Here is a 56,274-nt window from a genome sequence, read left to right as displayed (position 1 = left end):
TAAAGCCAATCGCTGAGCCTCGCCCTGCTCTACCTTTTCTTCGTTGTAATAAACAGCACCCCTGGGGTTGCTTCCGCTACTGATTCGCGCTACCATTTTCCGGATGATCATTCGTGGAGTAGGCACTCATCAACATCTCAATTTGAGCTCCTACTTCCTTCATTTGACTGGTCAAAGTATTCGTTTCACGCTGCAAATCCTGATAGTCTGTTGTACTGTTGATGCGCTTGGTAGCCTGATTAATATTGATTCCAATGCGCAGCATATCGGCACGAATTTCGCGCAGCAATGACAGTATCTTTTCGTCTTGGGCGCTGCTTTCTGACTTCAGAATGAGCGGATGTTCCAGGCAGGCAGCACGGACAAAGGCCGACAAACTGCGCGCTTTTGTGTTACGTTTTCGGCGCATCAGGCTTTGGTATTCCTCCTGCGTGAATAAAGTCTTCACTGGGATGTCGGCCTTTTCGCTGGCTTCCTTCGTGGGCCTGCCCCCGCGGTTCTTTTTGGGTTCTTCCATTCAAATTTTTATCTGAAACAAGCCGACTTCGGAGGCTTGTAATACCCCGGTCCTGTGAAGGTGGGGAAAGTTTTTATGGCAATAAAAACACATCTTGCTTTTGACACGCAGCAAACTTTTTTGGAGTGCCAAAAACTGGAATTTCGTAGCTCCTGGGCATGAATTCCAATGCGCTTTTTTTGGCCATGCCTTTGCCTCATTTTGAATCCAAAACAGGGATTAGCAAGCCTCTACCTATTGAATAAAGAACTTTAGTTATAAAGAACTTTAGTTGATCATATTGGCTAATATTGTAGTTCTTTATTTCTTTAGTTCTGTAGTAGTAATAATATACAGAATACAAGCAGTCAAGAACTACGGCAGCTAAGATATAAATTAATTAGGTTATAAAGCAATCAAGAAGTTTATAAATAAATAAATTAGTAAATAAATTTATAAAGAACTTTGATTTCTAAGAAATAAAGAATATTGTTGCGCGAACGAAACCGTTTCATGATGAGCAAATCGAAAAATCCACCGTTAAAAGAATCAGGATCTCCGGTCGTCCTGGCTTTCGCCACTCAGAAAGGAGGGATGGGTAAAACCACTTTATCTGTACTGGTGGCCTCCTACCTTCATTACCGGCGTGGTATACCCACTGCCATTATCGATGTTGATACCTCCCAGTTGTCAGTTTACAACCAACGGATCCGGGAGGTTGAAAGTCTGGATGAAGAAGGACAAAAACGGATCGATGAGCAAAAGACAGATCAGAAGGAATCGGTTCAACCCTATCCCATTCTGAGCGGATCTCCTGTTGCGGTTCCGGAGCTTTTGAAAGACCTTCCGGAAGACATCCGTTTGGTTCTTCTGGATATGCCCGGTAGCATCGATGTGGAAGGCTATGACCTGGCCCTGAGCCACGTCGATATGCTGATTGTGCCGATGGAAACATCCGAGTACTCGGTAACAACGGGTTTCCAATATTTGACGGCCATCAAAGAAATCGGGCTGTTGCCCCTGGATCATTGCCGGGTGGTATGGAATAAATTTAAAGCATCACGCGATGGCAGCCTGGCTGATCAGTTGGAAGAGGGATTTTTAGGATATGGTTTTCATTGTCTGAAAAGTCGGATACCGCAACGAGACTCTTATCAGGATGCGGCCAACCGATCAACCTTGTTTCCAATGCCCGCAGCTTACCTTCGCAATAGTGGCTTGAAAGACTTATTTTTTGAAGTAGAAGACCTTATCAAACTTATTCAGTATGAACGAATCCAATAAAACCCTGGCTGAGGTGACTCGCCAAAAAAATCAATCAAAGCTAGCCAGCTCTCTGATTCCGGCAGCTCCGAAAATGACACCTACCCCGGTTTCAGCTGTTCAGGCGCCAGAGGTAGTTGAAGAAAAACCGGTCGTTCAATCACAACCGGTTGCAACAAGCCCGGTAATACGGACTGAACGCAAGCGGTCTTCCAGCATCATTCTGGAGGACGTTGTTAATCACCTTCCCCCGGAAAACGGGAAAGGGTATAACAAGATGATTGGTATTTCCGAAGAGCATCATGAACTGCTCCGGGAATTGAATTTCAAGTATCGCAAACCGATGACAGCCATTTTGAGCAACGTATTGGAGCTCTTAAGCCAGGCGTATCAAAAAGAAAAATAATATGTTCAGCCAGTACACTTGGGGGGATTTCTTTTTAGTAGTTGGGGTGGCCGCGCTGGTTTATTATGCATTTGTTGGCTGGAAATTTTACCGGGAGGACATCCGGGATTTCTTCAGCAGCAAGTCCACGAAACCGGCCAACACTCCAATCGTTGCCCCGTCCGATGAAGACGAAGATCTCTCGGAATTTATTGACGTTACGACCTACCAAGGTGCTCCCGCGAAGGCGGGGGCACTGGCTGAGCCTACTCCAGTAGTGCCGGCACCCGTTCAACCGGCAGCGCATCAATCGGTATCCTCGACACCGGTTTCCGCAGCTACTGAAGTTGAGGAAGCAATCGAAGCGGATGACTCCGAACCGGTAGAGCCAGAAAATGAGGAGGAAAACGAAGAGGTTGACCTAGCGGAAGCTCCGGTACTGGAGGCCTCGGCCGACGATGGGTTTCTCTTGCCCATGGGCGGTATTTTCGAGCCTCAGGGAGAACAGGACTTAAACAGGGTCATCGAAGCAGCTCAGGACCTGGAAAAGCAGCCGGACGGAACCGCTGTCGCCAAAACGACTGGTGAACGAAAGTCGACGCTATTGGCGGATGTAATCAACAATCAGCGCCCGAAAAGCATGGCTGAGATTCTCTCACAATCAAAACGGTAATGCTATGAATACCTTCGGTTTTTGGGACTTTGTGATGTATGCGCTGCTGATCGGCCTGGTCTTGTTTGGTATCCGTCTGGCTCAGTTCTTAGGCCGGATTTCCGAACGCCTGGTGGCGGTGATGGTGCAGGCCGGATTTCCCAGTTTCGCCCGGGCTATTTTATGGCTGGTTGGATACGATCGTGATACCTATCTGAAATCCCGGTTGATTTACTGGAATAGGGTAGGGGTACGATTTGCGTTGTTTTGGGGAGGCTTAATTCTGTTGGCAGGTATTCTGACAATTCTGAAGGAGGGCCGAACGATTCATGCCGTTATGCCGTTATGCCTTTCTGGCTTTTAGGGTTAGGTCTTTACCTGGCTTACCGTTGGCTCAGTTCAGTAACCACTCCATTCGAACAAGAAAGCGTGGAACAGGAAGAAGATGTATTCAAATTAATGGACAAGATTAATCCTCGTGAAATGCAACAAAAAGCCGGTTCTAACGCATTAAAAGGCCGTTATACCTTAGTTAGACCATGGGATTATTTAGATGAGTTATTTAATCACCAATAATTTTTTTTGTCTTGTATGCTACATAATATGTCTAATTGTTTTTATTTGTAGACTTATTATGTTACAAATACAGTTTTTTCATTTTTTTACTCCAATTCACTTTTACACGTTCAGTTATGTTCAATCGTAAACTTTTCTCTCAAAAAGGGCTACTGACACTTGTAGCCTTGATGTCTGGTAATCTGGTCGCCATGGCGCAACAGCCGGCGGCTGGTAATGGTGCAGCAGCGCTCAGCTCAACCGCTACGACCATCCGGAGTTACGGCGTTGCTGCCAACACCATTGTGCTGGCCATCGGTTTGATTATCGGTTTGGTTGGCGCCATCCGGGTGTATTCGAAATGGCATAACGGTGATCCGGACACGATGAAAGCGGTGACCGGCTGGTTTGGTGCGGCATTGTTTCTGATTGCGGTTGGCACCGTCTTGACCGCCTTCTTCGGCGCGTAATCCATGCTGGAAATCAACAAAGGCATTGGCAAGCCCGTAGAGCTGAAGGGTCTGAAAGGCACTTACCTCTACTTAGCTGTGGGAATTGTAGCGTGTAGCTTGTTTCTGGCGCTGATTCTCTACGGGCTCGATGTCAACACGTATCTAACCACCGTCATCGTACTTTCTCTTACGCTCGGTGGCGTCTGGTATTGTATGCGAATGTCGGCCAAGCATGGCATGTGGGGGCTCATCAAACAGGAGGCAACTCGTACCCAGCCGAAAGCAATCATCATTAATTCAGCCAAACCGTTCGCCAAACTCCGTGAAACTAAACGCCCGAACCCTCGAAAAGGCCCTACCGCTTCTGGCCGTTGAGAACAACTGTCTGATCAGCAAGCTGGCCGATATCACCGTTGGCTTTCGTTTGCTCCTTCCCGAAATCTTTACCCAATCCCCGGAAGACTATCGATCCTTGCACAGTGCTTTATGCAAAGCCATTAAAATGCTGCCAGTGGGTACGGTTATCCATAAGCAGGACTGGTTCATGGAGGAGAAATACCAGGCTGATCAGGATCATGATGACACCAGTTTCCTGACGCTGGCGTTTCAACGTCATTTCGTCGAGCGCCCATTCCTGAACCATTATTGCTACCTCTACATAAGTAAACTGCCCAGATCCCGGCAAAAGCAGAAGAGCACCCGGCATTCGTTAACCCGACGTCGGCTTGTCCCGAGGGAGCAGGTTGATCCCAAAGAATTACAAAGCTTCTTTGACTCAGTTAGTCAATTCGAACGGATTTTGCAGGATGGCGGCATTGCGGCCGAACGCCTGAAGGATGAGGATTATGTCAGTGGGAAAGGGGATAGAGGGATTGTTCCGAATTACTTCCGATTACAGCCTGACGGCCGGCGTAAGGTTACCCTGGAGGATTGGGACATCGACGGCCACGTCAGGGTAGGGGATAAGCAGGTCATGTGCTTCACGTTGTCCGATGTGGAGTCAATGCCGCACATGGTCGACGTCATGGCCGGCTACGGCCCTCTGTCGTCGGACAGCACCCAATTCGCGGTGGGTAATGTGCTGCCGGTTGGGTTGATGCTGCCCTGTAATCACATCTACAATCAATACATCTGCATCGAAGACGGACCCGCGGCTTTGCGGGAATTCGAACAGCAGACCCGGTACCTCAACTCCCTGTCGATGTATTCCAACGAGAATGCCATTAACCGGGACTGGACGCAGAAGTTTATTCAGGAAGCCATTCAGCAACAGCGCACGGTTTGCCGGTCACACTTCAACCTGATGGTGTGGACGGAAAAGCCGGAACAGATCGATTACCTGCGTTCCCGGGCCTCTGCCGCTATTGCCCAGTTGGATTGCCTGCCAAAGCACAATACCCAGGATGCCGCCCGGCTTTTATGGGCGGGTATACCGGGCAATGCCGGCGACCTTCCGTTGGATGATACGTTTTACACCTTCGTCGAGCAGGCGGTTTGTATGTTCAATCTGGAGTCATCCTACCGCAGCTCCCTGTCGCCTTTTGGGATTCGGCTCTGTGATCGGTTCGGAAAACCGGTGTGGGTGGACCTGTCGGATGAGCCCATGAACCGGGGCTGGATTACGAACCGGAACAAATTTATTATCGGGCCTTCCGGATCCGGCAAATCATTCTTTACCAATCACATGGTTCGCCAGTATTACGAGCAGGGAACGCACGTTTTACTGGTCGATGTGGGACACTCGTACCGGGGGTTGTGTGAAATGATCAACCGGAAAACGCGCGGGCGGGATGGGGTGTACCTGACGTATGAGGAGGATAACCCGATTACGTTCAATCCCTTCTATGCTGAAGATGGCGTGTTTGATATCGAAAAGAAAGAATCGATCAAAACCCTGCTTTTAACGCTCTGGAAGAAAGAAACGGAGCCATTCACACGGACGGAAGAGGTAGCCCTATCGGATGCCGTCGAACAATATTTGAAGCTGATCAAAAAGACGCCTGGCAAAGGTAGTTTCAATGGTTTTTACGAGTACTGCGATGCCCAGGAGGGCTTTCGGGCTTATCTGAAGGAGAAAAAGTACGAGAAGGATTACTTCGATGTGCAGAAGTTCCTATTGACCATGCAGCCGTTCTACAAAGGCGGTGAGTATGATTACCTGCTGAATTCCGATCTGAAAATTGATCTGCTCAATAAACGATTCGTCGTCTTCGAACTGGACAACATCAAAGATCACCCGATCCTGTATCCGGTCGTCACACTGATCATTATGGAAACCTTTGTTTCTAAAATGCGCCGGTTGAAGGGCGTCCGTAAAATGATTCTCATCGAGGAAGCCTGGAAAGCAATTGCCAAAGAAGGCATGGCCACCTACATCCAGTACCTGTTCAAGACCGTCCGGAAGTACTTTGGTGAAGCCGTCATTGTGACCCAGGAGATTGATGATATCATCGGCAATTCGATTGTCAAGGATGCGGTCATTAACAACTCGGATTGCAAAATCCTGCTCGATCAATCCAAGTATCAGAATCGGTTCGATGAGGTACGTCAGCTGCTGGGCTTGACCGAAAAGCAAAAGCAACTCGTCCTGTCGGTAAACAAGGATCTGGACCCGATGCGCAAATACAAAGAGGTCTTTATTGCGCTGGGTCACCGCTCCAAAGTCTATGCGACCGAGGTGAGTCTGGAGGAATATGCCGCCTATACAACGGAGGAAACAGAAAAGTACGAAGTGCAACAGCGCACGGCCGCCAATGGTGGAGATATTCAGGTCGGTATCATTGATTTTGCGGACGCCCGAAGAGCCAAGGCCGCGGTTTAGTGGCCCGCGAAGTCAACCCCGCCTTTTTCAAGATAAGTAAGATGGGCCTGTTTTTCAATGGGTTAAAAGCAATGTCATTTTTCAAAGCAAGGAAACACTTATCCAATTTGCCATGATTTTACTACAGGCCGCTCAGCCCGGTGCGGGAACCTACGTTGACTACGATTTTTACCGCAAGTTCGAGTCTTTCGAGGCTTCGATCACGCAGGCTTACAAAGAAGTGCTCCAGGGGATGGGCAACTTTGGCGACGTCGCGGCTTCGATTGCCGGTATTGCCGCCAGCCTCTTCATTGGCTTTAAAATCCTGCGGCATCTGGCCTATGCGGAGGGAGTGGACGTGTGGCCACTGCTACGGCCGTTTGCTATCGGTTTTTTAGCCTTGAATTTCACCCTAGTGACGGACTTCATCGGCGCGATGATCAAGCCACTGGAAACCTCTACCCAGAACATGATCGATGTGCAGACCACCCGCATTCAGCAAATCGAAAACCTGCGTCAGCAAAAAATGCAACAGCGACTGGCGGAAATGGATCAGAAACTGGATGAGATGAGTGGCTGGCAGATCGGGCAGTACATGAGTCTGGTGGTCGAAAAATATCGGCTGTATATCAACGAAGGATTCAATGATTTCCTGAAAAACCTGTTCTACGCCGTTTACCTGGCGGCTCGACTGGTGATTCTGACCGTCAGGGCGTTTTTCATGATTGTGCTGACGATGATTGGCCCCCTGGCGTTTGCAATTGCCATTTTTACCGGCTTTCAGGATTCTCATTTGCTGTGGATCGCCCGCTACGTGCAGGTATCGCTCTGGTTTCCGCTGGCCAACATTCTAGGTACGATTGTCACCTATTTGCAGGGCAAGGTGATCGCTCTCCAGTACCTGGAATTGACCAACAATGTACCCGATGAAGCCCAGAGTGGGAAGATCATCTACATCGTGTTCATGATCATCGCTACACTGGCTTATTTCACCATCCCAACGATCTCCAGCTACATCATTTCCTCATCCGGCGTAGGCTCCGCCATGCAACGCATCACCAGCATAAGCACCGCGATCTCGGCTGCCGCCGTCAGTGCCGCTTCGCCGGCTGCACTGGGAGCTGCCGGCATGGTCGGAAAAGGAGGGATGGCCGTGGGTGGAATGGCTGCCGACGTCGGTAAGATGGGATTAGGCGCTACAATTATGGCGGGCCAGGCGATGGGTCAACAAGCCCAGTGGTACGGCCGCGCGGCTCAGCACGAACTACGAAACATTACCGGTTCCAACCAGCAAACCAGTTAAGTTATGGCTCAGGATCAAACCTTTTTCAAGTCTCTTCGCAATCTGGAGACCTCCTATCGGAACATCCGGATTCTGTCGATCATCATCATCACCGCCTGCGTTCTGATGACCATCGGCAGCCTGATATTTGCTTACAAAGTCGATTCCGATTCCGATAATCGGGTGTACGTCGTTGAGCAGGGCAAAACGCTGATCGCGGCTCTCCGGAAAGATGTGCGGGAGAACCGGCCCGTTGAGGCTCGGGATCATATCCGGCGTTTCCACGAACTGTTCTTTACCCTGGATCCGGATGGTAACAGCATCGAGGAGCATATCCGGGAAGCTCTGCCCTATGGTGATGAAAGCATTGAGCGGCTGTACCTGGATACGAAAGAAAAGGGGTATTACAGCAACCTGATTCAGGCTGCGGCCTCGCAGGAGATTCAGGTGGACAGCATCCGGCTTGATCTGAATCAGTATCCCTACCGGTTCCGTTCGTTTGCCCGTCAGCAGATTATTCGGCTCACCAAGGTCACCACACGCCGGCTGATCACGGACGGCTACCTGCGTAATGTCAGCCGATCCGAGGTCAACCCGCACGGTTTTCTCATTGAGCAGCTCGAAATCGTAGACAATTCGGACATCGAAGAACGGCTACGGCGATGAGGCTGATTGGGAAAAGCATTTTGGCCGTCAGCGCCTGGATCAGTGGCCTATCCAACCAGGCCCGGTTAGCCTTAACGGGCTCCATTTTTCTGCTGCTGCTGGGCTCCAGTGTCTATAAACTGGCCACCGCCTGGCCGAAGTTACAGCAGCCGGCGCCAAAGCTTAATCCGCAGGAAATGATTGAGCCCATGCAGCACCTATTTAATCAGGTAAAGAACCCCAGTTCAAACCTGAGGCAGGATCGCCATATCAGTCGACTGGACAGCCTGGCGAAAGAATACCTCAGCAAACAACCCCAGAAACGATGAACACGACCGCCACGCTCATGCCCAATTCGGATGAGGCATTTTATCACAACCGGAAAGCGTATCTGGTGTTTCCGCTGATCGTATTCCCTTTTCTGGCCGCCCTGTTTTATGTGGGCGGTGGAGGCAAGGGGATTCCGAAAGAGCGGCAAGGACAAACCGCCCAATCGGTTGGTTTTAATGCCAAAATTCCCACCGCTGAGAATTCAGAACTGAAGCGGCCTTCGATTGGCCATTCTGTGATTGGAAGTGCTGAGGGTCAAACGCTTTCGGAGTTTTCCAATACGCAGAAGGTTACGGTTACCAACAGCCTGAGGGAAATACCGACAGACGAGATTCCCAGTGAAAAGATCAATACGACTCAGGCGGCAAATGGCCTATCAAATTTGCATGCTGAGTCCACCGTGCCATCGGTAGAGCCACAGTATGCCAGCCGAACGCCGAAGGCTCGGAACGGTCGAAAATCGGCCCGTCAGCAAGGATTCCAGTACCATCCGGCTCAACCTTATTATGTGGGTACCAATCAAACTGATCAGCAACTGGAGAGCCAATTAAGTACTTATCAAACGAAGCGATCCGCAGGGCAGCCGACGAGTCAGCCGACATTTGGTGCAGCACCTACCGCCAGTGACCAGCAATCGGTCCCGAGTATGATCGAGCTGGCAGATAATAACAAAGCGACCCGTTTAGCCGACTACTCACCGGTGGTGGAAAATCCCTTCAATACGGCCGAAGTTGGCGCAGGACGTCGGGAGGCTCAAAAAACGACACTGCAAAGTTCGGGCTACACCAAGCGCGCGGTGGCCACGATGATTCCGGCGGTCATTCACGACGATCAGAGCGTGCGACCTGGCCAGCCGGTAAAGCTGCGGCTGACCATAGCCATTGTTGTCGACGGTATCAATGTGCCGGCAAATACGATTGTCCACGCCATTTGCAAACCGGAAGGGGATCGCATCTTCCTGGTTGTTCGCAGCCTGCAACTCAATAGCCAGTTGATTCCGCTGGATCTGGAAGCGGTTGATCTGGATGGCGGTACGGGGGTCAATGCGCCCGGCCTGTCGGAACAATTGGGAGGGCAGTTGAAGTCCTCTGCTGTTCAGGGCGTTCAGGTTCCTACCGGAAGTGCGCTGATCAATACAGTCCTGAGTACGGCCCGGTTCGGAGCATCTTCGGCCGTTCGTCAATCAACTATTCACCTCAAAGGAGGCTATCACCTGTATCTAAAATCCATCTAACACCATGCGAAAACTACTCCTTTTAAGCTTACTGGTGCTTTCTGCAGGAGCCACCCGCGCGCAGATTGCCTACTCCCAAAATCTGGACAAGAACACCTTTCAGACCTCCTACGCTATTAAGGTCAGTTCCAACAAGACAACTCACCTGATCTTTCCATTCGAGATCAAATACGCTGATCTGGGCAGCAAGGAGATGGTCGGTGAAGCGGTGGCCACTGCTGGCAACGTATTCCGGATTAAAGCCACCGGTCGCACTTTTCTGGAAAGCAGCCTGACGGTGATCACCTCCGATGGGCGCTTATTCAGTTTCCTGGTCAGCTACGATGAAAATCCGCTGGTCTTGACCTATGACCTGACCAAAGTAGGCATGGGCGCGGTTGTCCCGAAAACGGCCCAGGTAAGCACCGGTTCACCGGCACGTCTGGCGGATCAACTCAATGGGTTGGGAGAGCGGGCCATGACTGCCAAGCGCCGGATTAAACACATCGGTACGGAGCAGCAGGGGATGAACCTGCACCTGAAGAATATCCTCTATAAAGACGATGTGATGTTCCTGGTATTGGGGCTTGACAATGATTCAAAGCTGGATTATGATCTGGATTTTCTTCACGTATTCGTTTCTCAGTCCAAGAAAACCGGTGAAAGCTCGGCTGCTCAAGATGTGCCTGTCGATGCGATTAAAATCTTCAATGCCAGCGAAAACACGGTTCCGCACCGTAAGGAAATTACCAAGGTGGTGGCCATCGGAAGGATGACGCTGGAGAAAGACCGTCGGCTAATAGTCCAGGTCAATGAAAAGGAGGGAGGACGTATGTTGACGCTCCCGATCGGAACCGAAGAATTAGCTTCAGCTCGCCCACTGCTATGATCAATCATTTAGTTTTCGCTCTCTTGATAGTCTGCCTTAGCGTGGGTGCGAAGGCCCAGCTTCACCAGGCAGGACAGACCGCGGTCGAAGTGTCTGGCGGGGCGCTGGATGGGTTTCGGCTTCCCAGGCAGGATAACTTTGGCTATTTCGCTGGTGTCGCCTTCAGCAAATACCATTCGCGCTATCTCTACTGGAAAGCCGGAATGCAACTGAACCAGAAAAATTATGCCTATGATGCTACCCGCATTCCCTTGCAGCAGTGGCTCGGTACCGCCGAGATTTACACGCGCATTTTGGGGCGCGTGAGTCAGTCGCTGATCATCAACGCGGGGATCGGTGCAGCAGGTGGCTATGAATCGGTGAATAGTGATCGCCGATCGGTAGAAGGTGCCCAGATTGGAAACCGCTCCAAATGGGTCGTTGGTCCGACTGCGGCAATCGAGGCTGAATACCTGCTGACCGGCAATCTGATCCTGATCGCCCGGGCGAAAGAGCATTACCTGTTCCGGTCTTCAGTAGCCAATACCCGGTTTAACGCCGGCGTGGGTATCAAAATCATTTTACCATCCAAAGACGACGAATGAAAAAGCTGTTTCTACTCGCCTTATTGGCCCTCTCAGGCTGTCAAACGGAAAGTCTTGATATTGCAGCTCCTTACCGAATCAAGCTCAATGTGACTGCTGAAAGTAATACGCCCAGAGTCGAACAATCGGTTTGGGTAAACCTGAACCTGCAAACTGACTCCTATTATTCGACTACCGGTTATCAACTTGTCTTCTTCCAGCAAACCGGCTTAGGCCGTCTCCGGCTCGATACGATTCCGGTTCCTCAGAAAGTCGCTGTTGCGCTGCCCCTGGGACAATCCCGTTGGATGTTTACACCAGCCGCAGCGGGAACCTGTCAGGTCGTTTTGGTAGCCAGGCAGGAGCGTGGCTATACCCAACCGGATACCGTCCGCCTTACGTTTCAAGTCAAACCTTAATTCCCATTCCCATGAGAAAGTTATTCATTCTTATCGCGGTTAGCCTGGCGATGGTCCTGGTAACAGCGCACGCCCAAATCAATATTTCCGGTGATGCCAACACGGAAGCGGCTGCCAAACTGGAAATCATTCGCATCATTCAGGAGCGTATTCAGAAAATGACCATCGCTGAAATAAACTCCCGGATCTTGGTTTCCAAAGGTGTAACCAGTTATTACAAGGTAGATGAGATACTAAAAATGCACAGTGAGTTGTGGGGACTAAGGTCTAAATACGTCACGATGGCAAGCAATCTGGAAAAAGGAAATTCTGGATTTAGTGCCACAAGCGGAAATGGATTTTCGTTTAAATACATGGAGCAGTATAATGGAGCCCTAGGCAAAGCCGATGCGATTAAAAAGCAACTTAAAACACTCACTACTTCAGGCAATATGATCCAGTTGCCACCATTGCCCGTTTTTAATATCTCTTTTGCTTCGAATAACGGATCGAACCCCGCAAATGACTTGTCACAGGCTATGACGGATCTTATGGCTAGTTACGGAGTACTGGCTCCCGAGGACTGGGATAAGATGGACCCTGCAAAGCGTCAGGAACTGGAGGGAAAATTGGGCGCATTGAAGGATGAACAATATCGACAAACAATGGTAAAAGGCAACAGCAATGCCAGTAAGCTGGTGACGATGGTTGCCAATATTGTTGCTCCAGGATTGGGAAATATCCTCGCCGGCGTGTCTTCCGGAAAGGCAGTTTCTACGCTCGTTGGTTATGTTGTCGACAACTTTCAGATGCCCACCGAATACTACACGTCGGAAACCCTAAAGCTAACCGATTCAGAACGAATCAGGATTATCGATGAGCTGCACCTGCGGATGTCCGAACTCTATCAGCAAACTATAGCTCTGGGAGCCAATATGAGCAGTGAGGCCAAAAAGCGGTACGGTGAGATTACCGAGCAGCGGAATGAGATGATCCTTCATGCTCCTAAGAAATAAAATGCAAATCCTCGCTTTTTAGTTTATGTAGTTGTATCACATTTAAAAATTGCAAATTAAAATTTTAGTCTTTAACCCAAGTGTATGAAAAAGGTCAGTATTTGGTTGATCTGTCTGGTTATTTTAGCCATGTCGGGGTGTAACAAAGACCCTGACCCCGAGTTGCCCAGCTACCTGGTCATACCCTCTTCACTATCTAATTACAAGGGCTCCGGAAGGATTTCTATCTCAGGCGGTCTTACACTTGCAGCAGAAGGGCAGGAGAGGGTCCAGGTTGGCGGAAAAATCTCCGGTGTGCTGGCCAGCGCCTACTTTGGTGATGGAGTATTAATTAATGCAACCTTTAACCAACCCCGTATTTTTTCTGAGAGTTCTCAGGTGCCAGCAGAATTCAGGTCGAATGCCGACCTGCGAATCATTAAGACCGTTAATTCCGGCACGTACCCTATGGGCCTGATGGACCCAAATCCGCGCGGTGAAATTGCTGATCTGGTATTGAACCTTCCTGGACCTCAGATTTACATTACTGAACAAGGTAGTTTAACGGTCGAGTCTTCTACCATTATCCGTCAGGAAGGTACCTATTCGCTTTACCGGATCCGAGGTAACTTTGATGCAACACTGGGTGGATACGGTACCGGTATCACCAATAAAAACCCGCAGGTTTCCGGCACGTTTGATGTGTTGGCTGTAGCTAATTAGCCATAACTTTCTGAACCATCCCTTCAATCCGACTCGTCATCTTCTCCTTTCAAAAAATTCTGGGTCAAAAAGTATGTCCAGGTAATTTTTTGCTTTTGTTTTTTTGAAACTAACTTGTTGAGCCCGTGTGAATCTGATTTAACCTTGTCATTTTTGATTATGAAGCTTCCAATTACCCCAATCCCGGTCGAAGACATTATTCTTTTTATTGAATCCTATCGAAATCTAGAGAAAATGCCGCTGGAGGATGGATTTGCCCATCTGCGGGCTATTACACCTTCCATTTTAGGAGAAAATGAAGAAGACCTGAAAGAACTGCGCCAACATTTCCGAAACCACTGGTACTCGAAAAATCGGGCATTTGGTCAATTCTATCTCAACCTTTCCCATTACCGCCAAGTGTACCTGCTCAATCACTGGAACATCTTTGATTGGCAGGATGAGGAATACACCGGCACCTGTCTGCGCAATCCCTTTGTGCGGGTTGCGGGTCGGCCACCGGCTAAAGCGTTTCAGCTCCATCAACTCGTCAAATTTTTTGAAAACCACGGCATAAGCCAAGATCTGTTAGATCAGTTTTCGTTACCTCCAATTGACGATTTTGATAAGCGGTTTGGCAATGCAACAAATTGGGGTGATTATGTCCTTACCCTCACCGATCCGGAGCCTTTACTTCGTTATTTGATTGAGTACGAACGTGAAGCCGGGTATGATTTTGACCCGTCCATTCTTCAAAATGGGCCTGAGTAATTTTTTGACTCAATGAATTCTGTTTATCAACGAATTGACAGACATGAATGCCTGTGAGCTTGGGAAATCAGTGGCAGTAGTCAGACAAATGCCCGTTCCGATCAATCCAACAAACCTATTACGCGATGAATAAAGTATTTGGTTACGCCCGCGTATCCACCGTCGATCAGAACCTGGATACCCAGATTGATACCTTACAGAAGTTCGGTTGCGATGAAATCTTTCAGGACAAAGTTTCCGGAGTTCACGTCAGCCGACCTGCACTGGATGAATTGATTTCCAAATTACGTGAAGGGGATACCGTTGTGGTGGCGCGTTTTTTTCGGTTGGGTAGGAGCAGGGATCACCTCATTTCCCTGATCAGCCAGTTTGCTCAGCAAGGCATTCAGTTTAGGGCATTGGATTTAGGCGTGGACAGTTCCACGCCAGCCGGTAAGATGGTCTTGCAAATCTTTGCTGCCTTAGCGGAATATGACCGGGAGAGTATTCTGGAAAAGACGCGCGCGGGTCAGCTGCTGGCCAAAGCGAAGGGCAAACATATTGGTCGACCCAGTGGCATTGATCCCGAAAAATTCAAGAAAGTGAAGAAAGCTTTAGAAAAAGGTCTTTCCGTTTCGGAGACCGTGAACCTCACCGGGATTAGTATATCCAGTGTCAAGCGGTATCGAAAACAGATTCAAAATTGACGGAAATAGGAATAGGGTTTTGATCAAAGTCCGCAAACGATTTGTAGTTCGATTATATCTTCGGCTAGAAAGAAACTCAGAGTCACACAGTTGCGGCATTATAGGATTATGGCGAACTTGCACCACATGAGACAGAATTTTCGGGCCGATTACGAATATACGGTTGACGAGGATGCCGCTATTATTGCCATTGTCGATTTAGACCTGGGCAACAAATCGGTGACTAATGATATGGAAAATGTCCTTGGTGACATCAAACGGGAATTGGGCACGTTGGCCGGCTTTTCCGTGATTTATAAAGATAGCTTAGGTCGGTGGGATGGCGTTCGACTGGACGAAAAAGGTACCGTGCATTTCTATGGTCTGGGCGAATCCGAACCGGAAAAAGCCGCCAAGCGCTTGTTGCACCCTTGCCCTTAAAGTCGTATTTTAGATTATGATCCTGACCACTGAATTACTCGCGATCGAGTGTGTCAACGCGCTCTTTTGGAATTACACGAACACCGATATTCACGTTTTGCGTGTCCAGTATAAAGATTTCGATTATATCTGGGATACCTACATCAGCGATTTATCCGGACAGGATTCATTTAACATGCTCTGGGAGTGTTGGATGACGAAAATGAATGTTGAAACAAAGGCCGGGATTATTGAATATGCGCTGGAAAAATACGGCGATGAAAAACGTGGGGCTTTGGTAGGAGCGACCCGCGCTGCCGATTTTTGGAAAAGTCTAGATGATGGAGATTAAAGCCGTTGATTTGGAATTATTTACCGTTTTAAATCGGATCATTACTAACCTGGAGGATCCGGAAAATCAGTACATGGTTTCTGCCAACTACTATGACCACCAGACGCCTGATCGATTCGGTGAGCGGTGGTACATTGCTCAGATTTGGATCAGCCAGGAGTCAGCCTCAAATGTCATTCTAACGGATGAAGGATTGGTTTGCGATGTTCACCTGAACCGGCACGATCTTAGCCAGACCAGCAAGATCCTGTTGCCATATGATCAAATATGGAACATTCAGCAATTGACCGGATCAGTCGAGTATCACCCTCGGCTTTATTATCGGGGTGACAAGCTGAATTTGAAGCGACCGAGTGACGATGAATAATTAAGTGATTGGAAAGGGGATAAAAGGATTTGATCGGAAGTTCTTTTATCATTCTTCTCCGATATCCATCTTCTCTGAATTATTGCCATCATCTCGCAATTCCTGCTCCAATGATTCAATCGATGGTAATTGGGATTTTAGGGTTTCAGGAACGGCTTTCGTCAATTCATAATCAGCAACTCCCAACGGATTTTTCATGCCTCCCAAAGCGTATTCGGCCAGGGCTTCATTTTTCCCTTTACAAAGCAATAGGCCAATGGTGGGGTTATCGTCGGGCGTGCGCAGATAATCATTAATGACATTGACGTAGAAGTTGATTTGTCCGGCATCACCCGGCTCAAAATCACGGGCTTTCAACTCGACCACTACATAACACCGGAGCCGAATGTGGTAGAATAATAAATCGATATAATACTCCCCATCGCCCACTTTGAGAGGATATTGTCGACCCACAAAGGCAAAACCCTGTCCCAACTCCAACAGGAATCGGGTTACATGTTGCACCAATTGGTCTTCAATATTCCGCTCCTTAGTTTTAGCGGTGGCCATCACAAAATCGAAGACATAGGGATCTTTAAGCAATTGGGTTGCCAGATCGGATTGGGGTTGCGGTAACGTATACTTAAAATTGGTAATTTTAGGTGTCTTCACCTGGCGCTGATATAAACCCAGGTCTATTTGATGGCGCAGCACATTTCGCCCCCAACTTCCCTGTAATGATTGCTCAATGTACCACAGGCGTTGCGCGGGATCTTTAACCTTGTCCAGCAAAATGATATGGTGCGACCAGGTGATTTTGGATAGGGGAGACGCTAGGAAAAGAGCCTCAAAATCAGCGGTTTTCTCCAGAATAAAGTCTACATCAACGGGTGGATGATCTGCTGATGGCAATTCTGCAACACCCTGTTGCAAAATTAAAGGCAGGTTGGCCATCACAAACTTTTTCATGTAGCCCAGGTTACGGGTGGAAAACCCTTCCATACCAGGATACGAATGACGAATGTCTGCTGAAAGGCGATCAATCACTTTCGTTCCCCATCCTTCCTGCTGTTGATAAAGGAGAATTAATCCGCCTACTTGCCAATAGGAAAGTAACAGTTGCTGGTTAGCCGAAGTGGCAACTTTGACTTGAGCTTGCTGAATTTGCTCTTTAATGCGTTGTAAAAACTCAGGATATAGGGATAATGTGGGCATAACTGCAAGGTAGGAAAACATGCCGCCAAAATGACCAGAATTTATCGAACGAAATTCGATTGCAAAGATTCAAGTTGAAGTAGGTTTCCGATTTCAGAATTGAATTGCGAGTATATTTCAAACTTACCTGAGGTAATCTCAGGAAACGCTTTTATCCTTAGATATGATAGGAAAGATTAACAATTATCTCTTTGTAGACAATTGTCGAAAATTCGACAAAAATTATGTAAATTATTTCGACAAATATTAGTTATAAAGGTACAGAATGAGTAAATTTGTTTAAACTAATGAACGCATGTATCTAGCTGAAAATCTGTCCTTTCTGCGCACTTATTTCAAGTTGACGCAGGGAGATGTAGCCCAGAATGTCGGCATCGGCCGTACAACCTTAACTGGTTACGAAAAAGGCGACTATTCGCCAACCGTTGATGTAGCTATGGCTTTAGCAAAACTTTATAGAGTATCTGTAGAAGCTTTATTATTTCGACCTATTTATAACATGACTCCAAAGCAACTTGACAAATTTCTTAACACTCCCGATCCCAACCTGAGTGGTCAACAGCTTCAAGTTCGAGAGGTCGTCACCACAATTGGGCCTGATAGTATAGAAAATATAGAGTTGGTGCCACTAAAAGCAGCGATGGGCTACTGCAATGGTGGTTACCAAGATGAAGAATTCATTGGTTCATTGAGTACGTTTCGTCTACCTCTGCCTCAAATTTCTCGAAATCGGAAATACCGATTATTTCCTACTACTGGGGAATCGATGCTACCCATACCGTCAGGGGCTTTTGTGCTAGGCGAATACGTTGACGATTTCTATTCAATTAAAGACGGGACGGGCTGTATTGTAGTGAGTCCTGATGGAATCGTTGTAAAAAAAATTAAGAATGAATTGACAACGAACGATCAGCTTATCCTTTACTCCTTAAATCCTGCCTTTACCCCATTCGCACTAAATTCAGCTAGTATTTTAGAAATATGGAAATTTAAGCTCTATATGAGCTTCGATTTTCCTGATGGAGAGCCAAGCTTGAGTACTTTATTGGGGGAGATACGAAACATCCAAAAATTGGTCGCAAATAACTAACTTCCTTATTTCGATTCAGCTTATTTTACATAAATCATTGCGATTTGTCAAGGCTTACTTGAAAAATATGGTTTGCTGTTGAATGAGGTACTGAGGTACTACCCATTTTTAGGACCAGAAATCGGGTTTTGTTAATTGAAATTCTGTACTCCTTGTAATGGTAATCAAAAGCATTGGTAAAGGGCTGCCGGAATCCGTCGACCGATGCCTTGATGATACTTCTGATAATTGTACCGCTCAAAAAATCCAGTGAGCCCTTCTTCTAATTCCCATCCGTCTTTGGCTGGGTAGAGGTAAATGTGATCATACTTGACGGTGCGCCACAGCCGCTCGATGTACACGTTGTCAATCGCTCGGCCCTTGCCGTCCATACTAACTTTGATCTCTTGGCTTGCCAGATAATCCACCCATTTTTTGCACGTAAATTGGCTTCCTTGATCTGAATTAACGATTTCGGGTTTGCCAAACTGATGAATGGCCTGTTGAACCATGTCGATAACCCACTCCGTTGTCATGCTGTTGGACACGCTCCAACCCGTTACAAATCGGCTGAAGGCATCCAGGACCGCTACCAAATACATAAAGCCACGGATCATCGGCACGTACGTAATATCAATTTGCCAGACTTGGTTACAACGATCAATGACCAGATTCCGAAGTAGGTAAGGGCGAATGTATTCAGCTTTTCCCAACTGGCTCAACAGCCGTTTGGGATAAATTGCCATCAACCCAATTTTCCTCGCTAACCGCCTAATCCGCTTATGGTTAACTACATATCCTGCTGCCAGTAAATAATCCTGGAGTTGCAAAATACCTTCGGTTGGAAAGTTTAAATAGCGTTCATCCAGTAAGCGCATTAGCCGTAGATTCTCTTCAGATTCCCCCACCGGGCGGTAATAGGTTCCGCTGCGATGAATGCCTAACAGTAGACACTGAGTCCGAATACTCACTTGGCTCTGGCGATCGATCAACGTACGCAAACGGGCTACCCCAACTTCCTCAAACTTTTTTTTAGATAGTCGTTTTCCAGCTCCAATCGACCGATTTTGGCATACAACGGCTCGGGATCAATTAACTCTTGTTCTTCAACGGCTTTGGCGAATACAGATGAGGCCCGTTCCAGGAACTCTTGTTTCCACTTACCGATCATCGTCGGATGGACTTCAAACCGCTTGGATAACTCAGCCAGGGTTTGCTTTTCCTTGAGGGCTTCCAGGGCCACCTTGGCCTTGAAATTGGGCGCGTACTTTTTGCGTTTCGTGCTCATTTCACCACTAGTTTACATTTTGTTTTTCAACTTAGCTAGTGGTCCTAATTTTGGGGAGTACTACAGAACGAACGATGTTCATCGAGCAAAAAGCATATTACTGGTTTGGCTTTATATTTGATGCTTAAACTATGTAGTAAGCAAAGGGACTGTTTTGAAGTCAACTCCAAGTAGCATAGTATTTGTTTAATCTCGAGTGGGAAGATCGCTAATAGATAAGACATTGGCTATCCCAAACCAGTCATTTAAGTTAGCGAGTGCTGACGAATCCAGAGGAGCTAGATTAAGCAATGCCAGGCGATCTTTAGCTCTTGAACAGCATACATAAAGTAAATTTAACGTTCGCTCGTAGCGCGCACTACCTTTATCCTTTCCCGCAAAAACATCGGAAAATTTATACATATTCCAAGCCCCATCATCAATAATCACCAAGACGTTGGTGAATTCAGCGCCTTTCACTCCGTGTTTTGTGGCAAAAGGCGTAAGGTCTTCTACAAATTTATTAAACACTATCACCTCTTCGTAAGGTATAGCCATCAAATTATGAAAAAAGGTTTTTCGTCGCTCAATTAGTTCATCAGTCGTCTCTCCCTTAATTTCCTCCTCAAACTCACTCATTGTTCCTGGTTTACCTAAGAGCTTGCTATCGAATATGTACTGTAAGACTTCGCCAATTGTGCATTCTGTGCGTAACCGATTTAACTCATCCATCTTATCTTTTAGACGAATTTTATCAGCGTGACGGGAAAGGGGCCATCCGCGAATGCTCAATAATTGAATGAATTCAGCGTATCGTTTATTTGCATAATGTTCAACTAGAGCCTCAACTGTGTTACAAAGAAATTTAATGTACCTCTCTTCTTTTTCGAACAAACGATCTCGAAACGACGAATACTGATCATAAACATCCAATAAATTATTGTACCCTTGGTGGGCGGCAATGCCTTTGTGCGTAAGCATTAAAATTTTCGTATCCTTAAATCTCCAACCTTTTTGGCTTTCCAACCAGTTCTGAGTAGCTAAGTAGTTAGTTGCTAGCGCTAAGGCATCTGGTTGACAATAAATAAAAGTGACTTCCCCAGGAAGATTACTTCCAGCAGGATGTTGAACTAAGGTTGGGCGAATTTTACCAAGCAACTTTATCACTGCCTGTGAACAACGATAATTATCGGTTTTAGTAATTGTTAATAATGCTTCATCCTGAATTTCTCCCACGCCTTTGTTATAAATTTTCTGCATGGAATCGCCAAAAAAGCCAATTACAAATCGAGCCTCATTACCAGCCAGTAGATTTTTTAAAAGAAGAGAAACAGTCTGTGGTTCAGTATCTTGATATTCATCAACAAATAAATATGGGAACTTATTGGCAACAATCCGGGCGATTTTAGGAAATCGAATGAAAAGCGAACTAGCCAGTGACAAGACCTGATCATGACTAATTTCGCCTTCCTCCAATCGACGTCCGTATTGACTATATTCGATGTTTTTTTTGCTGAGCTTATCGGCTAACCCCTCTATCTTTTTTTTCCCTTTGGCGTTATCTTCGACAATAAGTCGTTTTAGTTCCGATTGGTAATTTCTGCAGACTAGCCAAAGGAATTCATGAATCGTTAAAACGACCACGAGGGGATGATTGTCAATGCGACTAGTGATTTCATGCTTGGCCACATTCGTGTAGGTAATACATACCACTTGTTGGCCGGTTCGTTCCATGTCACTACTATGCTCTTGAATGATATATTTAAGCGTTTCTACCAGGGTCCAGGTTTTTCCAGATCCTGCTCCGGCCTCCAAAAGAAAACTCTTCTGTTGCTCAATACAATCGATAATTTGAGCCAAACTAGGCGGAATAACGTTCATTCGTTGGCCAACCATGTCAATCCTTCCTTTATATAGGTGGGAACCTCCCAATTCGTAAGCATCATTACGTCAAAAGCAAAGGCGGTCTTACTGTCAATTTCCTGGGCGATTTCATATGCATGTTGCCGAATATCCATTTCAGTACGTTGCCCTAAAAGTTTAGGTATTACCTGACCACCCGGAGAGCCAGAAAGCACATGAGCATTTCTAACTAGAAAGGCATCTTCAAAGCTCCTTGCGCATTCACTCGCGGTGTCTTCTATTACTTGATAAGCCACTCGAATTTTCCCTTGCGTTTTATCAGATTCAGTACATGTTTGAAGATCAGCTAACAATTCTTTTTGAGGAAGCCACGATCTTAAAACGGCATTTGATGTTTTATGGCCTAAACTAACTTTGCAGGCTTTACTGTTGGCCGCGCAGATGGAATCGAGATCTGTTATAATCAAGGTTTTAACATTTAGAAAGCACAGCAGATCTTTAAATAAATGGGCGTAGGCTCCTCCAACTTCAATTATTGAAACATATTTTGTCAGTAGACTAGGTTGCACCTTATTAATCATCAGTGGAAGAAGTAACCGTTCTACAGTACCTTCAATCAAAATAATTTTATCGGCGAAAAACATGTCACACCGATTTAAGGCCATGTACTGCTTCAGAAAGCGCATTCCATCTGGGTCTTTCTTATCTTCTTGAATGCGGAACTCTGATAGATTTTTGATGACCAGTTGATGAGCGGTATTGTCAAAATAGCGAATATTATCAAAACCGCTCTCGGCTATAATGTGTGAAGAGTGGGTTGTTATGATTACCTGAACATGCCAGTTGGTTTTCGCGTGAATGAATTCTTTGATGTTTTTGATAAAGATGTATTGCATCTGAGGATGCAGGTGGGCTTCAGGTTCTTCTACAAACAAAACTTGAAAAGCTGGCCTGGGTTTACGCTTATCATATTCTTCGTAAAAACTGATGAATTGCAGTATTATATAAATTAAGTTGCTATAGCCTAGTCCGTTATACGACTCTGGAAGCAAGTGATCTGTACTAACTCCGTGTTGATAAAAGAGATGCGTATTCCCCTTCAAAATCTTATCAGCCTCAAAGACTGACCGAATGGCTAACTTCTGCAAGTTGATTCCTTGTTCTACCCCAAACTTCGATAGATCCGAAAACAAGGACTTAAAAAGTGATTCATACTGCTCATCCAAGTTAATCGACACCATTTGTAGTGATTCCTCGATTCGCTTGATATCCGCTTCCTTTATCTCTTTATTTAGCTTATAAAAGCTCTCGAATCCTTTGGAGAGTTTTTTGTAATTGTCGGCATATTGGTCATCTAGCTGGCGTTGGGCGTAAATAAAACCGCTTAAAAAAACCGCATTTAAGTCGGAAAACTTTTCAATTTCAATGGTATAATCTTGGTTTTGACTATCAACCGCCCAAGCTCTTGTTGAGTAAAATTCACCGTAACATTTTTTGATAAAGCCAATAATAGAGTGATTAAAATTAGTTTTCTGTTTATCAAAGGTTGTAAAAAGTTTCTCCGGCTCTTTAACACCGTACTGGAATCTGATAAGCGCATCACGCCGGTCAGGGTCTAAATCCATAATAAAGGTTGATAAGGCCGTTAAGTCATCCTCTTCCTGATACTCAATATGTAGGTCGAGCCTAATTCCAGGCAGAGCTGCTTTATATTCAGCCTCCTTTCGAATTTGTTCCTCTTCTACCTCCTGATTTTGTTTTGATGAAACATAAATTTGATAGAGATCATAGGCTTCAAGGTATTTCGGATGACTGCCAATGGAAATATCTTCAAACTTAAAATGAGATCCCTTATTTTCTAAGAACTTGCAGAAGACCTCTGTAAGTGAAGTCTTTCCTGAGTTATTACGTCCGACTACTAATGTTGTTTGATCATGGAGTTGAATCGTAACATCTTGTAACAGACGAAAATTTTGTACCCGAACCTTGGCAATTTTCATTAAAATAACGTATTAGAGAATAAATAATTTATGTTAGTCGGCACGTGGTTCGTTTTCTTTGCTAAGTACTATAAATATGTCAAATATCCACTTTCTAGTTCACTAAAAATTGGAATAATAATATATGACTCATCAAATTTTTCAGTAAAATTTACATTTCCAAACTCTGCCGCTTAGTAACAATATATATAAATTATTATCAAATATAGTACATTGGATTATTGCTATTATATATTGTCAACTGAATAAATATTACAAGTTATTACTATTCGCAATTTATAAAGAGGGATAAATATATTATTCTGTCATATCCTATCGATCTCTTTATGATGGATACTTGGCTAGTAAAAATGAATAGCCGCTGGCATAGCTTCCGTTCAGCATACTAGTGAATTGTCTGGGCCCAGTTGGCTTCTAATTGACTCCGACCTTTTTCAATATATTAAGCACACTATGTGGAGCGATAACGAAACCAATACCGACTACATCAATTTTAAGCATTATGAAGATGCTATCTGCCAGATTATAGATACCAATGAATTATTACCCTGTAGCATCGGCATTTTTGGAGATTGGGGTAGTGGCAAATCCAGTCTGATGAAAATGATTGAATCACGCTACAGCGGTAAAGAAGATGAAGGCATTTTGACCATTCGCTTCAACGGTTGGTTGTTCGAAGGCTATGAAGACGCTAAAACCGTCCTTATGGGGCGTATCGTAGAGGAGATTAGCCGCCACTGTACTTTGGACGAAAAAGCCAAAAAAGTAGCTATTAGACTTTTCAAGAAAATTGACCTCTTGAAAGTAGGCAGCTCAATTGTCAAGTTTGGTATTGGAGCGGCCTTAGGACCTGCAGGCTTATTAAGTATTACGGCAACCGAAATCTTCAAGAGTTTAAAAGACGAAGACTACGAAGGGTTTTTCAAGAGTGGTGATGAGAAGGAAGAGACCAGCCGGTCGAGTATACAAGATTTTGGGAAAGATTTTGCAGAGCTACTAAGCAAAACGAATCTCAAAAAAATTATCGTATTAGTAGATGACTTGGATAGATGTAATCCAGACACAGTTATTGGTACGCTGGAGGCCATAAAGCTTTTTTTATTCGCCGATAACAGTGTCTTTATTATTGGAGCGGATGAACGTCTAATTAAATATTCAGTACGTCGGCGATTTCCCGAAATTACGGGCGATAAGCTTGATGTTGGTCGTGATTACCTTGAGAAGTTAATTCAGTTTCCTGTAAGAATTGCTTCAATGAATGCTATCGAGCTGACCAATTACATTAATCTCTTGTTTGCCCGCCTATACCTAAAACCGAATGAGGTTGAGACGTTGCGGAAGAAGGTAATAACCAACGACCGTGATCTCAAAGCGAAAGGTCTAAATGCTGCAACAGTTCAGCAATTACTAAACCAGACAACAATTGATTCAAAGTTGTCGGAGTCATTAGACGTCTCCTATCGTATTGCCACAATTTTGACCGCTGGTCTAAACGGTAATCCTCGACAAGCGAAGCGTTTTTTAAACACATTGATGATGCGGACCAACATGGCTAATAGCCGAGGAATTACCCTTGAAAGTAAATTGTTAGCCAAGTTAATGCTGCTTGAATATTTTCAACCTGAAACATTTAAGCGTTTTAACACCTCACAAGCTGAAAATGAGGGGCATATAACCGATCTGGCTGCCTTTGAAACTAACAAAGATATCCCCGCGGACTTAGAGACACTAACTCAAGATAAGTGGTTTCAAAACTGGCTGGCGATTGACCCAAAACTAGGGGACCTTGACTTGTCGAGTTATTTCTACTATTCGCAGGATAAGCTTTCAATTGTTGGAGCAACCTCGCAAAGAATGTCTCCTGAGGCACAGGAATTTTATCAAAGTATTAAATCACCGAGTGATTTGAAGCGTAAAAAGGCTTTGGAAAAGTCAATCAGTTTAAGTCAAGCCGATGCCGCTGCCGTCTTTGAGGCACTAGCGAATGACGTTCGAAGGGATGAGAAGGCTAATTATGGCGATTCAATTTTGAAAAAACTGGTTGAATTCTGTTCGGCCCGAAAAGACCTTGTATCTCAGCTAATTCAACTGCTTAATAGTCTGCCGGAGGGGAAATTGAGCATTGCAATGAGACCAGCCCTGCAAGAATTGGCTAGAGAAACTGTATATGCTAAATCAATTGAGCCGCTCATTGAAAAACTTCCTAAACCTCTAAAATCGAAGTAGCAGCAATCTATGGGAACCTCAAGTTCATTTAAAGGACCAAAAAATAATAGTTCGCTGCTCCCATCCTGGGCAGATAATAATCCCGATTATGAATTAGCACCAACCCCCAATTTTCCGCAAGATGGAAATAATCCTACTTCGGACAATCCAGATCCTACTGCACCGATTGCCCCTGGTCAGCCAGTTGCACCTCCCCCTAAGGGTGGGCCAAAACAGCCTCCTTCCTCAAATGATGATAAACCGGTGGATTCCCCAGGGAAACATAGTTCCAAACCTCGAAGGTGGAGTGATGCCAAAATTGCGATGTCACGCTTTGGTAGCGCTCCAGGTAACGCGAAGTCGCTAAAAAATGCCGGTCGTAGTTACGTAAGAGCTAGGGGAGGTCCACAAGCAACAACGCGTTCAGCTGGTCGAGGCATTGGTGCGGTAGCTGGATTGGGGGGCTTTTTGGGTGATGTAGTTAATCGTGGTTTCAATGAGGCACTACGAAACGCCGGAATACAGGACTGCCTTGGTAAGCCCGCCGAAGAAGTTTTCGCTAAACTGGCCGACCAATTAGCTCCGGCAGGCGGACCAATTGACGAAGGAATAACCCGAAAGGCAATTCTGGATTCTTTATGTTATTTATATGATAAACTAACGGATGAGAATGGTACGCTTCAACCGGTCGATGCATTAGGTCCTAACGAAGTAAAAGAAGCATTGCTACTGGCAACTCAGCAATACATTTATCAGAAATGGTTAAATGAAGTGGGAATTGTACTAGAGCGAAAAGATGTAAGCGAAGCGGAGTTAGTAGATGCCGAAACAACGATAAAAGAGTTTGTGGGAGAGTCGGTTCGCATCGCTTTCAAGAATGTCAATGTCGCTACATTTAGCTTTCTGGACCCAAGTGTCACCCAACAAATCAATTCAATTTTTCAAGAAACATATACATTAATTGAGCAATGAACGTAAAGCCAATCCTTCTCCGAACGAACGCAACCGACACGTTTAGGCCAGATACCATAGGTGATGCTGAGTTGCTCGTAGTCGATTTTTCTGAACAGGATCGTCAATCCATGCTTCTTCAACATAAAGTATATCGACTAATTGACCAGACTAAACTGACGGAGGAAATACAGGATCTGTTGAATATTACCTTAATGGCCTATGCTGTAGATCAGACAGTCTCTAGAGAAATAAATGGTTATCTGAATTGGAGCCGTCACTTTAGATGCTACGTGCCCGTTAAAATCTTACCCAAATGGGAAGCTATTCAGGAAGAGCTGCAAAAGATGCTTTCTTTTCTGAGCGGTGATAAATGGGAATTTGTTTTTCGTGAGGGGACGCCAGATACCGCAAAACTAATTAGCAAAAAGTACGCTTTCCCAAACACCCTTACGAAAGTATGCCTTTTTTCAGGTGGTTTAGACTCGTTTATTGGTGCAATTGATTTATTGCATCGGGGGGATCATTTGGCTTTAGTTGGGCATCATAAAAAAGGCGGGGGAGAAGGTCAAACTCAGGAGGAACTCTTTCAACTACTGAAATCAACCTATCCTAATCAGAATGTGGTTAATTTTCCATTTTATGTACAACCCAATCAAGCTTTTGAGGGGGCTCAAAAGGAGGTTTCGTCCCGCGCCAGATCAATCTTATTTATTGGTTTGGGTCTGGCGGTTGCCAATTGTTGTAATAACATCCCGTTAATTATCCCCGAAAATGGCTTTATTTCACTGAACGTTCCTCTTACTTTTACCCGGCATGGAAGTCATAGCACCCGTACAACGCATCCATATTTTCTTTATTCGTTTCAGCAAATTCTTAACAAGCTTAGCATCCCAATTCAAATCGATAATCCCTACCAGTTCAAAACAAAAGGAGAAATGGTCGGTGATTGCGAGAATCCCGCCCTGCTAAAGGCTCATTTTAAATCGACATTGTCCTGCGCTCATCCTGATCAGGCTCGTTTTAAAAAATTGCCACCGGGAACGCACTGTGGTTATTGTACGCCTTGCCTCATTCGACGAGCTTCTCTCGAGGTCAACGGTCTTCGCGATACTAAATATGTTATGAATGTGCAAACCGACCCAATACATGTTCACAAGGGCTCTGGGCGAGACCCAAGAGCTTTTCGACTGGCTTTGGAACGTTTTAGAGTTATGAATCCCAGACATACTCTTATCCATATTATGAACTCAGGGCCTCTCTCTCACTTTTCTCAACAGGAGTTGATAGATTTGACAAACATGTACCGAAAGGGGATGCAAGAAATTGAACAAATATTACCTTGAAATGAATCACCTTCTTGATACGCATTTCCATTTAGACTTATGGCCACGGCCGAATATATCAACATTAATTGAGCAAAGTGGAATTTATACAATTGCTGTAACCAACACCCCCTCAGTCTATTTTCACACCGAGAAGATTGCAGCTAACAGTAAATACATACGGGCTGCTTTAGGGCTACATCCCCAGCTTGCGTCCGAGAGGCAGAGGGAGTTGCCCATATTTATGCAATTATTACCAACGACTCGCTATATTGGAGAGATTGGTTTAGATGATCGAACGTGTACAGACTTTGAGATTCAGAAAAAGCTCTTTATTTCCATTATCAATGCTTGTGCGGATGCGAGGAACAAAATATTATCCATCCATTCAAGGCGTGCGGATAAAGAAGTGATCGATGTAATTGGCGAACAATTTCCAGGAAAAATAATATTACACTGGTTTTCTGGTAGTCTGGTTATGTTGGAACGCGGTGTTGATGCGGGTTTTTACTTCTCGGTTAATCATGCTATGGCCAACTCATCTGCAGGAAAAAAGTTAATTCAAGCTATCCCTTCAGATAGATTGTTAACTGAAAGCGACGGACCATTTGTAGAGTCATCACGCCAACCTTGCAGCCCTCTGAGTATGCCGTCTTTACTTCAAACATTAGTTTCAGTTAGAAACGATTTGGAAAATGAAGTAATCGCTTCCAACCAAATTTTTGCTAATTTTCGGCGCATACTTAGTTAATTCAAAAATATAATTAGCACCTAGTATAACTATGAGATTGTTGATATATTCATTTCTTGAAAAAAAGAATTAAATATATCTAGCATATATTTATGTCCAGGCTTATTAATTTCTTCCAACACTTTCGCCCAGCCAGTTTTTACAATTGATCTTTTAATAAAATCAGTAATAAATCTCGATGAAACATATTGCCAGTGATCACCCGAATTAACAATAACTTCAATAATCGTTAACCAAAGTAACCAATATTTATCATCGCTAAATTCATTAATTATTCTTGTAATATATGGATCGTCGATTGTTCTGACAAATTTAATATAAGAAAGTAATCCGATTCGTAATGTATTAATATGTTGATCAAGAATTTTATTATTACTCGCATTTTTGTTAACTAGAGCTATAGAAATATCGATTAAACTTACAACTTCTTTATTCTGTTCAATTGGTGATTTATTTAAATTTAAGAACCATAAAGAATCTGAATAAGTATAATTTTTCCAAAACTCAAATGCTGAGTTTTCATACAAAATACTTTTAATATTGTTATTCCAAAGAAGGTCTGATATTTGATGTGAATCATCTTTTTTTACAGCGACTAATAATCGACTTCCTTTTATACTTTGTTCAAGTTTAGCAGAATGAACTAGGGCAGGGCTGACTATAAAGTCTTTTGTTAGATTAGGAGAAGTAGACCTTTCTTCAATATTAAAGTAACCAACACTTATAGCACCCCTAGGTAACAAAAAGAAGTGTTCATCTTCAAGGTATTTCGTATTGTTATTTAAACATCTTCTATAAATTTCTGTTATACAATTGATAAGTGCCGCAAAATTATTTGAATGAGCAAGTAAACTATCCGAAAATAAGCTTCCATTAACATCAGTATTATCTTTTATTATTTGATATGATATATTGTAAAAATCGTTCAGAACGGTTCTAGCTTTTTCTGGATCTCTTTCTACCATTTGGCTAAATCCAAGTAGATCAATAAACGCTAAAATTTTTTCCATAATATCTATTAATATAACATAAATTATCGTCTCAACAATTAGTCAGCTAATAAAAGCGATAGTTGTGATTCATAAATATCAATTAACCTAATTTCAATTTCATTTGCAAAGACAATAAGCTGAATACAGCTTATTTATTTCTCAGCAAAGTAGAAATATTGAGAGATAAATACAATAAAGCCCATTTTAATGAGAAGAAATCGGATAATAATACCACTGGCATTAATCACTGGTTAAAATAATGAAAGTTATACAAACTTCTCCCCGGAAAATTCGGGTCGTTCAATTTTTGCCGGGGGCTCCGGATTTTCAGGATTGAACTTTTCTGTGATCGCCTGATTTATGTTAGGACCGCCGATCTTTAAGAGTGCCATTTGCGTAGGGGTATAGGTTTTCATCATGTGATCCCAAGCCTTCTCGGTGGCTTTTTCAAATTTCATCTCGCATACCGCAATCAAATGCTCCAATAATTCCACAATCACATTTAAATCTTTAGGTATCTTGAATTTGCCTTGTCTAACATGGGCCCCTCTTGCCGAATCATGTAACCGTAAGCGTAAATAAGCGATCCCAATCTCTTGGATCGTTTCCCCACGGTGTGCCACCAGGTTATGTCTCAAGTCCATTAGCTGTTCATGCACGCCATGCAGCCCCTGCCCCACCGTAAAGCAATCCTTGACTTCCAGCTTAGAAGATTTAGAGGTGGATGCGTCTGTAAAGCACTTCCCATAAAGGCTGATAGTCGAGTACCAAAGAGCAGTCCTGACCACCTGATTATGGTCTTTCTCCATCAACTCTTTAATACTCGCAAGACATTGCATTAAATCTTCCCGAATTGCCTGATAGGAAATCAATTGCCGGGCCGCATACCCTGGTAAAGCGAAATCCAGGTGTTCATTGTCGCTGTTTTCCTGGATTGCTTTGAAAAGCCTCAACAAAATATCATTTTTATCCATTATTTCTAACTAAACATTAATGTGGTGGATCGAATGCTTCATTCTAAAGATAAAAAATCTTTCAAAAATTTTAGCCTGAAAACGGTGCCGACAACTATTCAAGTACCTTAAATATGTAATAACAGAAATCATGGATATAAAATCTACAAGGGAAAGATTACTCTCTATAGTAGAGAAGGGTTTTGATATGTTTGACAATGCTACCGAGGGGCTATTTCTTCAAATGGAGAATGAAATCGTCGAACTTGACGAAGACATTAACCAAGTTGTGTCCAAAAAAGATAAAATCTTTGAACCCTCCCCAGAGTTTGAAGCTAATTATGATGAATATTTAAATTTACAAGCTGACAAATATGATAAAGAGCGGCACCTGTCGGTTCTGGCGGAAATGAAGATAATTTATTTGTAGGTAGTGTATCAGTTTGAAATTTCTTGATTTAGAAAATGCTTGACCGTTCAAGGAAGCCTTTTATCTTTGTGGTATGGCAAAGAAAGTTAGACCCACAGACGCGAACCAGCTAGCAAAGCTCATCGCTGATATAGCAACCGGTGAACAGCCGAACACCCCGCCCGAAGATACGAAGAATCCGGCGGCTGTGGCACTTGGAAGGTTGGGAGGGCTTAAGGGAGGAAATGCGCGCGCGTCAAAGCTAACCCCTGAACAGCGCAAAGAAATTGCTCAGAAGGCAGCAGCGAAACGGTGGAAGAAAGATTGATTAATCTTCTGTGTCAAACAGTGACCTATGAAATGGAAGATCATACTTTTTGCAGTATGCCTTTTCAAATCTATACCAATCTAAATCCGGGTAGGTTTTCATCATCTCTTCTGCTTGCTTTCTGAACTCGATTATTTTCTTCTTACCTTCATCATTTAGGTATTGAGAAAGTTTATATCTACGAAATCCGCCTAGAACAACTGGATTGAAAAATTCTAATGCTGGTAATACTTCAACCTGAAATCTAGCGTAAATTATTCTGCGAATAATTCTTGAGACTTTATAGGGCTTAGTGTACTTTTTTGGGTCGCCTTGTATGCCACATAACCGGTATACTTGCGAAAAGAAGTCGGTGGTATTATCGAATAGGGATACATATGCTTGTCTTATACCTACAACTAATGAATGTAGTTCTTTAATAGTAAACTGTCGCCCATCGGCAAGCTCAACGATGCGACTTTCAAAAATTTCTTTCTGACGTTTTCGCTTTCTTTTTAGCTCTTCCTCTGTGAACTGTTCGGTCTGCTTAAAAAGCATACCAGAGATAAGCAAACGCTCTTCCTGTTGTTCAGGAGTTAATTCGGGCTTTTGAAGCTTTTCGCCCTGAAAACCGTTTAACTGATCTAATTTCTTTTTCTCTTCGTCTTTTTTCTTGTTTTCTTCTTCTTCGTTTGTCATTTCGATACAGGATAAGTTTCAACTGCTAGTTTTGGGACGGCTACTTCTACGCGCGTTTCATCCTCCCACGACATATTTAAGGGCAATTTGCAGTCCTTAATATCCGGGGAGTATCGTTTTGCTCTAGGCCAAGCATTTCGGTTAGTAGCTTGAGTTTCAAAAGCATGTAATACATAAATAATACTTTTTTCGATGTGATTGTCAGCCGCATAATCAGCAACAAAATCTACATCGTGCAGAAACGGACTAATTACATCCATTTTCTCTTTTGAGAAAAGATAGGTTCGAGCAAATTCATTAGCTTCTTTCTCTCGTTCCTGAACAGATAACTGCTCATTAGAGTCATCGGTGAGGTGGTATTTATGCGCTTTAATTTCGTCCCAATCAAAAAGTACATGGTAAAGCTCATGGATAAGAGCGTGCCATAGGGTTCCGTAAAATCCGTGATAATTAGTTAAAACAATACATGGCTTTCCACTATGGTTAAAAGTCGCTCCCCGTAATTGCAAGGTCTGCATTGGAGCTTGGTAAATGACAGTTATACCAAGCTCAAATAAAATTTTTGCCACCTCAATTAGACCGCGCTCAATGTTCATGGAAAACCAGCGTAGTTTCGGGAAAGCCTTAATCAATCCTTCCCTATCATAAGGAAATGGATTGTCTATTACACTCAATGTTGCCTGAGCCGCACTAATCCAAAAAGCGCGCGTTAAATCATTTTCTGCCTTAAATAAGCCCGAACTAAAAGCAATATCAATGTTAGGTTTTCGGTATTCAAAAATTGACTTTAACCCTAACCGAGCGCAAATTCTTTTTTTTATGTGATTAAAGTCTGAAATGTTATTTATCAATCCTGCCTTCCTCAAAACGGCAAGGTTAAAGTTTTCTTTTATAAACCTAATTTCTTCAGAGTTAACACCAACAGTTGGAAAATTCTTTTCTAACGATTTCAGAAATAGCTCGATAACTTCTTCAAGTGGAATCTGTAAGAAGCTGGCAAGCTTCAAAAGATTCCTTACGTCAACTAACTGTTGAGTTCCGTTCAATATCCCTTTTAATGTGCGGGACTGCATTTGCATTAGCTTATTGGCGGCTGTTGGGGTCAATCCAACATCCATCAATTTTTTATCAAACAGCCTTTGTAACGTAGGCTTGTCCGAGTTTAAAAGCCTATCCAGGTAGGCATCAATATCATCCTGACTATTAAACATAAACTAGGGTTGAGCAAAAAAAATGTATTGTTACATCATCAAATTTATAGGTTTTAATGAACAATACAAAGGATTTGTAAAGAAAAATTGTATGTTTACATCACTTAAAATTAAACTGAACAAATGCTTGACAGGTTAAGCATAATGTTGTATATTTACATCATGAACAAGCTACCAATTGCCAAACGCACCCAAATCATTCAACTCTTAGTTGAAGGCATGAGCCTACGCGCTACTTCCCGCGTTGCTGATGTGTCGATCAATACCGTCACAAAGCTACTGGTTGATGTGGGTGCGGCTTGCCAGCAGTTTCACGATGCAACGGTTATTGGGGTGAATAGCCAGCGCGTTCAGTGTGACGAAATTTGGAGCTTCGTTTATGCCAAAGAAAAGAATGTAGAAAGTGCGGTAGCTGCACCGGATAAGGCAGGGGACGTATGGACTTGGACAGGAATCGACGCGGATAGCAAGCTAATTGTAAGCTGGTTTGTGGGCAACCGCGACGCGGAATCTGCTTATGAGTTCATGCAGGATATTAAAAGCCGGATTGCTAACCGTATTCAATTGACTACGGACGGATTTAAGCCGTATTTAACGGCGGTAGAAGCCACGTTTGAGGGTAACATTGACTTCGCCCAACTAGTCAAAATTTACGGTTCAGCACAGGGAGAAGGAAACGACAAGCGATATAGTTCGGCGGAATATACCGGGGCAAAAAAGACGATTATCGACGGTCGCCCGGATGAAGCGCACATTTCGACCTCCTACGTAGAACGTCAAAACCTGACCATGCGGATGCACATGCGCCGGTTTACGCGGCTAACCAACGGCTTTTCAAAGAAGGTCGAAAACCATTGCCACGCAATAGCACTTCATTTCGTATATTACAACTTCTGCAAGGTTCACAAAACGTTGCGGGTTACCCCGGCAATGGAAGCCGGTCTTGCTGATCGCCCAATGAGTATTGCGCAAATTGCCGAACTTGCTCCTATAGAATCTCCAAAAGTGCGGGGCAAATATAAAAAAGATTGAGGGTGATAAATTTCAAACTGATACACTACCTATTTGTACAAAAACTTTGAGAACAATATTAAATCATTAATAAGTACGGCCTACCCGGACGTAGGAACAAAAGAGTTTTACAGGTGGGAAAGTATCAATTCATTTTTCGATGGTAAAAATATAAAACTAAAGGAAATGGATGGTTACCTGGAATGTGACCAACTAAGGATTATAAACAATGTTTTCAAGCATGCGGCAAATGGGTATCCAGCTGAATTCGATCGAATTAATGAATTTAAAAATCGGGGAGATTTCCATCAAGCCACATTTGACTTTTACGAACGCGTTAAACCTAGAATCATCGTATTCATCCGGAACCTGGTTGAGGAAATAATTAATGATCTGTATGTGTTTTCCGAAGCACGATTAAGCTCAATTGTCGATTCCTATTTGGAGCGAATGGATGAAGGAACGGCTGAAAAGCTTTCTCAGAACCTCAGTTACAAAATCCGGCATCGTCGAACTCAGTCCCCAAATAATTAGGCGGTAAGATGCTTATATAATATACAACCCACCTTATAATATATGACCTCCTTTAAGAAACCCTGATGGGAATGCTGAGCGAAACAGTGAAGAAAAAGTACCAAAATTCCCGACAACAAAATCACTGATTATCAGGGCGATATGGAAAAGTAACTATACGTTTTACGTTTTAGATGCCAGGAATTTGCTGGAAATTTTGCATCTTTAAATACTCCATTCTTCATCGATCAAGGGGTGGTCGGGAAAGAAGGTAATATCGTTTGATACGATTAAACCGTCTTTACCATGACGACCAAAACCAGAAGGGTTGTTCCCAAACAGCGCCCTGCATCGATAGCCTACAAAATCAAGCAATTAGGGCTGGCCTTTAAAGAAGGCTGGTCTTGGATTATCTACCCGATTTTGCTCATTATCTGTATGCTGATCTTCAACATTGATACAGTGACCATCGGCAGTATATTGACCGGTTTAACGAAGCTGGCGGGAAAATATCTGCTCAAGCCGAAATAGGCTAAAGTTGTTTTAAGGAGCAAGAGAATCAGGATGAATTAGAGAACGATATACGAAATAAGACGATTAATGAAATGATCCGTTTAAAACACAAATAATTTCGATATAATACCCACTGATAATCAGCAGATTAATTCACGATCAAGCAAATAATGAATGAAAATTCGCAAAATTCTCATTTTTTTCTTGCATCTTTAAATATCCCTCTTTCATCGACTACCGGACGGTCGGAAAGATACATACATCGCAATTCGCGATTAAAGTGTCTTTACCGTGACCGTCCAGAATATGTCCAGAAAGAATGGCATCTCGCACGTCGCGGTAACGGCACCATTAAACCCGGTGTGAGATGGAAAACCGCAAAACAAAATCTCTCGTCAAGCAACCTGATCCAGAACCATCAGAGTTGCCTGACTCTCCCTTGATTAACTATCAATTTAGCGACAAAGCAGTCCGCCACTTTGAACGAGCGGAGGTGTGGAGCCGATATGGAGATGCCCTTAAGAAATACGATTGGCTCATCACGAAGGTCCTGAATTTCCTATTGACACTGGCAGCGCTTGCATTGTATTTTTACAGCGATGAGATCGTATCCTTTTCCGCTTTACTGCCATCGGCATTTTCGAGAGTGAAGGATTTGGTTGGTAAGATCAAAAGCAGCTAAAAATTAGCAATGACAATGTGCTTTGCTTCGTCATGCTGCAACGTGTAAAATTTTACATCCAGATTTTCATTCTTGCATACTTCGATAATGTCTCTTCGTTCCGAATCCGGCATTTTATCACCAAAGATAATTTCTTGATAGCTGCTTTTGGGAATGGGAATCTTCTTATCCTGGAGTTTAGGCTGTATGGAATAAGGTAAATAATGTTCTTTAATCAATCGATATTCATCCTCAAATTCCCACTTCCGGTATTTGAGCATCGTCATTTTAAAAAAGAATTTCATTGCTCCTACTTTACTTTGGAAAGTGCTTACCCATTTTAAGCGAGGGTGATCTTCATCAACATAGGTCACGTCAGCTCCCCCAACTCCCTTCTCCGCCAGATACCTGTAATGGCTATTTAATGAGACCCCAACGCAAAAGCCCTGCCTATGATCAGCATATTTTTCCCACATTTCCGGGCTATTGTTCCGCTTGGCGAAGCAGAATATCCCAAGCGAATTATTAAATAATTTATAAAATTCTTTTTCTTTAAGTTGTCGCTTTTCAATTGTGTTAAAATCTCTTTTATACAGATAATCGGCCTCAGCTTGAACCTGAGATAAATTAATAGGCCCGCGTCGTTCGAACTGTTTCAGATTTGCCACAAACCGGAAGAGTGCTTCGTAGGAAAAATCAATCTCTACCGGAAAACGGCAATCAAAAGGATCCTCAAACTCACTGGAAGAAGAGAAATACAGCTCTTGTTTGGTTAATATATCTCTATGGTAGCTTTTTTTCCAATCGCGGTATTTGTATAAAATTGTCGGAATGAGTTCGGCGACTTTTTCAAGATTTTGTGAAGAAATTCTTTCCTTGCTTTCCATACTATAATGAATAAATCCTTGAATTCACTAACTGTCAAGTATAAGTACCTTATTTCACTGCTAGAATGAAAAAGCCAACCGACAATACTGACGGATGGCTTTTTCATTTCATTAATATTTAATCACAAGCTTTTTAATACAAATCCATATTGTTGATAGCTAATAGAACTTTTAGACTCAACATTATCAATCCAGCCTAATTCTTCATGACTACGCTCAATGATTTCTGCCGTTTTCACGTATTTGAACGTTTTTACAGTCAAATTTAGGACCTCCAATTCACTATGAGAAAAGATATTCCTCTCTACTTGTCTAGATTGGTGGGGTTGAAAAGCTTCAAATACCTCATCACCACGCTCCGCATAAATTTGTTCAAGGTATCCTTGTTGAACAAGTAAATCATTCAGAATACGGTATTCATCAGGTACAGGGCCTTTAGGAATGGCGCAGTAACGTGCTCCAGAGATGGAAAAACCAGTTCTTTTGTAATGCCCAAAATCAGCAAAAAAGAGCAGTTTATTCAATCTTACCGTATATAAATGAGGCATTTGATCGAAAAAAAACAATACCATCTGGGCAAACTTATCGAAGTTAGGTATCCGGTAACCCGTGTATTGGTTGGGTACATTCAATGAATTCCAGATAGTACTTAAGACAGGATGTACAGGGTCATTTTGCATGATGAGCTGCTCGTCAACCCGTCGAAGCAAATCCGCTAACTCCCGTTCTTTCAATTCATCTTTTCGATCTAGAACCAATTCTCTGAAATTACGGGCATCGCGTATTAGATTCATTAATTTAGCATTCGACAGGCTGGGTATTTCTCCCTCTTCATAACTCCGATACTGGTTGATGCCAAAGCCCAAAAGCGTCGACATTGTTCGTTGACTAACGCCGTAGCGTTCCCGCAGGGCTTTAATTTGTTCAGGGAAAAGAATGTGATTACGCTCTCGGTACTGATTGTGAAGCTGGAGAAGGTTGAGCGCGTCCAGGTCCTCTGTCGTAAAGGTTTCGCTTGTATCAACGCATTCATAATAATGAGCGTGGATCTGAAACGTTTGCGATCGATAGGTAAGCGTCTGGATGGTTGATTTTTTGATTACTTCTCCGCCAGTGAACGGACTTGTCATGGTTTTTTGTAGGGATATGTCATAGGAAATTCGGCCAAGTGAAACGATATACAGATCGTTGAGCGGTTATGAGCGCCTAATTGTATTTTTATGTAAACCTCTTTGCCTTTCACTGGTATTCCGAATTCCCACAAATCGCTGATGCCGGCCTGATCGGGTAACGGTCCCCGATAGTAACTTTCAACCTCCAGGCTTTTTAAATAGGCGGTTCGTTCAAAAGGTCGAATATCTAAATCGCTTAATGCTTGCAGGTTCTTTTCCCGATTCATGTACACCACATTATAGACGTCCATCTTCGTCTTAAAGTCAGCTAAAAACCGACTAATTTCTTCTTTAGGCGCCATGCTACGGGGGCATCTCTTATCTTATTAACGTTACAAACTTAACATTGTTACTTTAAAATTGCAAATATTATCAAATATTAGTATTCTTGTTGTGTTAAAGTGTAAATTCATTTCTAACAAAGCTATATTCTCACTACCGCACCATCAAATGAAATATAACAATCGTGAACACTCAGGATCAAAAATCTTTTCGCATTTTATCAATTGACGGAGGGGGCATCCGTGGAATTATTCCAGCTCGTATTCTGTGTGAGCTGGAGTCACACCTAAGCCATGAAAAAGGAGAGCAAGTTCGTTTCTGCGATTACTTCGACCTGATCTGTGGTACTTCAACGGGTGGTATTATTGCCATTGGTCTCGCTTTAGGCATGTCAGCCAGTGAAATACTTGCCCTATACGATACCAATGCTCAGAAGATCTTTGGTCATTGGCGTTGGACTACCCCTAAAAACGTTCGTCGGGTATCACATCCCAAACATTCAAATGCCGGTCTTATGAATGTTTTAAAAAAGGCTTTCGGACCCTACTCGAATGGGAATGACGAAACCCGCCTTGGACATGCGAAAACCCGATTGGCAATTCCGGCCTATATCGCCTCCTCTGGTAAAACGCGTGTATTTAAAACATCACACAATCCCGAACTTCGGCGAGATTATCAAGTGCCTGCTTATCAGGTCGCGTTAGCAACGAGTGCTGCCCCAACCTTTTTTCCGGCCCATACATTTAAATATTTTGATACTCTTACCAATACGACTAACACCTTAACGAATCTGGTCGATGGAGGCATTTTTGCTAATAATCCAGCAATAATTGGTTTTTCGGAGGCCATTGCTCTAGACGTCCCAATCGGTAATCTTAAAATTCTCTCCTTAGGAACTGGGTCTGAAGCGTTTAAAGAACCCTTTTCCACAGACCGCTTTTACAATCTGAGCCCAGCTTGGGGAGCAGCTTACTGGATGAACCCGTTTAACGGCCCACCTTTGGTGGAGATGATGATGCAGGCCAACTCAGAAATTGTTGATAATACACTCAAGGTATTAAGCAGAGGGGTCGGAAATACTGACCGGCAGGTGTTCCAGTATGACCGTATTCAAGTCAAATTTGATTCAAGCAAAGAGCGGGTGAGCCTTGATACGACGCGCCAAAACAAGCTAAACTTCTTAAAAGAGAAAGGTAAGGATTTGTATGACCAGCATGGTACTCGAATAGCTGCCGATTACTTCAAAGAAAAAATTACCCACTATATCCCTTCATTTTCACTTTAAACAACAAATACAATGGCCAATTGTCATTCACTATTTACTTCGTTCAATTCGGATGAGCTCAAACTGACTGCCACAAAGAAAGATCGGATGTGTACGTCACGCGAGGACCTGCGTAAACGAATTAAGAAGCACTTCGCAGAAAAGCATCCCGAATACAAACCCCGGTTTTACATTCAAGGATCGTATAAGATGGGGACCGTTATTCGAACTGAAGAAGACACTTGCGATATGGATAACGGTGTCTACTTTTTCCCAAAACCAAGTGAAACTGCCACGACTATGCAGAAGTGGGTTTTAGAAGCCGTTGAAGGAGCGACCAGTACCCCACCTGAACACAAAAAAAAATGTGTTCGGGTCATTTATAAGGGCGATTATCATATTGATTTACCAGTATATTATCGCGATTCCTCAGAAGGTGATAACTCGCCCAATCTAGCTGTAAAAGGGGAGGGTTGGTCCATCAGCGATCCTAAAAAGTTTTGGGAATGGTACCAGAAAGAAAAAGATGGTAAAGCCCAGGTAGTACGACTAATTCGCTACCAGAAAGCTTGGTCTGACCGTAAACGAAAATCTATAAAAATGCCCAAAGGGGTAGCTCTGACGGTATTATGTGTTAAACACCGGGTTCTGGACGACCGTGATGACAAAGCGATGTATTATACACTTAAAGCGATACGTGATGTGCTGAAGAAGTCATTTAAGTGTATCCTACCCGTAACTCCCGGAGATGACCTATTGGCAAGCTTTACTGGCAAACAGCGTGACGATTTTTTGGATGAGTTGGATACGTTCATTGACAACGCAAAGAAAGCCATTGATGAGACGAACCAGCTTAAAGCCAGTAACCTATGGCGAAAACACTTGGGTGACCGATTTCCACTGGGTGAAGACGCCGATATCGATGCCCGCGAGAGGGCTTTACGGGAGAAAGCATCTTACATATCGGCTAAAATAGCTTATACAACTTCTGCTGGCGTGATTACAGACTCATCGATAAATACCACTCGAAACCGGGACCATAGTTTTTACGGTGAATAAGTCTTTAAAAGTATGATCTCTGATTGGCAAAAGCTTACGGTTGAAAAGAATATGATCGAAAACCGGTTTAAAAGTTTCCGCTGCAATGCGGTACACCGGTTTTCTAGAAAACTTATCAGCACTGGGTATATTCAACCTACAGAATATTCTATAATTTACAAAGTACGGCTCGAGTATCCAGTGTGGGGTATTCCAAAAATGTATGTTTTGGAGCCCCATATTGTTCAGTCCGTAGATATTCATATCTATTCCCAAGGACATTTGTGCCTCTTTCATCCTGCCGAAACACCTTGGAAGGACACATATCACATCAGTGATACAATTATTCCCTGGACTGCTGAGTGGCTTGTTTTTTATGAGTTATACCAGATCAACGGCGGTATATGGCTTGGGAAAAGCATTCATCATGATACTCCAACCAAGGCATGATTAGTTATGGCTAACTGTCACAATCAACTTCTTGCGTTCAATGAAGTGTTGAATATTTCGAAAACTACTCAAAGCCGGTTAGCTAGAGCAAATAAAACTGTTTGCGAATATATTAAAAAGCTTTGTGCAGATAAGGGGTACCCATTTAAGCGGTTCAAGGTTCAGGGTTCTAAACAGCTTGGAACATTAATTCGAAAATATGGTGAAGAAAGCGACATTGATATTGGCGTGTATTTTTTCCCTAAGCCTAGCATTGAACCTGAAAGCCTCATGAGGGCATTACATCGTTTTTTTGTAAATGGTCATGGAACTCAGACTCAGCCCGAGCTCAAGACAAAATGTGTTCGTGTCACTTATGCGGGCAGCTTCCATATTGATCTACCTATTTATTATTTAAACGATTTACGAGGCCGTGGTAAATCTTATTTAGCTACCCGTAATGGTTGGGTTAAAAGTGATCCACTTGAATTTGAGGATTGGTTTATCCAGCAAGGGGAGCAAAATTTAGGCCAACTGGTTCGTATTGTTAGGTATTTAAAGGCTTGGTGTCATCATATTGCCGATAATAGGAGGGTGCCCCAAGGAATAGCACTGACTACGTTAGCAGCTAAACTATTTAAACCCTACCCAAGGGATGATCAAGCTTTATTTCATATTCTCAGAAGTATCTATAAGACACTTTTGAAGAAATGGTCATGTATTATGCCTGTTCCTCCAAATGATGAATTGCTTCGCAAATTTTCAACAGCTGATATGGAAAATTTCATGCTCCAATTGAAACTGTTCATCATGGATGCTCAACATGCATTACACCAAAAAGAAATCTCAACTGCCTACAGACTGTGGAAAAATCATTTAGGCCGTAACTTTTAGTAAAAGTAAAAACCAGGTAAGCCCAGCAAAATTTACATTGTGATTTTGATATAGTGAGATCCGCTGAACCGGATCTCACTATATCAAGTGCGTAGGTTAACCTGATAAAATCTGCTTAGGTAATTTTTTGATTCACAATCCAATCCTTAATCGTATGTCTATGTACTTTTAGGATACGCGCAATCTCAACCCCATTGCAAATGACCTCGTCAGAAGCACTTATCTTTGAAGCCCGCGATACTGAAATATTTTCGATTCCGGATACCAAAACCAAACTGAATACCCTTCAGAATTACTTCTTTCCTCGTTTGAAGCGGTTATTGGATGAAGCGTTGCTACAGGTGAAGGAAGCCTATCACATTGATCCGTTTGAAAAGTATAACTTCATTTATAGTCCTTCCCACCGAAAAGAAGCCAAATCGAACCGGGACACTGATCTGGTCTTAATTGGAGTGTCAGGCCGAAGGCATTTTGACCGCCAACTTAAAGTAATACGAGAGGACGGAAAACCGTATGCCTTTCATCCTGCATCCGCTATTTTTCAAGTGACCAATGCCGGACGAATGTCCGTAAGCGTTCGGCCTTTTAACTGGTGGGACGATGACTACTTTTGGAAGCTTAAAAAGTACTTCCGCCAGAATTATGATGAATTCACGGCGCTCTTAAATCAGGGCAATCTTTCATATACTTCTCACACGGACCAGATTCAACTCGCCCCCCTGAAGCAAATGCTAAGGGATGAATACTTTTTTGAAATTCAATCGTCGGCCGTGTATCTACCCGTTGCGAATCCGATGGCCATTGACCAGTTGATTCTGGACTTCGTGCTGTTGTTTCCGATACTGGATATCTGCTATTCATTAGCCGAAGGAGTAAAGCCTAAATTTCCGGAGCACGTTCAGGCTTTATCGACCTGGCTTGCGACCCGAAAGCAACCTGTTTTTCTAAAACCGGACGATCAGGAAATTCAGATGCCGGAATTAGATAGTTACCGCTTCGTGCGTGCGGGACTTTGGTACCAAGTATTGGCCCGCGACAACTGGACATGCTGTAGCTGTCGTCGCAGCGCAAAAGAACACGGAATCGTGCTCCATGTTGACCACATCCAGCCGCGATCACTGGGAGGGAAGGATGAGATCGAGAACTTACAGACATTATGTTTGAAATGTAATATTGGCAAGAGCAACAAAGATTCAACCGATCTGAGAAGTTGAATCGTTCACAATAAACCACTTACAATCTGTCATTTCCGACTATTTTTGTTATAATCTGAAGCACATTACGATGGGTAGTTATGCTGTTTCTTATATATTCCGGATGTAAGTGGAATATATAGTTTCTTACAAGATCCGTCATTTGGAACTGTCAATCTACCTAAAATTGTGTTGAAAATTTATATTTTTATATTAAAGCATAAACCAACAGAAATCATGGGAATTAAGCCAGGGCCAAAAAGAATCGCAGAGTCAACTGGGAAGCCAGACCAACGTCAACGAGATAATAAGGAAGCTCCAGGTAACACGCCATCACTGAAGCCACACAAGCATAAGAAAGGTGATTAACCATTTATGCATTTAAAAATTTTATAAGCTGGATAATAGAAGGCATTGAAGTATTTTATCTTTCAATCAACCGGATAATTTGATATAATATTATTTTTAGTTAACATAATTAAATTTATATAACAAGAAAAATTACCATAAATGCCTATATTTTAGTGTGTTATAAAACTAAATTCTTAGTTTTATAACACACTAAAGATCCGTATAAAATGACTGGGTATGAAGAATGGTGAAATTTGAAACTGCATCATTATTTCAGACTATCAACGCTCAAATCAGCTTTCTTTTCCCACATCAAACGACCACAATTGACTACGGAAGTTCTACTGAAAAATAATGGCAATGAATTTCTAGTCTAAATTTTCTAACATTTTCACCTAAGTGAAAAATACGCAGGAATCAAGGACACAACTTTGGGGTGACAAAACATCTTAAAATTCGAAACCATGTCATCTTCAACTCTTTCCCGTGTAATAACTGGCGGTCAGACCGTCGAAACAGCCCACGCATTACGCCGACTTTATTTTATGAGGGCCGCTTTTTCAGTGACCTGGGTAATACTGATCACTATCTTTGCCGAAAAATACAGGGGATTCACCACTGCACTGCTCGTTATTTATCCCGCCTGGGACGTCTTGGGCACCTTCCTCGACCTCCGGGCGAATCGATATAGCACGTCCAAAACCCCACAATACGTGAATGCGGTGATCGGTGTCCTAACCGCGCTGGCGGTTGGTATTGCTTTGCAGATGGGTGTTGCGGAAGCCTTAATAGTCTTTGGAGCCTGGGCGATTCTTACCGGCTTGATCCAGTTGGTTCTGGGATTGCGCCGTCGAAAATCTATTGGAGGCCAATGGCCGATGATCTTCAGCGGGGGCCAGTCGGTTTTAGCTGGGATCACTTTTATTGTTTTGGCCCACGAACCGACAATGGGCATCACCAGTCTGGCCGGGTACGCTGCTTTTGGAGCCTTTTACTACCTTCTTTCAGCTTTTCGTCTTTCAAAAACAGCTAACCACGCTGTTGCATCGTAAACCCATTGGCCGGGCGATGGGCCGGCTTTATTTTTTGATGCGTTTTCTGATCCGACTTAGCGATGGATTGGTGATACCGAGAAAGGATGAAATATGGTAGGCCGGTATCCGCTCTATGATGTTAGGATGTTCCTCTAATAACCTCAGATACCGTTCCTCATGGGAAAAAAACATGAATTCTTCGGTCCGTGTCTGCGCATAGGCAAAAAACAATTCGGCCAGCAATCGGCCGAATTTCGCCCAGTTGGGATTTCGTTCATACAGGTCATTGAGATCCTGGTAGGAAATAAAGACAATTTCTGAATCTTCCATCGCTTCGATAAAATACCAGCAGGGATTGCGGGAGATAAAACTTCGGAAGGAAACGACAAACTGATTTTCTGAAAAAAAGAAAAGATTTACATCTTTTTCCGTCTTGGGATCCCGATAGTAGATCCGAAAAATACCCTTGACCACTAAGCCGAGGTCATTGCAAACCATACTTTGCATGTTGAAGAAATCACCTTTTTTGATCTTCCTGGGTTTCCAGAATGGTTGACTCTGGGTGATATCCTGATCGGTCAGGGAAGCAAAATTTTTCAGATGCTGGGCGATGATTTCATTTTTATCAGCCATTTTATCAGCGAGTCAATTAAACAGATGGTACATTATGTGCCCATTCTAGTAAGCATGCAACTTTTTTGTGAACTAGTCAGCCTTCCAAGAGAAAATTTTGAGCATATCAAACCAAAGTTACCAACTTGAATGGCCGCTCCTGCTTTATAGCCTTAGAAAGGAGTTAAGGCTTACTTTGGTCGATCTTTATCTAACCGTTTTACACTCATAGCAAAGAATTCATTTCCCCGACGTGTGCGGTAACCCATGCCATTTAGTCGCTCAGCGACAGTAGCATATGTAAGCCCATCTTTTCGATACAACCGGACTAATTCAGCCGCTTGTAAATTAGCCTGATGGGTACGGGCGTTCTGCTGGCGGATCTCCAGGCCCTTTTGAGTAATTTCCGGTGTGATATTGGCCATGCCCAGTTTATAGCCTTGAGCTTTTTTAGCCTGCAAAGCGGCTCGTGTCCTTTCCCCAATCAATTCCCGCTCATGTTGAGCTAGAACCGCCATGATCCCCACCGTTAGCGTATTGGCATCGGGAATGTCGCAAGCCACAAAATCCACCTCCGAATTACGAAGGGAAAAGATAAAGGAGACATTGCGGCTCAAGCGGTCGAGTTTGGCAATCAGTAAACGTGCTCGGTGTTGTTTGGCAAAAGCAATAGCGGCCACCAGTTGAGGACGATTGGCTTTCTTACCTGATTCGACTTCGATAAACTCTGGTAGGAGTTCATCATCCGGTTTGAGGAACCGGTTGACGATTTCCCGTTGCGCCGAAAGACCCAATCCACTTTTCCCCTGGCCAGCCGTCGAGACCCGGTAGTAAGGCACGTACTTCATAACATAAATATATAGGTGTTGGAAAGGGGAGAAAAAATGAGGCCTTCCCGCCCCTTTCCAACAAAGTTTAACGATGCAAGGTGTTCCACGGTTAAAAGTAGCGAAAATTTTGCATTTATAACGTTTTCACAACGTGCATTGTGAAAACGTTATATGAAGAAGAGGCCTTTGAAGGCACTTGATTGAATTTTTTTGGTATACTTGAATGGTAGTGTTTCCGAAGACTGAGCTTTACTAGTAGAAGAGCGACTGTAAACCAAAATCGCCGATAGTAAAGGGGAAGCTGACACAGTTCGGGTATATCCGCCACGGGATGCATTTTATTAATCCCTCAGCAAATCACTGTTACGTTATTTCGTGCCAAAAAACGAAGTTATTATCTGGATGATTTCGAGTTTCTTGGCTTTCAGCCATTCGTGTTAAAAGTGGCAACTATTTATGAAGTATCAGGTGATCAAATCAACTTATATACGACTCCAAAAGAAAGAGAGTTTGCCCGGATTTTACAAGAAGTTTTAGATCGCTTGACCTGTTAATATGTTTTCAACTTTTTACTCCCCTTACCAATGGCAATTATTACCAATCTCGATCCCCAAAAAAGAGTTTTAGCCCACGGATTCCTCTTAGTAGAAGAGGTATCAATCGATGAGGAGGTTTGGTGTGCTGTCGAAGATTATTTGGAGGAAAATGGGAAAGACAACGAACTCAGTTTTAATTCTAACTTTCACATAAGCTCCGAAGGAAAGTGTATTGTCTATTTGTCGAAGAAAACTTTAGTTTGAATTTCGGGGATGCTGAATGCAAGGAGAAAGCGCGTCCCTACAATTCTTCTGAATAAACTTGGCCACTTGCGCCGGCCAAGTTTATTCATACTGACAATCAACATATTAGCTAATCTTAATCCGTGATTATCCTACAACTTTGTGAAAGGATTCGGTTATTTCCCTCAATCTATAAATTTTGTAAATTCCTGCCTAAATCCTGTAACTGATTTATTGTCTAGACCCCCTAAGTTTGTACCCGTAAGACTATCCTTATGAAACTGATCTGGTATCATCGACTCATCTGTTTGTGGCTGGCAGCCTTTGTGCTGATCGGCAGCAGTGGGCATATCGTCGCTGAGCATTGGTGTAAGATGAAGGGAAAGTCGATGGAGCTGCTTTTTACGAAAAAAGAGTGTAAGAAGCAGTGTCCGGATAAACCGAAGTTTGCTTCCACAGGAACCGGGCCTATCATCTATAAATCACCCTGTTGCAAAGATGTTGAGCGGTTCGAGCGATTGGAAACCAAAAGCCAGTTTTCAATTAAAGCGACTGACCTGAATCCGCCTGTTATCGACTGGGCAGGGCATTTTGGATTATTTCATTGGCTGGCTACCCTACTGCCAATCGAATCGTACCATCCTACGCTTTATAGGGCTGATGATCCTCCATCCCGATCCGGCCGCTTTCGATTGACTAACCACTGTATTTGGCTGATTTGAATCTCCTTCACTCGTTGTAGGCTCCCCGCCTGCATGCCTTACTTTTTGTTTCTGGCGCGTTACGTTGTGGCAAAGAACCATGGCTACTTCCGTACCAATATGAATTTAGGTAATAAGGCACAAGTTTATTCTATCTCTTCATTATTTCGTAATTAACTCTGGCTATGAAAATCGCTTCGCGTTTCTTGCTGGCTATACCTCTCCTGATTTTATCAGGCTGTTGGAGAATGCAAGACACAACCCCACAATTAAACATTAATTACCCAGCGGCCTATGTCGTCAATGGAGAGAGTAACTCCGTTTCCATTATCGATCTTACTACCCAACAGCTAAAGGAAACTATTTCTCTGGGAGAGGCTTCCATGGGCGGTCATTCAATGGGAGGTATGACGGATCAAATTATGTGGCCGCATCACATTTATCTTTCTCCGGATGCGACCCGGCTTAGCCTCGGCGTACCAGGAACAGACTTAAGTGGAGGACACAGTGGCAGCATGGCTGGCATGAAAGGCCGCGTTGTCCTTCTGGACAGCCGCACCGGTAAACTGCTGGCCAACCAGGAGACCCCTGCAATGAACCATAACGCGGCTTTCTCTCCTGACGGTACCGAATTATGGACCGTTGAGATGGATGAAGCCGGGAAAGCGTTGGTGTACGATGCGACGACGCTCTCCTTAAAACAAAGCATTCCGGTTGGCGAAGAACCGGCGGAAGTGACCTTCTCATCCAATGGGCAATATGCTTTTGTAGCCAATGGTCATAGCAACAGCATTACGGTCATCCGGGTAGCTACTAAAACTGTCGTAAAAACGATTCCGGTTGGTGAAGATCCGGTTGGCGCTTGGCCGGGTGCCGATGGAAAAATGTATGTCGATAATGAAAAGGGCCAAAGCATATCCATCATCGATGTCAGTACACTTGCGGTTACAGAAACCATCTCTCTTGGATTTATACCAGGCTATGCGGCCTTTAATCCTGTTTTGAATGAATTATGGGTTAGTCAGGCGGCAAGCGGCAATAAAGTAGTGGTTTTTCACCGCATGAACGATGTCTGGATGAAAGCGGGTGAAATAGTTACAGGCCTTGATGCTCATGCCATTGCCTTTACAAAGGATGGATCGTTGGCTTATGTGACCAATCAGGGAGCAGGTTCAGTTTCCATTATTAACACAAAAACTCGCTCCAGGATCAAAGATATTGTTGTCGGTAAAAAACCAAATGGAATTGTACTAAAAAATTAAAATCTTATTCATGAATCAATTAAAAAAGAACACACGAACTCTCATAGCAGTTGGACTTTTGTCTTTAGTCTCCAGCGCCATTCGGGCTCAGTTGAATCTTCCAGAACCAAGCCCTTCCACGACTATTCATCAAAAAATCGGCTTTACGGATGTCACCCTTCGTTACTCCCGGCCGGGAGTAAAAGGACGGATCATTTTCGGTGGCCTGGTTCCTTTCGGAAAATTATGGCGCACCGGTGCCTCTGATGCTACAATTATTACCTTTTCAGACTCAATGCGCGTGGCGGGGACTTGGGTACCTAAAGGAGCATACTCCCTTTTTACAATCCCAGAACATCAGCATTGGACCGTTATTCTCAACACTTTTGTAGAAGGGCATGGTACTGAAGGGTATAGTGAAAAGAACGATTTACTCCGACTCCGGGTAAGACCCGAACCTTCAACGCGGTTCTATGAGTCTTTCACCATTGAAGTCCAGGATCTGACCCGCAACAACGGCAGTATTTATCTGCACTGGGCAAATACTTCCTTAGCAATCCCCTTGGAAAGTACCGCCGACGGTCGTATCACTGCCGAGATTCTAGACCGTATAAATGTAAAAAAGGAAGAACGCCCTGGGCTTTACTATCAAGCGGCACTCTATTACTTCGATAATGAGAAGGACACTAAACAGGCGTTATCCTGGGCAACTAAAGCGGTTCAATTGAAGCCTGCATTTAATTATCTGCACTTGCAAGCGAAGCTTCTCGCTCGGAATGGTGAATACAAAGCTGCCGTTGTTGCCGCTAAGCAATCCGCAGAAATGGCAAAGGCTGAAAAAATAATCGATTATGTAATCATCAATAACCAATTCATCGCTGAGTGGGAGAAAAAACAGTAAAGGCTGGACAATGTCCCGATCTCCAAGTATTAAACTGACAATCAATTAATTACCCTCAAACTCCAATTTATTACATGAAAACGATGCGAATGATAATTGCGGCCATAGGCCTGAGTTTATTCGGTCAGGCAGCTTCTGCTCAAACCACAAAACCAGCCTTCATTGCTTATTTAAGTGTTAAAGATGCCTTGGTGGCAACCGATGCGGATAAAGCGAAAGCCAAAGCCGAAGAACTGGTTTCCGCTTTTAATAAAGTAGCAGCAAGTGCCCTCTCAACAACGGATCAGAAAGCGCTGACTGCTGCGAAAGCCAGTGCTGCAAGCATCAGCAAAACAAGTGAAATAGAAGTCCAACGGGAACAGTTCGAAACGTTATCGAAAAATATGATCGTTTTGGCTAAATCTACCAAGCCCAGTAAAGCCTATGTTCAATTTTGCCCTATGAAAGATGCTTCCTGGCTGAGCGATAAAAAAGAAGTTGCTAACCCGTATTATGGAAGCAAAATGCTCAAGTGTGGGAAAGTGACAGACGAAATTTAAGTCTAGAATGGAGAGTGGTGCATGCCACTCTCCATATTTTAACCAAATTAATAATCATCGAAATGGCGATACAAGATCTGTTTATCAAAAATATGGTCTGTGACCGTTGCATTCGGGCGGTCCGGCAAGACCTGGAAAAGCAGGGATATCATGTTCTTCGTATCGAGTTAGGCAAAGCAACGGTAGAAGGCCCTGACATTGACCTACAGACTATCGCCAATGCCTTGGAAGAGCAAGGCTTTGAATTATTGACTGATCGCAATACACGCTTGGTCAATCAACTTAAAACGCTCATCATCGAGCTGATTCAAAGTGGCCGCATCGTGCAATTGAAGACTACGTTATCCGACTATTTAGCACTACAGATGGGAATGGATTACGCCCACCTGAGCCACCTCTTTTCTACATCGGAAAATGTTACAATTGAAAAATACTGGATTTTTCAACGAGTCGAAAAAGCTAAGGAACTCCTTAGTTACCGTGAACTATCGATCAATGAAATTGCCCTGCGATTAGGCTATAGCAGTGTGGCTTATTTGACAAACCAATTTAAACAAATTACAGGTCTCACTCCAGCTGCCTATCGGAATCGCAGTTCTTCAGATCGTAACCCTCTTGATTGGATTTAAATCGCTTATATAACTTAAGTTAATTCCTATAAATACTTCTTTTTACCAGCATATTGGACTGTTTTCGGCACAAACTGATCCTTACTCTAATAATTTCCCTTGCTCGCTTCTTTCTTCAATTTTCCCTTCCAGCAAGTTTGCCCCTGTTCCGACCTGTTCTATTCATTAATCCAACTCGACGAACTTGGGTCTTAACATTGGTCAATGGCTTCAAGGTGTTTCGGTCCATCAATTCTGTAAAATTGTACGCCAATTTTATAATAGTAATCCTTCAATTCTAAGCGAGATTTGTCCGTTCTCTACAAGTAAGATTGATTAGACATGGAAGATGTGCAGACCATTGCCATACAAGGACTGAAAGGGTCCGGCAGACAAGAAATTCTACAGCATAAATTAGCTAAAATAGGTTTTCAAATTAAAACCAGTCGTGGTAATTGGCTTACCCTTTCCGGGTTATCCCAAATTAACGCTCACTACCTACTGGACGAAGCATTACATGCTTTGAATATGACTCGGCTTGACGAAGCTTCTCAAATTATTTTTTGTGGGACGCAATCCTGGATTGAGCTGGAGTTGGACAAATTAATACAACAGCCTATCGCCTGGAATGAGTTGAAATTTTGTTCCACTGAATTAGGATCATCCGCAAACCAATTAGAGGCCCTATTTCTAAGCGTAGAAGGCGTGAGCTTTGAAAGATACCTGATCCTTCAGCGGATCGATAAAGTCAAAGAGTTCCTGGTGTATACCGACTGGCCTTTTCCTTTTCTTGCCGAACGCATGGGGTACGAGTCAGTCCAACAGATGGCCGGCCACTTGATCACGGAGACGGGGTTGCCGGTTACTCACTTTCGATCTCTTCATCAGAGCCGTAAACGCTTAAAACAGGAAATAAAAGCATTAAGAGCTCAACCCACCCGATAACTTTCTTGATTCCTTAATTCCCTTTTTGGGTAGCTCTGCCGAATCATATTAAATGGTCGCTTCAAGGTAAAGTTCTTTCTTTCAGATGTGTTTCTATACAGAAAGACTTTGTGAGAAACCAGTGATCCTAGCCTACTGGCCTCAACAATGTTACAATTTGGATCCGAAATTATGTAACGTCCCCTTTCCATTCCACGACGACCTTTGCATCAGTAATTTGTTTCATTAAAAAACCTCCATTATGGAAGCGGTAAAGTTCAAAACCAATATCAAGTGCAGCGGTTGCATTGCCAAAGCAACACCATTCCTCAATGAAGCGGTTGGGGAAGAAAACTGGGAAGTCGATACGGAGAATCCCGACAAGGTATTAACCGTTGTGGCAGAAGGAATTTCAGCGGAACAGGTTAAAAAAGCCGTAGAGAACGCCGGTTATAAAGCGGAACAACTGAACTGACCGGAGCACACCAATTAAAACGACAAAGACGGTTCCAAGGGCCGTCTTTGTCGTTTTAATTGGTGTGCTCCGGTAAAAACCGAGAACCTACAAAGCAATCGAAGCTACTTTAACCTGCTTTTCACTTTCCCAGGTACACACCACAACGGAGCCCGCGAAGGCGATACTGGGCGTCTGCCCTTTCCCTACCTCAATTGGCTTTTGATTAACGGGTTGAATGAAAATAATCCCATCTTTTTGCCAGGTGGTTGCCCAATGATCGGCAACAGCCGCTATGGCCACATTCTTTCCCTGACCCAGCAATTGCTCGGATTCACCCGGCCGACACTGATACAGCGAACTTTCACGTCTCCATACCGTAATAGGCTGACCGTCCTCCGTTAGGGCTATCCCTCCACCATCCATGGGACATGCTTTCAGCTTCCACGTTCCCGTCCCAAGTTTTTGCGCCGGCAGGAATTTCTTGCCTCCATCTTTCGATCCGGCCAGATACAGATCACGAGAGCCATTGACCGAATTTCGGAACATGACGTATACATGATTACCCTTCGCAGCCACCGACACCCGGCAGCATTCGCACACGGTTTGGTCGGGCGACTGGTAAATCACTTGGTTTGGTGTCCAGGTACGCCCACCATCCGTCGAGCGGGCACCCACAATTTTATTGTGATTATCCCCCCGAAGATCAAGCCAGACCGCATAGAAGGGCCCGCCGTCCGATCCAGCAATTGCATGAAAACCCTCTTTGGCAATATCCGGCTGGTCGTTGATCCGGATGGCTGGTGACCACTTCCGGCTGGCCCGAGTCATTGAATAGGCCATGACATTACCAGTCTGGTTCATCGCCGTGATGAGTACCGTTTTATCAGTGACCGCAATTTGGGGGCCACGGGTAGCGCCCAAGACCAATTTGGGGAGATGGGCAACCGGTACGGGCCGGGAGAATGATTTACCCTTGTCCACTGAGGAAGCATAAAATACCGTATCATTCCGACCAAATACCAGGTGAATGGCCCCCTTTCGGTCTGCGATAATAACAGGCATTTTCCCAGCGGCTAGCGTCTGATCCGTTTCAATCGGTTTGGCCGCCCAAAAAGTCAGTAGAAAAAGGAAGAAAAAGCAAAAACGAAACAGGGTTCTCATAGCTAATACGATTTAAAGCCTAAATAAATAGAAGTATTCGAGGTTACCAACGGGCCTTACCTAGCTGCCCCCCTATAACAAAAAACTACAAAGCTTCCCGGCAATTTTGTAACGGACTGGCTGCTGCCGACCTCTAGTTTTGTGCGGTTGTCTAAAGAATACCATGAAAACGAGCCTTTCCATTAAACGAGTCGTACACCCTACGACAGATACAGTAACACTCTATTTTGATACCCCGGAAAATGGGCTTACCTATTATCCAGGTCAACACCTGGCCGTGACAGCGATTGTGGACCAAAAACCCATTACAAGGACGTACTCATTGAGTACATCTCCTGTAATGGATTCCGAATTAGCCATCACCGTGAAACGTATCCCAGATGGAGTTCTGTCGAATTATCTGGTTGATTACGCCAAACCGGAAATGCCGTTGACCGTCGAGGGACCTCTAGGCCAGTTTTATACAGTTCCAAATTCGGTTAACCATCGCCATCTGGTTCTATTCGCCGGTGGTAGCGGTATTACCCCTTTGTATTCGATGATTCGGTCCATACTATACACCGAGCCACATTCTGTTCTTTCTTTACTTTATGCCAATCGATCCTGGGAAAACATCGTCTTCCGGGTGGAATTAGACAAATTGCAGACGGCTTATCCTGATCGTTTTCTGGTCTATCATGCTCTCGATCAATACACGGACTTAGCCGATGCGGAACTTCAACGGGTCTATTTCAAAGGAAGCCTCAGTCGCCTACTGGTTAAGAAGTTTGTTGCCCAGCTTCAGACTATGATTCCCTTGCCGACCGAATTCTATCTGTGTGGCCCCTTCGGGTTTATGCAACTCATTGAACAAGCACTCGAATCCCTGACTATTCCTGTTAACCAACGCTTTAAAGAGCAATTTTTTGTACCTGCCCAAGGCGTGAACTCTCCACGCGATTATTCCAGCCTTCCCATTCAAACCGTTCAGGTTCTATACACTGGCCTGATCCAATCCTTTACAGTTGCCAGCGGTCAAAGTATTCTGGATGCGGCCTTGGCCGCTGATCTAAAACTACCTTATTCGTGTCGGGAAGCGCAGTGCGGCAGTTGTCGGGCTCAATTGATTCGGGGAAAAGTGGACATGGAACGCAATCATATTTTAACGTTGGACGAAATCAGGTCCGGTCAAGTATTACTGTGCCGAGGATTCCCACTTACACCGGATGTAATCGTCCAACCACTTCAGAATCAGCTCTGATGCAAGGATATATTTCGAAATTTTGTAAGACCGACACTTAATTTTGTAACACGCATAAATCCGCAAAGCCCTATTTTTGTTTAGTAGAAGAATAGTTACGTATGCGATCACTCAAACACATAGCCCTATTGGGTTGGATTTTCTGGCTCGTGACGGTAAGCACCGGTCTGGTAGCAGCACCGGCCTGTGTGGCTATGCAAGAGTCAGCCTGTCCCTGCTGCGAGGTACCCGTATCGGAGTGCCAGGATATGACCTGTCTTTCCTCAATTGAGCGTCCCGCACTTCTTCTGAGCACAATTCAGGTCGTTGCCCCACAAGCGGATCAGCAATCCGTTTTAAAACCTCGACCTAACTTTGCACTGTTGTATTGCTATTTGCTGGCCCAGTCGGATTTGGCAACCCGTCGTAGTTTTTCTTACCTTCCTACCTCTCCCGTCCGGGATATTCTCCTGCTCGTCGAAACGTTCAGACTATAAGCCAGGCAACGACATAGCTTTGACCTTGTGGCCTTTCGGTTATTCCCCTAAAACAAAAGCGCGTAACTCAATGATATCTACCAATTGGTAGGTTAAGCGCTATCTATTATGCAATAACGTATTCTTTTATGATTGAGCAACTGATCCGGTTCTCGCTAAGAAACCGCTTTGTCGTGCTACTGATTGCCGGTGGGCTATTTGGATGGGGCATTTACTCCGTAAAAACTAGTAAAATAGACGCCATCCCTGACCTTTCCGAAAATCAGGTTATCGTCTTTACCGAGTGGATGGGGCGCAGCCCTCAACTAATCGAAGATCAGATTACCTACCCGCTGGTAACGAACTTACAGGGCCTCCCGCAGGTAAAATACGTACGTGGCACGTCCATGTTTGGCATGAGTTTCGTCTATGTCATCTTTAACGACGACACGGACGTTTATTGGGCCCGGGAGCGGGTCCTGGAGCGGCTTAACTATGCATCCAGACTATTGCCAGGCGGAGTTTCACCGACGCTTGGACCCGACGGTACCGGTGTGGGTCACATCCTTTGGTACACCCTCGATGCACCGGGTATGGACCTGGGCGAGCAGCGGGCCATCCAGGACTGGTACGTTGCTTTCGGCTTGCAAAACGTACCGGGAGTAGCCGAAATTGCCTCATTTGGCGGCTTTCAGAAACAATACCAGGTCACTGTTGATCCCAACAAATTAACGTACTATGGGCTTTCCATACCCCAGGTGATAACGGCGATCCGCACCAATAATAATGAAGCCGGAGGGCGTAAATTTGAATTAAGCGGCATTGGCTACATCATCAAGACGACGGGGTATTTAGGCTCAGTCGAGCAGATTCAAAATATTCCGCTCAAAACCCTAAACACGGTTCCGGTTCGTGTTGCCGATGTGGCTACGGTTCAGATGACGGGCGCTACCCGGCTGGGCATCTTCGATTTGAATGGAGCTGGCGAAGCGGTAGGCGGTATCGTGGTAATGCGCTATGGAGAAAATGCCGACGAGGTCATCGGTCATGTTAAAAAGAAGATGGAGGAAGTTGCCAGGGGATTACCCCAGGGCGTCAAGTTTAATATCGTATATGACCGTAGCGGGCTGATTCAGGAGTCGGTCAATAGCATTCAGCACACCCTCATGGAGGAAATGATTGTCGTCTCGCTG

65 protein-coding genes (2 of these 65 running past the window's edge) are annotated in these 56,274 nt (G+C 44.0%); 48 read left to right on the top strand and 17 right to left on the bottom strand.

The window, feature by feature from the left end:
* A protein-coding gene (locus F0P93_RS30610) for a relaxase/mobilization nuclease domain-containing protein (protein WP_150881597.1) crosses the window boundary here: on the bottom strand, positions 1 to 111 show its 5' end (the start). 1,155 nt of this gene lie to the left of the window's left edge; the window shows 111 of its 1,266 coding nt (coding positions 1-111); its start codon is at positions 109 to 111; its stop codon lies beyond the left edge, outside the window.
* The gene (locus tag F0P93_RS30605) at positions 77 to 517 is read right to left on the bottom strand and encodes a plasmid mobilization protein (protein WP_150881596.1); all 441 of its coding nucleotides are present in this window, start codon (positions 515 to 517) and stop codon (positions 77 to 79) included. Before F0P93_RS30605 ends, F0P93_RS30610 begins: the two co-directional genes overlap by 35 nt.
* Positions 518 to 1,009: 492 nt before the next feature.
* On the opposite strand from F0P93_RS30605, the gene F0P93_RS30600 reads away from it, so the two are divergent.
* From F0P93_RS30600 to F0P93_RS30495, 22 genes are all read left to right on the top strand, one after another.
* Positions 1,010 to 1,780 carry a ParA family protein gene (locus tag F0P93_RS30600; protein ID WP_150881595.1) on the top strand — a complete coding sequence of 257 codons (771 nt, stop codon included), beginning with the start codon at positions 1,010 to 1,012 and terminating at the stop codon, positions 1,778 to 1,780.
* Positions 1,764 to 2,165, top strand: a complete 402-nt coding sequence (locus F0P93_RS30595) for a hypothetical protein (RefSeq protein ID WP_150881594.1) — start codon at positions 1,764 to 1,766, stop codon at positions 2,163 to 2,165. Before F0P93_RS30600 ends, F0P93_RS30595 begins: the two co-directional genes overlap by 17 nt.
* Before the next feature lies 1 nt (position 2,166).
* Positions 2,167 to 2,817 carry a hypothetical protein gene (locus F0P93_RS30590; RefSeq protein ID WP_150881593.1) on the top strand — a complete coding sequence of 217 codons (651 nt, stop codon included), beginning with the start codon at positions 2,167 to 2,169 and terminating at the stop codon, positions 2,815 to 2,817.
* A gap of 4 nt (positions 2,818 to 2,821) precedes the next feature.
* Positions 2,822 to 3,160, top strand: a complete 339-nt coding sequence (locus F0P93_RS30585; RefSeq protein WP_150881592.1) for a hypothetical protein — start codon at positions 2,822 to 2,824, stop codon at positions 3,158 to 3,160.
* On the top strand, positions 3,142 to 3,372 hold the full coding sequence (locus F0P93_RS30580; protein WP_150881591.1) for a hypothetical protein: 231 nt from the start codon (positions 3,142 to 3,144) through the stop codon (positions 3,370 to 3,372). Before F0P93_RS30585 ends, F0P93_RS30580 begins: the two co-directional genes overlap by 19 nt.
* A 116-nt stretch (positions 3,373 to 3,488) precedes the next feature.
* Positions 3,489 to 3,821 (top strand): DUF4134 domain-containing protein, encoded by a 333-nt coding sequence (locus F0P93_RS30575; RefSeq protein WP_150881590.1) that lies wholly within the window; start codon positions 3,489 to 3,491, stop codon positions 3,819 to 3,821.
* Positions 3,822 to 3,824: 3 nt separating this feature from the next.
* On the top strand, positions 3,825 to 4,178 hold the full coding sequence (locus F0P93_RS31835) for a DUF4133 domain-containing protein (protein ID WP_150881589.1): 354 nt from the start codon (positions 3,825 to 3,827) through the stop codon (positions 4,176 to 4,178).
* Entirely contained in the window at positions 4,126 to 6,624 is a 2,499-nt protein-coding gene (locus F0P93_RS30565) for a TraG family conjugative transposon ATPase (protein WP_225309724.1), read from the top strand. The genes F0P93_RS31835 and F0P93_RS30565 overlap by 53 nt, the downstream gene beginning before the upstream one ends.
* Positions 6,625 to 6,736: 112 nt before the next feature.
* Complete coding sequence (locus F0P93_RS30560; RefSeq protein ID WP_150881587.1) at positions 6,737 to 7,906, top strand: TraJ family protein; 1,170 nt, start codon at positions 6,737 to 6,739, stop codon at positions 7,904 to 7,906.
* 3 nt (positions 7,907 to 7,909) lie between these two features.
* On the top strand, positions 7,910 to 8,551 hold the full coding sequence (gene traK / locus F0P93_RS30555) for a conjugative transposon protein TraK (RefSeq protein WP_150881586.1): 642 nt from the start codon (positions 7,910 to 7,912) through the stop codon (positions 8,549 to 8,551).
* Positions 8,548 to 8,859, top strand: a complete 312-nt coding sequence (locus tag F0P93_RS30550; RefSeq protein ID WP_150881585.1) for a hypothetical protein — start codon at positions 8,548 to 8,550, stop codon at positions 8,857 to 8,859. The genes traK and F0P93_RS30550 overlap by 4 nt, the downstream gene beginning before the upstream one ends.
* Positions 8,856 to 10,094 carry a conjugative transposon protein TraM gene (traM, locus tag F0P93_RS30545; RefSeq protein WP_150881584.1) on the top strand — a complete coding sequence of 413 codons (1,239 nt, stop codon included), beginning with the start codon at positions 8,856 to 8,858 and terminating at the stop codon, positions 10,092 to 10,094. Before F0P93_RS30550 ends, traM begins: the two co-directional genes overlap by 4 nt.
* A gap of 4 nt (positions 10,095 to 10,098) precedes the next feature.
* Positions 10,099 to 10,962 (top strand): conjugative transposon protein TraN, encoded by an 864-nt coding sequence (gene traN, locus F0P93_RS30540; protein ID WP_150881583.1) that lies wholly within the window; start codon positions 10,099 to 10,101, stop codon positions 10,960 to 10,962.
* A gap of 23 nt (positions 10,963 to 10,985) precedes the next feature.
* On the top strand, positions 10,986 to 11,546 hold the full coding sequence (locus F0P93_RS30535; RefSeq protein WP_191908967.1) for a conjugal transfer protein TraO: 561 nt from the start codon (positions 10,986 to 10,988) through the stop codon (positions 11,544 to 11,546).
* Positions 11,543 to 11,944 carry a TraQ conjugal transfer family protein gene (locus F0P93_RS30530; RefSeq protein ID WP_150881581.1) on the top strand — a complete coding sequence of 134 codons (402 nt, stop codon included), beginning with the start codon at positions 11,543 to 11,545 and terminating at the stop codon, positions 11,942 to 11,944. Before F0P93_RS30535 ends, F0P93_RS30530 begins: the two co-directional genes overlap by 4 nt.
* Positions 11,945 to 11,955: 11 nt before the next feature.
* Positions 11,956 to 12,939 carry a hypothetical protein gene (locus F0P93_RS30525; RefSeq protein ID WP_150881580.1) on the top strand — a complete coding sequence of 328 codons (984 nt, stop codon included), beginning with the start codon at positions 11,956 to 11,958 and terminating at the stop codon, positions 12,937 to 12,939.
* Positions 12,940 to 13,023: 84 nt separating this feature from the next.
* Positions 13,024 to 13,641 (top strand): hypothetical protein, encoded by a 618-nt coding sequence (locus F0P93_RS30520; protein WP_150881579.1) that lies wholly within the window; start codon positions 13,024 to 13,026, stop codon positions 13,639 to 13,641.
* A gap of 159 nt (positions 13,642 to 13,800) precedes the next feature.
* Positions 13,801 to 14,391 carry a hypothetical protein gene (locus F0P93_RS30515; RefSeq protein WP_225309723.1) on the top strand — a complete coding sequence of 197 codons (591 nt, stop codon included), beginning with the start codon at positions 13,801 to 13,803 and terminating at the stop codon, positions 14,389 to 14,391.
* 125 nt (positions 14,392 to 14,516) lie between these two features.
* Complete coding sequence (locus F0P93_RS30510; protein WP_150881578.1) at positions 14,517 to 15,077, top strand: recombinase family protein; 561 nt, start codon at positions 14,517 to 14,519, stop codon at positions 15,075 to 15,077.
* Positions 15,078 to 15,203: 126 nt separating this feature from the next.
* Positions 15,204 to 15,497: a hypothetical protein gene (locus tag F0P93_RS30505; RefSeq protein ID WP_225309722.1), complete on the top strand. Its 294-nt coding sequence runs from the start codon at positions 15,204 to 15,206 to the stop codon at positions 15,495 to 15,497.
* Between the two features lie 16 nt (positions 15,498 to 15,513).
* Positions 15,514 to 15,828 (top strand): hypothetical protein, encoded by a 315-nt coding sequence (locus F0P93_RS30500; RefSeq protein WP_150881576.1) that lies wholly within the window; start codon positions 15,514 to 15,516, stop codon positions 15,826 to 15,828.
* Entirely contained in the window at positions 15,815 to 16,195 is a 381-nt protein-coding gene (locus tag F0P93_RS30495) for a hypothetical protein (protein ID WP_150881575.1), read from the top strand. Before F0P93_RS30500 ends, F0P93_RS30495 begins: the two co-directional genes overlap by 14 nt.
* A gap of 48 nt (positions 16,196 to 16,243) precedes the next feature.
* Here F0P93_RS30495 and F0P93_RS30490 read toward each other — a convergent pair whose 3' ends face one another.
* Positions 16,244 to 17,389 carry a PDDEXK nuclease domain-containing protein gene (locus F0P93_RS30490; protein ID WP_150881574.1) on the bottom strand — a complete coding sequence of 382 codons (1,146 nt, stop codon included), beginning with the start codon at positions 17,387 to 17,389 and terminating at the stop codon, positions 16,244 to 16,246.
* 295 nt (positions 17,390 to 17,684) lie between these two features.
* Here F0P93_RS30490 and F0P93_RS30485 point away from each other — a divergent pair, with 295 nt between their 5' ends.
* Positions 17,685 to 18,479: a helix-turn-helix domain-containing protein gene (locus tag F0P93_RS30485; RefSeq protein ID WP_150881573.1), complete on the top strand. Its 795-nt coding sequence runs from the start codon at positions 17,685 to 17,687 to the stop codon at positions 18,477 to 18,479.
* 164 nt (positions 18,480 to 18,643) lie between these two features.
* Here the strand turns inward: F0P93_RS30485 and F0P93_RS30480 are convergent, their stop codons facing one another.
* From F0P93_RS30480 to F0P93_RS30465, 4 genes are all read right to left on the bottom strand, one after another.
* The gene (locus tag F0P93_RS30480; protein WP_229315787.1) at positions 18,644 to 19,429 is read right to left on the bottom strand and encodes an IS3 family transposase; all 786 of its coding nucleotides are present in this window, start codon (positions 19,427 to 19,429) and stop codon (positions 18,644 to 18,646) included.
* A 35-nt stretch (positions 19,430 to 19,464) separates the two neighbouring features.
* Complete coding sequence (locus tag F0P93_RS30475; RefSeq protein ID WP_150881571.1) at positions 19,465 to 19,746, bottom strand: transposase; 282 nt, start codon at positions 19,744 to 19,746, stop codon at positions 19,465 to 19,467.
* A 186-nt stretch (positions 19,747 to 19,932) separates the two neighbouring features.
* Entirely contained in the window at positions 19,933 to 21,606 is a 1,674-nt protein-coding gene (locus tag F0P93_RS30470; protein ID WP_191908965.1) for a UvrD-helicase domain-containing protein, read from the bottom strand.
* Entirely contained in the window at positions 21,603 to 23,588 is a 1,986-nt protein-coding gene (locus F0P93_RS30465; protein ID WP_150881569.1) for an ATP-dependent nuclease, read from the bottom strand. Before F0P93_RS30465 ends, F0P93_RS30470 begins: the two co-directional genes overlap by 4 nt.
* A 453-nt stretch (positions 23,589 to 24,041) precedes the next feature.
* Between F0P93_RS30465 and F0P93_RS30460 the strand changes: the two genes are divergently transcribed.
* The 4 genes from F0P93_RS30460 to qatD are packed head-to-tail and all read left to right on the top strand — an operon-like array spanning position 24,042 to position 28,820.
* Positions 24,042 to 25,814: a KAP family P-loop NTPase fold protein gene (locus F0P93_RS30460; protein WP_150881568.1), complete on the top strand. Its 1,773-nt coding sequence runs from the start codon at positions 24,042 to 24,044 to the stop codon at positions 25,812 to 25,814.
* Positions 25,815 to 25,823: 9 nt separating this feature from the next.
* The gene (gene qatB / locus F0P93_RS30455; protein ID WP_150881567.1) at positions 25,824 to 26,765 is read left to right on the top strand and encodes a Qat anti-phage system associated protein QatB; all 942 of its coding nucleotides are present in this window, start codon (positions 25,824 to 25,826) and stop codon (positions 26,763 to 26,765) included.
* Positions 26,762 to 28,090 carry a Qat anti-phage system QueC-like protein QatC gene (qatC, locus tag F0P93_RS30450; RefSeq protein ID WP_150881566.1) on the top strand — a complete coding sequence of 443 codons (1,329 nt, stop codon included), beginning with the start codon at positions 26,762 to 26,764 and terminating at the stop codon, positions 28,088 to 28,090. Before qatB ends, qatC begins: the two co-directional genes overlap by 4 nt.
* Before the next feature lies 1 nt (position 28,091).
* The gene (gene qatD / locus F0P93_RS30445) at positions 28,092 to 28,820 is read left to right on the top strand and encodes a Qat anti-phage system TatD family nuclease QatD (protein ID WP_150881565.1); all 729 of its coding nucleotides are present in this window, start codon (positions 28,092 to 28,094) and stop codon (positions 28,818 to 28,820) included.
* Positions 28,821 to 28,849: 29 nt separating this feature from the next.
* On the opposite strand, the gene F0P93_RS30440 is transcribed toward qatD, so the two are convergent.
* Entirely contained in the window at positions 28,850 to 29,830 is a 981-nt protein-coding gene (locus F0P93_RS30440) for a hypothetical protein (protein ID WP_150881564.1), read from the bottom strand.
* A gap of 248 nt (positions 29,831 to 30,078) precedes the next feature.
* The gene (locus F0P93_RS30435; RefSeq protein WP_150881563.1) at positions 30,079 to 30,786 is read right to left on the bottom strand and encodes a hypothetical protein; all 708 of its coding nucleotides are present in this window, start codon (positions 30,784 to 30,786) and stop codon (positions 30,079 to 30,081) included.
* Between the two features lie 130 nt (positions 30,787 to 30,916).
* On the opposite strand from F0P93_RS30435, the gene F0P93_RS30430 reads away from it, so the two are divergent.
* Both F0P93_RS30430 and F0P93_RS30425 read left to right on the top strand, forming a co-directional pair.
* On the top strand, positions 30,917 to 31,195 hold the full coding sequence (locus F0P93_RS30430; protein WP_150881562.1) for a hypothetical protein: 279 nt from the start codon (positions 30,917 to 30,919) through the stop codon (positions 31,193 to 31,195).
* 73 nt (positions 31,196 to 31,268) lie between these two features.
* Positions 31,269 to 31,502, top strand: coding sequence for a histone H1 (locus tag F0P93_RS30425; protein ID WP_150881561.1), 234 nt, complete (start codon positions 31,269 to 31,271; stop codon positions 31,500 to 31,502).
* Here the strand turns inward: F0P93_RS30425 and F0P93_RS30420 are convergent, their stop codons facing one another.
* Entirely contained in the window at positions 31,503 to 32,180 is a 678-nt protein-coding gene (locus F0P93_RS30420; protein ID WP_150881560.1) for a P63C domain-containing protein, read from the bottom strand.
* Positions 32,177 to 33,391, bottom strand: a complete 1,215-nt coding sequence (locus F0P93_RS30415) for an ImmA/IrrE family metallo-endopeptidase (RefSeq protein ID WP_150881559.1) — start codon at positions 33,389 to 33,391, stop codon at positions 32,177 to 32,179. The genes F0P93_RS30420 and F0P93_RS30415 overlap by 4 nt, the downstream gene beginning before the upstream one ends.
* Positions 33,392 to 33,553: 162 nt before the next feature.
* Between F0P93_RS30415 and F0P93_RS30410 the strand changes: the two genes are divergently transcribed.
* The 4 genes from F0P93_RS30410 to F0P93_RS30395 all read left to right on the top strand — a co-directional run bounded on the left by F0P93_RS30410 (position 33,554) and on the right by F0P93_RS30395 (position 36,110).
* Entirely contained in the window at positions 33,554 to 34,423 is an 870-nt protein-coding gene (locus F0P93_RS30410) for an IS1 family transposase (protein ID WP_225309721.1), read from the top strand.
* 33 nt (positions 34,424 to 34,456) lie between these two features.
* On the top strand, positions 34,457 to 34,936 hold the full coding sequence (locus F0P93_RS30405) for a hypothetical protein (RefSeq protein ID WP_150881557.1): 480 nt from the start codon (positions 34,457 to 34,459) through the stop codon (positions 34,934 to 34,936).
* A gap of 285 nt (positions 34,937 to 35,221) precedes the next feature.
* Positions 35,222 to 35,446 carry a hypothetical protein gene (locus tag F0P93_RS30400; RefSeq protein WP_150881556.1) on the top strand — a complete coding sequence of 75 codons (225 nt, stop codon included), beginning with the start codon at positions 35,222 to 35,224 and terminating at the stop codon, positions 35,444 to 35,446.
* 349 nt (positions 35,447 to 35,795) lie between these two features.
* Positions 35,796 to 36,110 carry a hypothetical protein gene (locus F0P93_RS30395; protein ID WP_150881555.1) on the top strand — a complete coding sequence of 105 codons (315 nt, stop codon included), beginning with the start codon at positions 35,796 to 35,798 and terminating at the stop codon, positions 36,108 to 36,110.
* On the opposite strand, the gene F0P93_RS30390 is transcribed toward F0P93_RS30395, so the two are convergent.
* From F0P93_RS30390 to F0P93_RS30380, 3 genes are all read right to left on the bottom strand, one after another.
* On the bottom strand, positions 36,107 to 36,976 hold the full coding sequence (locus tag F0P93_RS30390) for a DUF2971 domain-containing protein (protein WP_150881554.1): 870 nt from the start codon (positions 36,974 to 36,976) through the stop codon (positions 36,107 to 36,109). The two genes, F0P93_RS30395 and F0P93_RS30390, sit on opposite strands and share 4 nt — an antisense overlap.
* A 122-nt stretch (positions 36,977 to 37,098) precedes the next feature.
* On the bottom strand, positions 37,099 to 38,106 hold the full coding sequence (locus F0P93_RS30385; protein ID WP_150881553.1) for a type II TA system antitoxin MqsA family protein: 1,008 nt from the start codon (positions 38,104 to 38,106) through the stop codon (positions 37,099 to 37,101).
* Positions 38,103 to 38,450 carry a type II toxin-antitoxin system MqsR family toxin gene (locus F0P93_RS30380; RefSeq protein ID WP_150881552.1) on the bottom strand — a complete coding sequence of 116 codons (348 nt, stop codon included), beginning with the start codon at positions 38,448 to 38,450 and terminating at the stop codon, positions 38,103 to 38,105. The genes F0P93_RS30385 and F0P93_RS30380 overlap by 4 nt, the downstream gene beginning before the upstream one ends.
* Positions 38,451 to 38,614: 164 nt before the next feature.
* On the opposite strand from F0P93_RS30380, the gene F0P93_RS30375 reads away from it, so the two are divergent.
* From F0P93_RS30375 to F0P93_RS30350, 6 genes are all read left to right on the top strand, one after another.
* Positions 38,615 to 39,715 carry a CBASS cGAMP-activated phospholipase gene (locus F0P93_RS30375; RefSeq protein WP_191908964.1) on the top strand — a complete coding sequence of 367 codons (1,101 nt, stop codon included), beginning with the start codon at positions 38,615 to 38,617 and terminating at the stop codon, positions 39,713 to 39,715.
* Between the two features lie 12 nt (positions 39,716 to 39,727).
* Positions 39,728 to 40,753, top strand: a complete 1,026-nt coding sequence (locus F0P93_RS30370; RefSeq protein WP_150881550.1) for a CBASS cGAMP synthase — start codon at positions 39,728 to 39,730, stop codon at positions 40,751 to 40,753.
* A 12-nt stretch (positions 40,754 to 40,765) separates the two neighbouring features.
* Entirely contained in the window at positions 40,766 to 41,182 is a 417-nt protein-coding gene (locus F0P93_RS31650; RefSeq protein ID WP_191908963.1) for a type II CBASS E2 protein, read from the top strand.
* Positions 41,183 to 41,188: 6 nt separating this feature from the next.
* Positions 41,189 to 42,055, top strand: coding sequence for a CBASS cGAMP synthase (locus tag F0P93_RS30365; RefSeq protein ID WP_150881549.1), 867 nt, complete (start codon positions 41,189 to 41,191; stop codon positions 42,053 to 42,055).
* A 200-nt stretch (positions 42,056 to 42,255) separates the two neighbouring features.
* A complete protein-coding gene (locus F0P93_RS31830) occupies positions 42,256 to 43,269 on the top strand; it encodes an HNH endonuclease (protein WP_150881548.1) in 1,014 nt (337 codons plus the stop codon).
* A gap of 794 nt (positions 43,270 to 44,063) precedes the next feature.
* Complete coding sequence (locus tag F0P93_RS30350) at positions 44,064 to 44,651, top strand: hypothetical protein (protein WP_191908962.1); 588 nt, start codon at positions 44,064 to 44,066, stop codon at positions 44,649 to 44,651.
* 27 nt (positions 44,652 to 44,678) lie between these two features.
* On the opposite strand, the gene F0P93_RS30345 is transcribed toward F0P93_RS30350, so the two are convergent.
* Together F0P93_RS30345 and F0P93_RS30340 are read right to left on the bottom strand one after the other, a co-directional pair.
* Positions 44,679 to 45,266: a Crp/Fnr family transcriptional regulator gene (locus F0P93_RS30345; RefSeq protein WP_150881546.1), complete on the bottom strand. Its 588-nt coding sequence runs from the start codon at positions 45,264 to 45,266 to the stop codon at positions 44,679 to 44,681.
* A 170-nt stretch (positions 45,267 to 45,436) separates the two neighbouring features.
* A complete protein-coding gene (locus F0P93_RS30340; RefSeq protein WP_150881545.1) occupies positions 45,437 to 46,093 on the bottom strand; it encodes a recombinase family protein in 657 nt (218 codons plus the stop codon).
* Positions 46,094 to 47,129: 1,036 nt separating this feature from the next.
* Between F0P93_RS30340 and F0P93_RS30330 the strand changes: the two genes are divergently transcribed.
* The 7 genes from F0P93_RS30330 to F0P93_RS30300 all read left to right on the top strand — a co-directional run bounded on the left by F0P93_RS30330 (position 47,130) and on the right by F0P93_RS30300 (position 52,243).
* Positions 47,130 to 47,576: an HYC_CC_PP family protein gene (locus F0P93_RS30330; RefSeq protein ID WP_150881543.1), complete on the top strand. Its 447-nt coding sequence runs from the start codon at positions 47,130 to 47,132 to the stop codon at positions 47,574 to 47,576.
* Between the two features lie 164 nt (positions 47,577 to 47,740).
* Positions 47,741 to 48,817, top strand: coding sequence for a YncE family protein (locus tag F0P93_RS30325; protein WP_150881542.1), 1,077 nt, complete (start codon positions 47,741 to 47,743; stop codon positions 48,815 to 48,817).
* Positions 48,818 to 48,827: 10 nt separating this feature from the next.
* Complete coding sequence (locus F0P93_RS30320) at positions 48,828 to 49,697, top strand: DUF2911 domain-containing protein (protein ID WP_150881541.1); 870 nt, start codon at positions 48,828 to 48,830, stop codon at positions 49,695 to 49,697.
* 74 nt (positions 49,698 to 49,771) lie between these two features.
* A complete protein-coding gene (locus F0P93_RS30315; RefSeq protein WP_150881540.1) occupies positions 49,772 to 50,236 on the top strand; it encodes a DUF3347 domain-containing protein in 465 nt (154 codons plus the stop codon).
* Between the two features lie 62 nt (positions 50,237 to 50,298).
* Positions 50,299 to 50,865, top strand: a complete 567-nt coding sequence (locus tag F0P93_RS30310) for a helix-turn-helix domain-containing protein (protein WP_150881539.1) — start codon at positions 50,299 to 50,301, stop codon at positions 50,863 to 50,865.
* A 321-nt stretch (positions 50,866 to 51,186) separates the two neighbouring features.
* Entirely contained in the window at positions 51,187 to 51,789 is a 603-nt protein-coding gene (locus tag F0P93_RS30305; RefSeq protein ID WP_150881538.1) for a helix-turn-helix domain-containing protein, read from the top strand.
* 241 nt (positions 51,790 to 52,030) lie between these two features.
* Positions 52,031 to 52,243 carry a heavy-metal-associated domain-containing protein gene (locus tag F0P93_RS30300; protein ID WP_150881537.1) on the top strand — a complete coding sequence of 71 codons (213 nt, stop codon included), beginning with the start codon at positions 52,031 to 52,033 and terminating at the stop codon, positions 52,241 to 52,243.
* Between the two features lie 87 nt (positions 52,244 to 52,330).
* Here the strand turns inward: F0P93_RS30300 and F0P93_RS30295 are convergent, their stop codons facing one another.
* Positions 52,331 to 53,386: a sialidase family protein gene (locus F0P93_RS30295; protein WP_225309720.1), complete on the bottom strand. Its 1,056-nt coding sequence runs from the start codon at positions 53,384 to 53,386 to the stop codon at positions 52,331 to 52,333.
* 163 nt (positions 53,387 to 53,549) lie between these two features.
* Here F0P93_RS30295 and F0P93_RS30290 point away from each other — a divergent pair, with 163 nt between their 5' ends.
* Together F0P93_RS30290 and F0P93_RS30285 are read left to right on the top strand one after the other, a co-directional pair.
* Entirely contained in the window at positions 53,550 to 54,626 is a 1,077-nt protein-coding gene (locus F0P93_RS30290) for a ferredoxin--NADP reductase (RefSeq protein ID WP_150881536.1), read from the top strand.
* Positions 54,627 to 55,230: 604 nt separating this feature from the next.
* Positions 55,231 to 56,274: the 5' portion of an efflux RND transporter permease subunit gene (locus tag F0P93_RS30285; protein WP_225309719.1), read on the top strand. Its footprint extends 309 nt past the window's final position; the window shows 1,044 of its 1,353 coding nt (coding positions 1-1,044); its start codon is at positions 55,231 to 55,233; its stop codon lies beyond the right edge, outside the window.

The sequence above is a fragment of the Larkinella humicola genome (genome assembly GCF_008727875.1).
Classification (GTDB): domain Bacteria; phylum Bacteroidota; class Bacteroidia; order Cytophagales; family Spirosomataceae; genus Larkinella; species Larkinella humicola.
Note: the sequence above shows the minus strand (reverse complement) of the source record. Positions and strands in the feature narration are given on the sequence as shown.

Coding starts and splice junctions, on each gene's coding strand:
- F0P93_RS30390 (WP_150881554.1), bottom strand. CDS start 36,976: ATGGAAAGCAAGGAAAGAATTTCTTCACAAAATCTTGAAAAAGTCGCC.
- F0P93_RS30340 (WP_150881545.1), bottom strand. CDS start 46,093: ATGAAGTACGTGCCTTACTACCGGGTCTCGACGGCTGGCCAGGGGAAA.
- F0P93_RS30560 (WP_150881587.1), top strand. CDS start 6,737: ATGATTTTACTACAGGCCGCTCAGCCCGGTGCGGGAACCTACGTTGAC.
- F0P93_RS30475 (WP_150881571.1), bottom strand. CDS start 19,746: ATGAGCACGAAACGCAAAAAGTACGCGCCCAATTTCAAGGCCAAGGTG.
- F0P93_RS30495 (WP_150881575.1), top strand. CDS start 15,815: ATGATGGAGATTAAAGCCGTTGATTTGGAATTATTTACCGTTTTAAAT.
- F0P93_RS30595 (WP_150881594.1), top strand. CDS start 1,764: ATGAACGAATCCAATAAAACCCTGGCTGAGGTGACTCGCCAAAAAAAT.
- F0P93_RS30590 (WP_150881593.1), top strand. CDS start 2,167: ATGTTCAGCCAGTACACTTGGGGGGATTTCTTTTTAGTAGTTGGGGTG.
- F0P93_RS30290 (WP_150881536.1), top strand. CDS start 53,550: ATGAAAACGAGCCTTTCCATTAAACGAGTCGTACACCCTACGACAGAT.
- F0P93_RS30365 (WP_150881549.1), top strand. CDS start 41,189: ATGGCTAACTGTCACAATCAACTTCTTGCGTTCAATGAAGTGTTGAAT.
- F0P93_RS30310 (WP_150881539.1), top strand. CDS start 50,299: ATGGCGATACAAGATCTGTTTATCAAAAATATGGTCTGTGACCGTTGC.
- F0P93_RS30605 (WP_150881596.1), bottom strand. CDS start 517: ATGGAAGAACCCAAAAAGAACCGCGGGGGCAGGCCCACGAAGGAAGCC.
- F0P93_RS31835 (WP_150881589.1), top strand. CDS start 3,825: ATGCTGGAAATCAACAAAGGCATTGGCAAGCCCGTAGAGCTGAAGGGT.
- F0P93_RS30425 (WP_150881561.1), top strand. CDS start 31,269: ATGGCAAAGAAAGTTAGACCCACAGACGCGAACCAGCTAGCAAAGCTC.
- F0P93_RS30500 (WP_150881576.1), top strand. CDS start 15,514: ATGATCCTGACCACTGAATTACTCGCGATCGAGTGTGTCAACGCGCTC.
- traK (WP_150881586.1), top strand. CDS start 7,910: ATGGCTCAGGATCAAACCTTTTTCAAGTCTCTTCGCAATCTGGAGACC.
- F0P93_RS30315 (WP_150881540.1), top strand. CDS start 49,772: ATGAAAACGATGCGAATGATAATTGCGGCCATAGGCCTGAGTTTATTC.
- F0P93_RS30420 (WP_150881560.1), bottom strand. CDS start 32,180: ATGACAAACGAAGAAGAAGAAAACAAGAAAAAAGACGAAGAGAAAAAG.
- F0P93_RS30325 (WP_150881542.1), top strand. CDS start 47,741: ATGAAAATCGCTTCGCGTTTCTTGCTGGCTATACCTCTCCTGATTTTA.
- F0P93_RS30575 (WP_150881590.1), top strand. CDS start 3,489: ATGTTCAATCGTAAACTTTTCTCTCAAAAAGGGCTACTGACACTTGTA.
- F0P93_RS30530 (WP_150881581.1), top strand. CDS start 11,543: ATGAAAAAGCTGTTTCTACTCGCCTTATTGGCCCTCTCAGGCTGTCAA.
- F0P93_RS30300 (WP_150881537.1), top strand. CDS start 52,031: ATGGAAGCGGTAAAGTTCAAAACCAATATCAAGTGCAGCGGTTGCATT.
- F0P93_RS30370 (WP_150881550.1), top strand. CDS start 39,728: ATGGCCAATTGTCATTCACTATTTACTTCGTTCAATTCGGATGAGCTC.
- F0P93_RS30440 (WP_150881564.1), bottom strand. CDS start 29,830: ATGGAAAAAATTTTAGCGTTTATTGATCTACTTGGATTTAGCCAAATG.
- F0P93_RS30460 (WP_150881568.1), top strand. CDS start 24,042: ATGTGGAGCGATAACGAAACCAATACCGACTACATCAATTTTAAGCAT.
- F0P93_RS30520 (WP_150881579.1), top strand. CDS start 13,024: ATGAAAAAGGTCAGTATTTGGTTGATCTGTCTGGTTATTTTAGCCATG.
- F0P93_RS30410 (WP_225309721.1), top strand. CDS start 33,554: ATGAACAAGCTACCAATTGCCAAACGCACCCAAATCATTCAACTCTTA.
- F0P93_RS30295 (WP_225309720.1), bottom strand. CDS start 53,386: ATGAGAACCCTGTTTCGTTTTTGCTTTTTCTTCCTTTTTCTACTGACT.
- F0P93_RS30415 (WP_150881559.1), bottom strand. CDS start 33,391: ATGTTTAATAGTCAGGATGATATTGATGCCTACCTGGATAGGCTTTTA.
- F0P93_RS30550 (WP_150881585.1), top strand. CDS start 8,548: ATGAGGCTGATTGGGAAAAGCATTTTGGCCGTCAGCGCCTGGATCAGT.
- F0P93_RS30585 (WP_150881592.1), top strand. CDS start 2,822: ATGAATACCTTCGGTTTTTGGGACTTTGTGATGTATGCGCTGCTGATC.
- qatD (WP_150881565.1), top strand. CDS start 28,092: ATGAATCACCTTCTTGATACGCATTTCCATTTAGACTTATGGCCACGG.
- F0P93_RS30505 (WP_225309722.1), top strand. CDS start 15,204: ATGAGACAGAATTTTCGGGCCGATTACGAATATACGGTTGACGAGGAT.
- F0P93_RS30395 (WP_150881555.1), top strand. CDS start 35,796: ATGGAAAACCGCAAAACAAAATCTCTCGTCAAGCAACCTGATCCAGAA.
- F0P93_RS30430 (WP_150881562.1), top strand. CDS start 30,917: ATGGATATAAAATCTACAAGGGAAAGATTACTCTCTATAGTAGAGAAG.
- F0P93_RS30510 (WP_150881578.1), top strand. CDS start 14,517: ATGAATAAAGTATTTGGTTACGCCCGCGTATCCACCGTCGATCAGAAC.
- qatC (WP_150881566.1), top strand. CDS start 26,762: ATGAACGTAAAGCCAATCCTTCTCCGAACGAACGCAACCGACACGTTT.
- F0P93_RS30490 (WP_150881574.1), bottom strand. CDS start 17,389: ATGCCCACATTATCCCTATATCCTGAGTTTTTACAACGCATTAAAGAG.
- F0P93_RS31830 (WP_150881548.1), top strand. CDS start 42,256: ATGACCTCGTCAGAAGCACTTATCTTTGAAGCCCGCGATACTGAAATA.
- F0P93_RS30435 (WP_150881563.1), bottom strand. CDS start 30,786: ATGGATAAAAATGATATTTTGTTGAGGCTTTTCAAAGCAATCCAGGAA.
- F0P93_RS30525 (WP_150881580.1), top strand. CDS start 11,956: ATGAGAAAGTTATTCATTCTTATCGCGGTTAGCCTGGCGATGGTCCTG.
- F0P93_RS30465 (WP_150881569.1), bottom strand. CDS start 23,588: ATGAAAATTGCCAAGGTTCGGGTACAAAATTTTCGTCTGTTACAAGAT.
- F0P93_RS30345 (WP_150881546.1), bottom strand. CDS start 45,266: ATGGCTGATAAAAATGAAATCATCGCCCAGCATCTGAAAAATTTTGCT.
- F0P93_RS30515 (WP_225309723.1), top strand. CDS start 13,801: ATGAAGCTTCCAATTACCCCAATCCCGGTCGAAGACATTATTCTTTTT.
- F0P93_RS30320 (WP_150881541.1), top strand. CDS start 48,828: ATGAATCAATTAAAAAAGAACACACGAACTCTCATAGCAGTTGGACTT.
- F0P93_RS30380 (WP_150881552.1), bottom strand. CDS start 38,450: ATGGCGCCTAAAGAAGAAATTAGTCGGTTTTTAGCTGACTTTAAGACG.
- F0P93_RS30350 (WP_191908962.1), top strand. CDS start 44,064: ATGTCATCTTCAACTCTTTCCCGTGTAATAACTGGCGGTCAGACCGTC.
- F0P93_RS30400 (WP_150881556.1), top strand. CDS start 35,222: ATGACGACCAAAACCAGAAGGGTTGTTCCCAAACAGCGCCCTGCATCG.
- qatB (WP_150881567.1), top strand. CDS start 25,824: ATGGGAACCTCAAGTTCATTTAAAGGACCAAAAAATAATAGTTCGCTG.
- F0P93_RS30330 (WP_150881543.1), top strand. CDS start 47,130: ATGAAACTGATCTGGTATCATCGACTCATCTGTTTGTGGCTGGCAGCC.
- F0P93_RS30385 (WP_150881553.1), bottom strand. CDS start 38,106: ATGACAAGTCCGTTCACTGGCGGAGAAGTAATCAAAAAATCAACCATC.
- traN (WP_150881583.1), top strand. CDS start 10,099: ATGCGAAAACTACTCCTTTTAAGCTTACTGGTGCTTTCTGCAGGAGCC.
- traM (WP_150881584.1), top strand. CDS start 8,856: ATGAACACGACCGCCACGCTCATGCCCAATTCGGATGAGGCATTTTAT.
- F0P93_RS30580 (WP_150881591.1), top strand. CDS start 3,142: ATGCCTTTCTGGCTTTTAGGGTTAGGTCTTTACCTGGCTTACCGTTGG.
- F0P93_RS30600 (WP_150881595.1), top strand. CDS start 1,010: ATGATGAGCAAATCGAAAAATCCACCGTTAAAAGAATCAGGATCTCCG.
- F0P93_RS30305 (WP_150881538.1), top strand. CDS start 51,187: ATGGAAGATGTGCAGACCATTGCCATACAAGGACTGAAAGGGTCCGGC.
- F0P93_RS30470 (WP_191908965.1), bottom strand. CDS start 21,606: ATGAACGTTATTCCGCCTAGTTTGGCTCAAATTATCGATTGTATTGAG.
- F0P93_RS30485 (WP_150881573.1), top strand. CDS start 17,685: ATGTATCTAGCTGAAAATCTGTCCTTTCTGCGCACTTATTTCAAGTTG.
- F0P93_RS31650 (WP_191908963.1), top strand. CDS start 40,766: ATGATCTCTGATTGGCAAAAGCTTACGGTTGAAAAGAATATGATCGAA.